We start from the raw sequence: 55,375 nt of genomic DNA, 5'->3' as shown, positions 1-55,375 counted from the left end.
GCGCACGACGGCACCGTCCGCGACGTGGTGGTCTCCCAGTCGCACGCGAGGATGTCGCCGTCCCTGGGCTGGGCGCAGCGGATGAAGTACTCGGCCTGCGCCTGGATGTTGCCCGGCCACAGGAAGTGGTACCAGCCGACCTGCTTGTGCTCCTTGCGGGCGGCCGCGGCCTGCGCCACCCGCAAGGGGTTGGCGTAGGTACGGCCCTCGGACGCCTTGATGATGACGACGTCCACACCCGTCAGGTCGGGGTGTGGCTGCAGCGAACTGATGTCGATGGCCTTGATCATGTTGTTGCCCGGTGCTTCTCCCCCGCGCCGGACGAATGGTGCTGCGGCGGCGCAGCCCCGCTACGGGCCTGCGCCGATCCTGCTGGTGAACCAGAGCTGCACCAGGCCCAGCAGCAACGGGGCGACGAACACCGCCACCAGCCATTTGCGGGTGTTGGCAGCCTGCTGCTGGTCGCTCTCGCGCTGGCGGACCGCGGCGTCCTGCGCATCCTCAACGGCTTCGATCCGCTGGTTCACCAGACGCTGGTCGGCCTGGTAGACGTCCTTGGTGACCATCTGCTCGAACCGCTGGCTCATCGCGGCGAGATCGCCGCGCAGGTCGTCGCGAAGCTGCTTGATGCCGTCGCTCTGGTCTTCGCGTAGCTGCTGGAGCGTGCGGTGCAGCTCCCACAAGGTGGGATCGGCGTTCGGCGGCTGCGTCACCGCGCACTCCCTTGATTGGCGTGCCCCGCGCCGCATCCGATCTTACGGGCACGTGAAGACAGCACAGCGGGTCAAGACATCTCGGGCTGCGGGTCCAGGAGGATCGCCGACAGGATCGCCATGCTCTGCTGGCACAGGCCGCACTCGATGCTGGGCGTCCCGGCGTTGGAGTACAGCTCCGGAATGCTGAACGGGGGCTGGCCATAGTTCTCGCACGTCTCAGTGACGCACTGGGCCGCCGCATCGTAGAACTTGCCCGGTGCGAAGACGAGGTCGCTCATGATCCAACCACCATCCAGAAGACCGTCGTGGGTGCTGTGTTCGCGCGGGTGAGCCACACCGTCACCCCAGTGGCGCTGACGTTGGTGGCCCCCACCCCGGCCACCGTTGTCCCTGGCACGGTGGTGTTCGCAGTGAGGTACGCGCGGAAGGTCGTCCCGGCCACGTGCAGGCCGCTCACGGTGAAGCTCGTCGGGGTGTCGATCGCGCTCGGTGTGATCGTCACGGACCCGAAGGCCATGTTCCCCGCAGTCAGGCGCCCCGGCGCGGTGATCTTGTCTGCTCTCAGGACGATTTCGGAGTCGGCGGCGATCGGCCCCGTCTCGGAGTAGAGGTTGATTTCCGCCGCCGAGTTGCCCAGGTCGCTGCCGCTTCGCAGCAGGAGCTCGTACAGGCCTCCGCCCAGGTAGGAGTACAGCGCCCCCGCTTCTTCTTGCGGGTCGGTCTGGCCCGAGATGCCGAAGCGGACATCGCCGGCCGTCAACCCGGCGTAGTAGTTGAGGCCGAGCCGGGTGTCGTATGTGAAGTAGGCGCTGCGGCCGCTGCCGTCGTCGGGCACGATCTCGGCGAGGACCTTGCCCGTGCTGTCCGTGGCGAAGAAGCGGTTACCAGACAGGGCGAGGCGCGCGCCCGTCTTCGCCGTCTGGACTGTGGCGCCTGTGATGACGAGCCCGTCGATCGCGCCCGCGACGACGTTGCTCGCCGTGAGAGCGCCCATCTCGACGACCTCGATCGCGACCATGTCGATCTCGGCGGTCCCGCTGCCCCCGGTGTGGTTCACGAACACGATGGGGGTGATGTACCGGACGTTGGCGTGCAGCTGGCCCGGCGCGTTGGCATTCGGCCTGATGCCGCTGCCGGGGGTGGCAGAAGTGCCCTTGATGTACCCGGTGTACGTCACCCACCCGGTGCCGGCCGTCAGATCCTGGGCGTTGGCAGCCACGAAGAACTGGCTGGACGTCGAGTTCGCGCCCGTGACGTTCACCCAGGTCACACCGTCGGCGGCAAGTCCCGCGACACCCGCGTAGAACTTCTGGTTGGTGCCCGGTGTGCTGTTGGCGACGGTCTGCCGGACCCGGGCGCTCACCCGGTAGGTGACACCCGGATCGAACGGGATCTTGACGTCGGGCCGGTATCCGGCCGCGATGTGGCCGACGCAGCGCATCACGTTGCCACCGGACTGCGCATCGGTGACCGCGGCGGTCGTCATGGAACCGGGCCCGGATTCGCTCCACTTCGAGGCCTGGTCTCCGAAGTCGTAGAACTTCTGCCCGACCTGCCCCTGCAGCCCGACCGACAGCCGGTCGACGTTGATGGTCCCGGCGTTGATCGCGGAGGCATCGAGGTTCTTGATGGCTGCCTTGGACGCGTCGAACGTCCCGGTGATGATCTTGCTGGCGTCGAGGGAGGAGATCACGCCGGATGCGGCCGTGATGGTGCCGGTCGCGAACTTGTCGGCGGTAAGGGTGTTCACCGCCATCAGGTCGCCTGTCAGGCTCAGGGCCTTGATCTGGGTAGCGGTAAGGCTGGCGGTTACCAGGACGTTGGCGGCCATGCTCCCTACCGCGAGGCGATCGCCGTTGAGCTCTCCGACGACGAGCTTCGGTGTGGTGATCGAGCCGTCGGCTATCTCGACCTTGCCGACCGCTCCCGCTGCGATCTTCGCGCGGGTTACGGCGTCGTCGGCGAGTGCGAGTTCGCTGATGATGCCGTCCAGTACGGCCTGCGCGACGACGGGCGTCGGGCCGGCCGGTCCGGCAGCCGGGGAGGGGTCGGAGGCAACGCCGGAGGTGGAGACGCACACCAGACGCACCCACACCGGGGTTCCCGCCGGCACGGTCATCGTGCCGCCCTGCGCCGAGTAGAGCGCGGAGAACAGGGAGCCCTGGTCGGGGAAGTCCGGTTCGGTGGAGGAGTGCACCTCCACGTATGCGAAGTCGGCCGGGGCCTGGGCGCCGCCGGCGAACGAGCCGTCCCAGACCACGGCGACACCCCCGAGGACCGAGGTGATGGTGGGGGCTCCCGGCGCGGGCGGCGGCGGGCCGTTAACGGCTGCGACCGCAAGGGTGCCGTCCGGCTGCAGGCCGATACTGCCGCGCAGGTCTCCGCCGTCGTCGTAGACGGTGATGGCACCGTTCTCGATCGAGGAGTTCGCCAGACGGCTGGCACGGGAGAGGTCGCGCACCAGCCGTTCGAGGGTGGCGATCCTGCCCGCGAGAACAGCGAGGGTGTCAGGCAAAGGTCAGCCTCCGTACGTGAAGGAGTCGGCGCGCGCCAGGCGCACCGTCATCCGTTCCTGCTGGTCTCCCTGCGCCGGCGTGAGCGTCCATCCGGTCACTCGCGCCCACCCGTCGTAGTCGGTCCACTGGTCGTGGACCTGCACCCACACGTCGTCGCCGACGGCAAAGGAGCCGAAGCGGGCGGAGGGGTGGTCGATGAGGTCGACCTGCTGAATGTCGCCGCGTACCTGGCGCGCGATCCGCTCAGTGCGGGCCCTCGCCGCCAGCTGGTCCTTGCCCTTCACCGCGGGCAGGTCCATGACTTCTTCGAGCCGCAGGCGCCCGTCACGGACCGCGTCGATCGCGCGCAGCCGCGCCCGCCCCTCCCCCGAGCCGAGAGCGACGACGACCTGCGCGTAGGTGTCGCCGTCGTAGATGACCGGCTCTGGAATGGCGACGTTCACACCGGTGGTGAACGACACGTCCGTACGGCGCGTCCCAAGGCGCGGCCAGCCGATTCGGAACCTGCGCACCGGCACGTCGCCCGACCACTGGACCTGCTCGGTCCACTCCGGACCGCCGTCGGCCCCCACCGCGTCGACGATCAGATCCGCGAGACTGCGTGTCTCCCACCAGCCGGAGGCGTAGGGCTCCTCAGGGGTGCCGATCTTCGCCTTGGAGGTGGTGGCGTCGACGAGGACCTTCAGGTCGCCATCGGCCTGCTCCTGGCAGTACGCCCACACGTCCCGCATCAGTTTGCACGGGTCGCCGTACGTGTACGGACCCCGCCCGTTGAGGTTGCCGTGGAGGTCGTGGCGGCGCGCCAGGTACGAGGTGAACCCGGCGGCTTCGATCGGGTACCGGCCATCCTCCGGCTCGGCTCGCCAGATCATGCCTCCCCACATAAGTGTGGAGTCCCGCTGGGCGAAGAGCAGCGTGTTGCCGGGGTCGACCATGCTGCCCAGCACATGCGCCAGATGGGGCTCCAGCGTGGCCGTGAGGCTGCCCGGCCCGTTCAGCTCCGGGCCGTAAGCGACATCCGACAGCGGCAGGTCCCATGCCAGGACCTGCCCCGTCAGGGCGCTGCACGTCAAGTAGCGGTAGGAATGCACCGTTAGAAGACACCCTCTTCGAACTCCACATCCGCAATCGCGGTCGTGGCGGTATCGGCTTGCAGCGTCCCGGCAGCCGAGATGTTCATCGCGATCATGGCCTGCAGCAGCTGGGTGGTCCCGCGCGCCGACGCCGGCACGTTGATGGTGTCGGCGGAGATCAGCTGCACGCGCTGGGAGCGGTCACTGCTGCTGAACACGCCCGTGTCGAAGTTGATGCCCTGGCCCTGGACCGTGCCGAGCTTGAACGCAGCTTGCCCCCACACGCTGCCGGTGAGGACCTGCGTTGCGGCGACGGTGAAGACGATGCGGGCCTGCACGGCCCACGCGGGCACGGAGATGGCCCAGCGGGCGGCCGGCGGCCACGGCACGTACGTGCCTCGGGGGTTGCCGCCGAAGTTCTGCTCGGCGGTTGGGGAGGCCGTGTAAATCTGCCGGTCCCTGCGCGGGTTCGCGATGCCTCGCAGATCGGTGATCATCGCGGCGGTGATCGTGGCGCAGTTCGCCGGTATTCCTATTCGGGCCAGCGGAATGGCGGTCATCCCTGCCGGCGGCTGCGTTGCCATGGGGGCGACGTTGGAGACGACGTGGAAGTAGCCGATGTCGTCGCTGGCCGGGTTGAGCGTGCCCTCGTACTCCGGATCCGACACGCGCAGGACGATCATGTCGTTGCGGGCTGTCGCCCCGGTCGGGGCAACGCTCACAGTTCCCGAGCCCACGTTGTACTGGGTGTAAGAGCCCTGGCCCCAGGCCGCGCCCCGCACAATGCCGGAGCCGTCCGCTACCTGCACGCCCGCACCGGGCGTCGTCAGCGGGGCGACCTTCAGGTCGTTGTACTCGGTAACGCCCTGCGACCCGCGGGACAGGTCCCGGATCATCATGCGCATGGTGCGTGCGGGGTGGGTGCCGCCGTTGACCATCATCGGGGGCTGGATCAGCGTCATCGAAGTGTCCTCACAGGGCGGTGTAGGCGTCGCGCCACGACAGCGTCAGACGGCAGGTGTTGGTGTAGTCGGTGGCGGTCCACCGGATCTCGCTCTTGCCGGGCGGGATCTGGAACAGGTCCATGCGGCTGCCCGCCGTGAGGGCGGGGGCCGCGTTACCGGTCCCGTTGCGCAGCACCCAGCGCGTGCCGGGGCGGGTATCGATGTCGATGTGCTCGCCGGCGGCGAGGCCGATCTGCAGTTGCAGGTAGCGGCCGGTCTCCACCACCCACAACTTCGGGTTGGTGACCGGTCCGTCGATGCGAACCGTCGGCCAAGCCGCCAGGTCGCCGTCGTTGCGGACCCACCCGGGCCGCTCGTCCGGGTTCGACACCCCGGTGGTGATCGGGGCGACCACGGGCGCGGTGAAGCCCTGCGAGTCGTTGGAGATGTCCAACGACAGCACCAGCGACTGAGCGTCGTCGGCATGCCAGCGCGGGTCGGTCGCGGCGAAGTCCACTGTGAAAGGGATCCAGCCGTGGACGGCCTGGGCCATCGTCGCGGTCTCCACCCGCCGCCACCGGCCGTACAGGCGCCTGGCGTCCCGGCCGGGCAGCTTGGCCCGCAGCACCGCCAGTGCCCCAGCCGTACGGCGGGTCGTGTCCGACCCGGTGGCCTGCTGCACGCGGGCCAGCAGGTCCAGGGCGGCCGCCGGATCGTCAGGGGTACGGATACCGGCCTCGATGGACACGGTGCGCGTCCCGAACAGGTCGACGCCGGGAAAGCCGCCATCACCGGTGGGGTTGTCCACGTCGGCTGTACGCAGTTCCGGGGCTCCCAGACCGCTCACCTCGCCGACCGGCATCAGCGTGCCGGAGCCGAGCACCAGGCCCCCGCCAACGTCGAACTGGTAGTCCCCGAGGGTCGTCATCAGAGCTTGCCTCCTCGCTGCGCGGCACGAAGGCGCCGCATCACCTGCGCACCGATCTCCTGCGCAACCCCGCGGCCGCCCTGTCCGGACGTGACGGTCACGGGCATCTGGCCGATGAGCGGCCCCGTCTGCTCCTTCACGACGACGACCTGCACGCCACCGGCCGGCCGGGCATCCATCCGCATCGGGCCCGTCACCCCCTGGGCGGTGAGGGTGTAGCCGAACCGCTGGGCGACGTCCTCGAGTACCGCCGTGGCGTTCGGCCGCTTGGACTGCCCGAGCGGGATGTACGCCTCCCCGCCGGTGGAGGGCTCCGCGAACCGGACCAGGCCGTTGCTGGTGGCGTACAGGCCGGGTGTCAGGACACCGCCCTGGGCGTACGACAGTCCCTTGTTGGCCCGCCCCAGGTCGGCGACGAACTTCGTGGCCCGAGACCCCAGCGCCTTCTTCAGGCGGGACAGGCCCGCGTTGGCGACCTCGATGATGCGGTCCTCGCCGAGTTCGGTGACATCGGCGACCTGGTGGATGCCCGTCTTGCTCGACTTGATCGCCGAGATGATCGACAGCAGGTCCGCCAGGTCCTGGTCGGACAGCGTCGCGGAGGCCGCTTTGGAGGCCGAGTTGGCTTTCGAGGCGGCCGACTTGCTCTTGACGGCCTGCGCGGCCAGGTCGATGGCGGCCTGGTCGCCCTGCTCCGCCAGCCGCGCAGCCAGGTCCCCGTACCCCTGGGCCGCCAGCTTCGCCAGGTTCGTCTGGAACGCCGATGTCTGCTTGGCCGCACCGCCGAGCTGGCTGGTGTACTCCGACAGCGAAGCCTTCGCCGTCGCGGCCAGCTTCTCCAGATCCTTGGCCATGGCCTTCGTGTACTTCGAGCTGCCCGTGGCCATCTTGTGTGTAAGGGCGATGCCGTCGGCGCCCATCGCCTCCAACGCGTCGGCGACGTCCTGACCGGCACGGCGGGCCACCGTCGCCAGGTCCTTGCGCCACCGCTGCGCCTCCCGCAGCGCCTTGTCGAGGTTCTTGCCGAACTTCGACCAGTCGACGGCCGTGCCCTTCTTGTTCATGGAGTCCGACGCGATCGAAGACAGGGAGAAAAGGCCGTCCGTGCCACCGGCCGGCTGGTACGTCCAACCCGACAGTCCGCCCTCGGCATGGAAGTCGACGCTCGCGCCGAACCGGTGCGCGACCTCGGACAGGATCGTCTTGGAGCGTGCCCTCTTGGAGGAGGCGAGCGGGATGTACGCCTCCCCTGCGGTTTCAGGCTCGGCCCACACCCGCCAGGCACCGGCCGGGGCGATCTGCGCGACATGTGACTCGCGCATGCCACCTCCGGCGTAGAACGACAGCAGTGATCCGTCGGCCTGCGGCTGGGGCTTGTTCGCCCAGGGGAAGTCCGCCCCGGGCGCTATGCGCGGGATCACCGACACCGAGACCGGCGATGGCGGGTTCACGTTGACGGAGATCGTCTTCGTGCCGGGGATCTGTCGCACGCTCGCACCGATCGCGTCCAGCTGAGCCTGCACGGCCCCCATGTCGCCGGACAGCAGCGCCCCGGTCAGGGCCATGGCAGCCTCGCTGCCCTTCGTCTTGGCGACCTGCTGGATCAGCGTGAGCATGCCGGTCCACTCGGTGAGGGACTGCTGGCCCGCGGTCTTGAACGCGCCGGCGACGCCCTTCAGGTCCTCTGCGCTGATCGGCAGGTCCGCACCCCAGATCGCCTGCAGTTGGCTCATGGCGTCCTTCACGTCTCCGGACAGCAGGGCGCGTTGCAGGGCGTTCGCCGCGTCGGCGCCCTTGGCCTCCGCGACTTGTGCCAGCAGGCCCATTCCACGCTGCATCTGGACCTTGGCGGACGCGCTGCCCTTCTTCACCGCCCTGGCCATGTCGGTGACGGCCATCTCCTGCAGGACCTTCCCGAACTTGCGGGCGTCGTTGGTCTCTGCGGCCTCGGCGAACTTCTGTGCCGTCTTCTTGCCGTAGCGGGCGGCGATCGCCGGCAGTTGGTCCAGGCCCGCCCGGAACGCTTCCGTGGACCGGGACGAGGACTCGGAGAGGATGCCCTGCAGCTCGTCGGCGACCTTCGTCTTGCCCTTGGAGAGCTGCTTGACCAGCTCGTCCAGGATCGGAGCGGATCCCACCCCGAGCGTGGAGAAGTGGTCGGTCAGGCCCGTGTACCCGGACATGGCCAGCGCCGACAGGTTCTTCTGGAAGTCCCGCTGCGACTTCAGCTGCTTCTGCAGCTGGTCCATGTAGTCCTTGAGCGTCGCCCTGGCGTTCTTGTTGGACTTGGCGACCTTGTCCTGCGCCGCGGCCCACGCCTTGGCCGGGTCGACGATGCCGCCCAGGGCCTTCGCCATGGCCTGCATCTCCTCGGTGTACTCCGGCACACCGTCCTTGCCGGGCGGCACCAGGAGTTCCAGGGACCAGACCTTCGAGGCATTGACCCGTGCCTGCCGGACCTTGGCGTTGACGATGTCCATGTTGGCGGCGAGCTCGGACTGCTTCTTCACTGCGTTGGACCAGATGTCGTGCTGCGTGTCGATGACGTCCATCGCCGCGTTGCCCTCAGCGGTCAGCACGGTGCTGGCCTGCTTGGTCTGGGGGTTCACCAGGGTGAGCAAGGTGTCGCTGCGCAGCTTGGCCTTGAGGGCCGCGAGCTTCTCGCCACCGGACGTGATGGCGGTCAGCGCGTCGGCCATGTCTATGCCGGCCGCCTTCAGCTTGGCCGCGTCGTCGTCCTTGGTCAGCGACTCGGTCAAAGCTCGCAGTCCCGCACCTTCGTCGCCCTGCTCGTGCTCCGCGCGCAGGGCTGTCACGAGGTCATCGGTGGCGATCTTGGCCTTCTGCTTCGAGGCCGAGTACGCCGAGTACGCGATGACGCCTACGGCGAGGAGCGCCGTGAGGCCCGACACGGCCAGGCCCGCGCCCGCCAGCACTGCGGGCATCGCCGACTGGCCGGCCCGCGCAGCAGCCTGGGCGACCCGGAACTCGCGCCACTGCGCAGTCAGCTTGCTGACTACGACAAGGGCGAGCATGCCCCCCGCAGACACGGCGAGCATCCCTGCACCGATCTCCTTGAGCGGGCCGGGCGCGTCCGCGAGCGCCCCCGCGAACACCGACACGGCTTCGCCGACGGCCTGCAGGGCAGGCAGGAGCGCCCTTCCCAGGTCCATGCCCAGGGCCTTGCTGCGGTTGACGAACATGGCCCACTGGCCGGCTGTGGTGTCCATCTGCACCTGGAAGGCCCGCTGGGTGGCCCCCGCCCGCTCGACCTCGTTGGCGATACCCGAGTAGGCGTCGGCGTAGTTCTGGCCGTCGGCGGCCGCGAGCGCCAGGACCGCCCGGGATGCGCGCACGTCGTGGAACAGACCCGTGATCGCCTCGGCCTGGCCGTGCGTGGATTTCACCAGCTTGTTGACGACCACGTACAGGCCGTCCTGCTGCACCGCGGAGGCCGCCGAGTCGTAGCCGAGCGTCTTGATCGCCGTGCTCAGCTCGTCGGTGGGCTGCATCATCCGCGTGAGCATCATGTTCAGCGCGGTCACGGACTCCGCCGCGGGTATCCCGGCGAGGGTGATCGTGGCGATCGCTGCCGACATGTCGTCGAACTCCACGCCGGCGGCAGCCGCCATCGGCACCACACCGCCGAGGTGCTGGGCCAGTTCCTCGAACGAGATGACACCCTTGTTGACCGTCTGGAACATGATGTCCATGACGTCGCTGGCGTCTCCGGCCGTGAGGCCGTATGCCTTCAGGACACCCAGCAGGGCCCGCGAGGACGTCTCCGTGGTCGTCAGGCCCGCACTGGCGCCCTGCGCTGCCACCCCGAGGATCGTCATGGCGTCGGCACCGTCGAAGCCCGTGGAGACGATCTGGTAGAGGCCGTCGGCGAGTTGGTTCGACGACTGCGTCAGGTCCTTCGACAGGTCCACGATCTGATCGGTGAACGTCCCGACCGTCGACGAGTTGATGTCCTTGGAGATCGTCATGACGTTGGCCATGCGCTTCTCCAGGGCCACGGCCTGCGCGACGCCGGCGCCGAGGACCGCCGCCAGCACCACACCCGTCTTCAGATATCCGCTGTTGCGGGCCTGTGTGGCAGCCCGGGACTCAGCATCCGCAGCGGCCTGCGCCTGCCGTACGGCGGCCGCGTTCACCGCGGCGCGCTGCGCCGCTGCTGCCTCGGCCTCCGACCGGGCGGCGACCGCGGTCAGCGCCGTTCCGTCGGCGACCTGCCTCGCCTGAAGTGTCCGGTTGGACAGGGCCGCGCCACGAGCGGCGGCTGCCTGGGCCGCCGCGGCACGCCCCTCCTGCAGCGTCTGCGCCTGCGCGGCCTGCGCGGCAGCTCGGGCGGCCGCGGCCGCGGTGTTCTGTGCGGCGAGCGCCCCCCGGCCGGTGGCGACCTGGGCCCGGGCGGCCATGGTCTGGGCGAGCGCCTGCGCGCGCAGAGCGCGCTCCCCCGCCATCACGGCCGCCGCGCGTTCGGTCTCGGCCTTCGCTGCCAGGTTCGCTGCGAGGACCTGGGCCCGGCCGTTACGTTCGGCTGCGGCAGCAGCCGCCGTCTGCGCGGCCTGGGAGCGTTCCGCCGCGGCGGTGACGCGGGTCTGGCCAAGGACAGCATCCACGGAAGCGGACGCCTGCAGCCGGGCCAGCCGCTGCGTGGCCGACGACGTTTCCATCAAGGTCCGGTTGACCTGCTGCAGCTGCCCGTCGAACTGGCGCAGTTGCCCGGCACCGGATCGCAGCCCGCTGGTCAGGCCGGCCGTCTGCGCCTGCAGGTTGACGTAGAGGTTGTAGGCACTCGCGCCCACCTACTGCTCCTGTCTGGGCCTGAGCCCGATCTTGACCCCGCGCCCATCCGGTCCGTCCGGTACCTGCTCCCGCTCCATCTCCAGCAGCTCGCACCCCGGACAGGTGCTCGCATCGGCCACGTACGCGAACCGGTCCCCGCCCAGGTCCGGCCGCCACTCATCCGACCTGGTGCCGCAGCCCGTACACACCGCGCGGCTGAACGCCAGCCACGCCAGGGCCTTCGCCCGGTCCAGTGCCGACCAGCGGCCGTCACCCGCCCCCGTGAATTGACTGTGCGGCATTCCATAGGTGTGGCACAGATCCATTTCGGCACGGAAAGTCGGGTCAGCGATCAGCCTTTTCCCAGGTCGGCCCGCAGCGTCTGGTTGATCACGAGAGCGGACGTGAACAGGGCCTTCGCCTCGGCGTCCGCCCATGAGTCCAGGAGCTCCTGCGCGTCGGCCACGCTCATGCCCTCGGTCTCCGCCTCACCGGCGTCACGCTCGACGTGGCAGGCGGAGATCAACGCCGCGGGGAACGTGTCGACGTTGTACTCCATCCCCTGGTCGGCCTGCACCTCGCTGGGGGCGTGTTCGCGCAGCAGCTGCTCCCACACCGGCCGGGGCAGCGCCCGGAAGGTCAGAGTCAGCGTGGCGTCCACGAGCGCGTCCTGCGCCTGAACCAGTGCGGCGTCGGCGGCGAGGACTTGCGGGTTCGACTGCACCCAGGCGTCGCGCTGCTCCTCACGTATGCCCTGCTCAGCGCATTCAGCCAGTGCCCCGGCACGCGCCTTGGCCAGGGCCAGCGCCGCTTCGGTGACGGCGGTCTTGGCGTCCTGGTCGTCGCAGATCGACAGGGTGCGCTCGGGTAGCTTCCGTGCCCGCAGGCGGGCCATCTTCGCCGACCAGTGGGCATCCTTGGCGACAGCGACCGCCGGCGGCTCGGTGGTGGTGTTCGTAGTCATGCGGATCCCCCCGGATCAGGTGGTCGCCGGCACGGCGGCGTCGAGCGTCGGATCGTCGGCCACAGCGAAGGTCACGGTGAACTTGGCCGGGTCCGACCCGGCGGAGTAGGCCGGGGCACGCGAGGCGACACGGACGGGAAAGATGTCCATGGACTTCGACGCCGGGACGTCGCCCTTGCGCAGGATGACGACCCACCCTTCCTCGCCCTTGCTGAGCAGGGCCTCGATGGTGTCGCCAGCCTTGTCCTCGTAGAAGGTCAAGGTCGAGGCGTCGGCCTTGTCCTCACCGGGGATCGACGTGGTGAGCGTCGAGCCCATGTCGGGGGTGTCGATCGGGCTGTTACCGAGCGACCAGCCCGCAATGTCAGAGATCGCGCCGGACAGGTCGGTGCCACCGGTCAGCTCCGCGCGGGTCGGGATGTTCGTCGCCGCGGCGATCTCCGACAGGAAGTAGATCTTCGTGACGCCGCGGCGCATGAACCGCTGCTGGGTGGTGCCCAAGGGGGGTGCTCACTCTCCGGGGACCCGGCTCCCAACGACACGGAGGCCCGTCCCCAACAGGTCGCAGAACTGCGAGCCAGGGGGTGCGGCCCGTGCCGGTATGGCCGGGCGTCCGCGCATGGGCCTCCGCGGTGAGGTGCGATCAGGTGTCAGCTGTTCGGCGTGGAGACCGTCAGGACGAATCGCTGGACGTAAGTGTAGGTCGAGCTCACGACACCGGTCCCTTCCTCCCGGTCCAGCTCCCGCCCGATCACGGTCGCCCCGGTCACGGAGATCGGGTTCAGGTACTGACCGCTGCCCGGCACCCGGGCCAGGAATGCCTGCCGTGCCTTGTCGGCCTGCAAGGAAGCCTGCTCGGCGGTCTGGCCCACCGACGACACCTGCAGCAGCACCCGTGCGTCGGCGTCGCTGTCCCCGAACGACGGCCCCAGACCGGAGACTTGCCCCAGCTCGTACAGCACGCTGTACGGAATCGTGTTTCCCGTCGGCACTGCCGCCGATGTGGGAGCAGTCCCGTATCCACAGGACCGGCCGGTCGCCGTCTGCAGCATGGCCTGTACTGCGAGCGCCACTTGGCGCCCCGACACCGTCATCTATGCCTCCTCGTTGTTGTCGGTCACTGGCACTGCGGTGACCGTCCCTGAAGCGGTGGCGAACTGGTGCGGGCCGGTCGCCGGACCTCCGCCGCGGCGTTCACACCGAGTGCCCGTCGACGACACGGCCGAGGGCGGCTCTGAACAGGGGGCCGACCGATTCAACTGCCGGTCCGACGTGCGCATACGGCGGCTGGGCGTAGACACGACCGAGGCTGTCGGGGCCCACGTACCCGTACTCCAACCGGCGCCCCTGCGGCTTCGCCGTACCGACGATCCCTGTCACCGCTTCACCAGTGACGTGAACCTCGTGCGTCCACGAGCGCCGATAGTCGCCGGTCGGCGCGTTCGGGCCGGGTCTGCCCGACGCGTTGGCCTTGATCTGCGTCTCCAGCAGCATCGCGTAGTGCCGCACCACAGAGATTGCCGCCGGCAGCGCCCGGGCGGCCCGTGCCTGTAGTTGGGCAGCGATCTCGTCCGCGTTGCTGAAGGCGCCCGCTCCCGGGCCTGGCAGGCCTGGGCTCGCCACTATCCGGTCACCTCCGGCTGCCACAGCCCGGACGCCCAGTCCTGCAGCAGCCGCAGCATCGCCCGAGTCATCTCATGAGGCCCCCCGTCCAAAAGGTCGTACCGGGACAGGGCGTTGCGCTCCAACTCGGCCGCGTCGATCGCCGACAGGAACGCCGCGGCGGCCGGTCCAGGGTCCAGAGGCACACCTACGACAACGCGCGCCAACCCGTCGAACTCGTCCTTCACCCGGGGCGACAGGAACAGGACCAGCTCGGCCGGCTGCCCCGCGCGCTGGCGAAGGTCGTACCCAGAGACCTGGGAAGAGATGTCGCGGCCGTCGAGCTCCACGGTCCCATCGGCGTGGTCGGCCGTAATCCGCGCCCAGTGCGCCTGATCATCCATGCCGTTCAGCCTACGAAGGGGTCCGGACAGCGTTGCGGCCCCGCGCGACGTCCGCGAGGCCGTCCGTACGCGGGGGTCAGATGGCGCTGGACGCGGTGGTGATGCGCTCCATCAGCCTGGTGGAGCGGCAGATCTCCACCGTGGACGCCTCGGTGACATCGTCGGCGAGCCAGATGCGGCCGGCCAAGCCGCCCGTCTCGCTGACGACCTCGACCAGGTCGCCGAGCAGCGCCACCGGCGCCGCCACGGGAGTCACGAGCCGGTACCAAGCAGAGCCCTCGGACAGCCAGTCCTGGCCGAGGACCTGACCAAAGACGATCTGCCCGTGCGTGGACAGCACTGCCCCCGCACCCTCGTACACCACCGTGGTCGGAGTCTGGCCGGGCTCCCCCGTCACCGGGTCGAGGACAGGCTGGCCGGCTGTACGAGAGATCCGCACCGTGTCGGTCAGCTGCGCCTCCAGCGCGGTCCTGGCCTGAGAAAGATCCAGCGCCATCGCCTCACAGCCCCGTCGTCTGGGTGGACTCGTCCAGCCACGTCGTACGGACGACGGCGAGCGAGTTGGCGTCCGAGATATCCAGAACCCTCCACACCCTGTTCATCAGACCCGGATCCTGCGTGGCCACGGTGACGCGCACGTGATCCTCACGCGACGCGAGCGGCGCATCCAGAGGGGTCAGAAGCCGGTAGCGGTTGCGGGTGTCGTCGGCGTACGCCTGCCCTTCCAGAGACAGGACCAGTCCGGGACCGCCGGACGAGAAGATCGCACCGGAACCGGTGTAGACGATCGAGTCCGGGCCGGGGTGGTACTCGCCGGAGTCCGGGTCGAGGACCGGCTCCCCAGGGCGGAAGATCTCGACAGTGTCCACAAGAATGCGCGTCTCGACAATGGGGGCAACGGCGGCAAGCGAAAGCCCCTCGGAGGGCGGAGGAGTGCTCATACGTTCGAGCGTAGGACGGCGCACGGACAGCCCCCGGATCCAGAGGCCCCGATGGCACAGCGTCCGCCGTGCCATCGAGACAAACCTTGATCGATGTATAAGAGGATTTCGTAGGGCTGAGCCCGAATCCACCCGGCTTGATGCCTGCCCGAGACCGCCGGACACGTGGAGGAGCTGGACAGACCAGCCGGAACTCCCTGCCCGAACGGTCAGATCATCTCGCCGACCGCAAGGACACCTCAGAAACGATCACTCCGGAATCAAGCCGGAGGATCCAGGATCAGCCGAGGGCAGGCCTTGAAACCCTAGAACTAACTTTCCTTCAGGAGAGGGTCAATCATTTTCTGAAGGTCTTCCCCGCTTATGGCACCCACATGGCGCGCCGCAATCTTTCCGTTCCTGTCAAGCACCAGAGTGGTGGGGATTCCCTTGGGGGTCAAATTCCCCTTCGGGAAGCGCAACATTAGCCTACCCGTAGGATCAAAGAAGCTAGGGTATTCGATACCGAAATTTGCTTCGAAGTTAACGGCCGGCGGCTTCTTCGGATCCCTGGTATTAATCCCGACAAATTTCACATCCTTGGAATTCATGCGCTTCGACAGCTTTGCAAAATAGGGGGCCTCGGCACGACACGGGGAACACCATGAACCCCATACATTCAGTACAATCACCTTGCCTTTATATGCGGGGCCCGCCAGGTCGAGTTTCGAACCATCGAGAGTTTCGCCATTCAACTTTGGGGCATCCTGCCGATCCTTCTTTTGAACAGTGGCGATGCCGCCTTCACCAGTAACGAAACCACCCCCTCCCGTTCCGTTCGATCCAGAGCCACCGCAGGCCGATAGAGTTAGCGCGAATAGACATGAGGCGCCAACGGTCAGGGCGAGATGACGTGCCGCAAGGGATGAAGAATCCATGCAAGGAGTCTCCCATGTCTCGTGCCGGAGAACACGCCCCACCCCGGTAGACGAATCCCGAGCCCAGAGGCATGGCTGCGGGCACGAACACCCGGTCAAGGTGATCACGAACCTGGGGGGCGCGGTCGGGGTGAAGGTGACAGGGAGGGCAAAAACCGTGCCGGCGGCGAGGAGTGACCCCAGTATGGCCAATCCGACAGCCGCACGGGCGGGCGCCGCGCCCCTTGGGACGACCCCTTGCCTGCTGACCTCAATCCCCCGACTCGAGTGCCCAGATTGGCTGATTTACACCCCCTTGCCACTCACCAGGCCCCATCCTTCACCGCCTCACCGGCGGGACTCATTCCGCACAGAATAGAGCGAAAACTGCCCAGCTCGCATCGCGCCGCAGCCACACCCTCAGGTGGCACGTCGCGTTAACGACGCAGTCACGCATGCGGACACGCCACCAGGGCCCGCACCACGCCAGGACGCTCTTTACCACAGTTGCATCACTCAAGGTTTAGAATGGGCCACGCCTCAACAAAGACCACCAGGGCCAGCCAGGGCGCGAAGTGTGGAATTTAGCGAACCGGCCCATAAGATTAAGTTGCCCTAAAGGGGTCATATCTAACCTTGGACACATACCCCGTATTCCGGATTTCAGGTCTAGCCGCATCAGCCAGTCACCGCTAGTGTCCATTCGACCTGAGTTTCGGAACAAAGGTGGGGGGAACATGAAGAACATTGTCCGCAACAGGATCGTCACGGTGCTGTCTGCCGCCGCAATAGCGTTCACGGGCATGACCGCGTCTGCCGGCAACGCATTCGCAGGGCCGCCGTCTGCATCCTTCGACGTTGGGGTAATGCAAGCCGACGGGTCGCGCTACATATGGATTTACAGGAACGGAGTACTAGCTGGAGCGGGTGGCTGGCAGGCCAATGGCGACCTCCTTCTGGTCTCCGACCGGGCTTCGGACGGCTACTACATCACGGCCCATATAGCTAATTCGAGCTATAGCAGGAACCTGAGTTCGGCAGGCTATCCTTCTCCATCCGATCGTCAACTCGGTGGAAATATCGCCGAGGACAAGACCTATGATTTCTGGACGTGCATCGGAAGCAATACGGCTGGCCTGACGTGCTCCGACGTATATAAGGTTACTTCCTAGGTTCTGTTTTTCGAATGGTCCGCCGGCTTCGTCGGCGGACCATTCACCTGAGAAGCTGCTCCCGGACGGGTCAGCTCTGGAAGGCTCCTCGGCCAGCCGCCGGCCCGCGCCCGCCCGCGGGTGATGGCCCGCCGTCACGTCCCAGCGGCGGCCGTCTGCCGACGTGATCCTCCGCGGGTCGGGCCGACCCTGCGCTCCGTGATCCAGGTCGGGTGGGCGTCCGGCGAACCTCACCCTGCTTCGGCCTCAGCCGGCTGATGCGGTCGGAATCCGATCAGGAGCGTCGGACGTAGGGGCCCCCGGACGGGGGTGCCGGGAAGCGGGGCGGCGCGGGGGTGGTCAGACCTCGATGTGGGCGACGATGACGACGGTGCCAAGCACGGTGACGTGGTAGACGATGCGGGTGACGCCTTCGGCGTACTCCCGCAACGGCACCTGCCCTTCGCGCGTAGGCCTCTCCTGTCCGATCCACGGGTCGAGGGAGATGGCGACGAGCGCGCGGTCGAGTCGGACGACTTCGGCCACGCTCAGCTTGGACAGGGCAGGCTCGCATTCAGGTGTGAAAGCGATCTGTGCGCGCCGAGGGGAGTTCCTAGGCGACACGGGCGTCCGCGCCGTCTCCGGTGACGTCGATGCCGTGCGCGGCGTACAGGTCGACGCGCAGGGTCTCCCAGTCGCGTCCCAGGCCCACGCCGTGCTCGGTCATGCCGCGAAGGGACTCGGCCAGCATCTGTTCGCCGGCCTGTGCGGCTTCGTCGGCCTGCTCCAGGATCGCGGGCTTCTCGTGCTCCTCGAACTCCAGCCGCATCGGTGTCCCCTTCCGCGCTATGGGCGTCCTACCGGTACGGTACGCCGCTGGACTGGGCGTGTCCGCCCTTCCCCGCTCATACCGGAAGGCGCCACGACGGGCCGGTTTCGTCTCCGAGCCACACCGTCTGGGACTCCGGTGTGATCGTGATGCCGAATCCGGACTGGTGGGGTGCGCCGGCCTCCTGCCACTGGAGCAGGGCTTCGGAGACCCGGTCCCACAGCGGGCTCGGGCCGCGCTGCGTGACCAACGGCTTCCCGTCGTCGTCCACGCGGTCGTTGGAGTAGGCCAGCGAGCCCGTCCCGACGTCGGAGAGCACCTGGTGCACGCCCCCGCCGAGCCGTTCCGCGTTCGGCACGGCGAGCTGCGCCACCCAGCGCGCCGTCCAGTCGTCCAGCAGTGCCGGGGAGAAGGGCGAGCCCTTGCTGGGCCCGGACAGCAGGACCAGCGGCGGCCGCGGGGGCCGGCCGTGAGGCCGGGCGATCATGAACTGGGTGGTGCCGGGCAGGAACCTTCCCGTGGCGCACCCGCGCCCGGTCACGGTCAGCTTCGCCAGCCCGTAGGCGCCCATCCAGCCGCCGAGGGTGACCAGTACGGTCCCGCCGACGGTGATCTGGTCGAGCCAGCCGTACGGGATGTACCGCACGGCGCAGGTCGCGATCAGGGCGTCGTAGGAGCCGTCGATGAGCCGGGCGTCCAGTCCGTCGCCGACGAGGAGCTTGGGTGCGTAGCCCAGGCTCTTGAGGGCACCGGCCGCCCGCTCGGCGTTGTCCGGGTCGACCTCGACCGAGGTGATGTTGGCGTCGCCGAGGCGGTGGCAGCCCAGCGCCGTGGAGTAGCCGGTGCCGGTGCCGATCTCCAGCACCCTCTGCCCGCTGGTCACCCCGAGCTGCTGCCACATCCGCAGCACGAGCGACGGCAGGGTGGACGACGAGGTGGGGTCGCCGGCCGTGGGCGCTTCCACGTCGAGCGCGCTGATGTGCCCGTCGAGCTGGGTGATCAGGGTGACGTCCTCGTACACGCCTTCCAGCCAGTCCGCGTCGGCCGGCTTGACGGCCTCGTACAGGGTGGGGTGGGTGCCGGGCAGGGGGCGCATGAAGCCGTCGGCGACGAAGACCTCGCGCGGCACCCCCTGGGCCGCGCACATCCACGCCGGGTCTTCGAGGTCACCGGATGCCCTGAGCCGGTCGGCCAGGGCGTCCCGCAGTCCTTGCGATGTTGTCACGAGAGTCCTTCCTGCAGTTTGTCGGCGAGGGCCTGCGCGATCGGGTCGCGTATCTCCTCGTGGAACCAGGCCCATTGGCCGTTGGCGTTGCATTCAAGAAACGTCCAGTCACCCTGCGCCGTGACAGCGAAGTCGTACGCGCCGTAGACCAGGCCGAACACGGACTGGTAGGCGCGGACTCCTTCGGCCACGGCGGCCGGCACCGGCACGCTCGCGTAGCTGAGTTGGGAGTAGTCCTTGCGCCAGTCCAGATGGTCGCCGTTGATGTCGATGCGCACCGCGAACAGCTTGTCACCGACGGCGGTGAGACGGACGTCGAACTTCTTGTCGACCTTCGCCTGGAACAGGTGTGGGCACACCGACACCTCGTCGGTGATGTCGTCCGGGTCGACGGCCGAGACCCACACGGTCCGGGCCCGGCCATCCTCGTCGGGGAACGGGCTGGTCCACAGCGGCTTGTAGATCGCGCCTCCCGGCTGGGCGGCGCAGAAGTCCTTAGCTGCCTGCGGGTCGGTAGTGATCAGGGTCTGAGGTGTCAACAGGCCCACTTGGCCGGCCGTGATGAGCTGCGCCGGCTTGTGCTCGGCGCTGCGGTTGTGCCAGGGGTGGTTGACGTACAGGCAGCGGGGCAGGGAGGCGAGAACGCCTCCCATGCCCCACCGGAACTGGTGAACGGCCCAGTCGGCGGCATGACCTTCCAGGCCGGGCGGGGGGCCGTAGGCCGTGGGCCGGCGCCAGTACACCGACCGCACGTCACTCAGTTCGATGCTGCGGGTCGCGGTGGTTATGCGGCCCTGCATCCCGTCGGACCCGAGCGTGGCCACGAGGGCGCCGCCCTCGTGGATGTCCACGCCCGGGTCGAGCCGCGCCACCGGCACCCCGCGGGCATTGAGCACGCGGATCATCACATCGGCGGTCGCGTCGTGCAGGCTGGTCACGACCAGCACGGGCCGGTGGCGCTCGCTCATGTCAGTTCACCTCAGTCCTGGTCGTTGCAGGGGACGGAGTCGCTGTCCGAGGAGCCCGGCGCTCCCCCGTCGGCGGACGTCGCCGTGGAGGTGGTGGAGTTGGTGCTCGTGCCGTGCTCGCCCATCTCCACGTTGCGGCCGTGCTCGTCGATCAGGACGGCGGTCTGCGTCTCGGGGTCGAGGACGGTGGTGAAAGCGGGCACGGCCGGCGTGTCGGTGTAGTAGGCCATGCGCCTGGCACCCCAAGGCTGCTTGGTGATGCCGTCCTGTGTCAGCTCTGCTGCCACGATGGTCTCCCTTACGGGTTGATTGGCTGGCCAGCCGGGCGGCTGACCAGAGACTGGGGGGCTTTTCCCCCTCCCGATCTACCCTTATTTTAGTCGCATTCGGGTGGGGGTCAAGATTTTTGGGGTGCAAAATCCCAGGTCAGAGGCCCAGAAGGCCGGGCCAGGGCTCGGCGCACTCGACACGCAGGATCGCGCCCACCGGCACTGCCGACGCCGAGTCCGACAGCTCCGCCCCCAGCCGCCGAGGGGCCGCGCCCAGGAACCGTGTGGCCGCCCCGGCGACTTCGGAAAGCAGAGCGACATCGCTCAATGCCGGGTCCTGGCCTACTCACTACGCACCAACTCCACGGTGTCCGGAGCACCCAGATCGATCATGGTGTTGGTGTTGGTAACGACGCCCACACGGTGATGGCGGGCGTAGGCGGCGAGAGCAAGGGACAGCTTCGGCTCCGAGGCCGTGTGACGTGCGACTGCGGTCAGGTAGTGCAGCAGCTCAGGTGTCAGCCGAGCACGCCCCTGAAACAGGCGGAGGCTGTCCGCTCCGTGCTCAGCCGCCAACTCAACGGCGTGTACGGGATCAGGCTTCTCGACCAGGCCCGCCATCGTGCGTTCCGTCCCTGCGCCGGCGCAGATGATCACTCCGTGGCTGCTCGCAGCCTGAAGATCGAACGGCCCAGCGAGAACTGCCGGGGTGTGCGGAGAGGCGACGGCCATGAGTTCGGAAAGGGCCGTGTGGCTCGGGTCGACGTTGTCAGCAAAGGCCAGGCAGACATCCCCGGTGTGCAGATGTTCGGCCCCGTTGAGCGCGGACGTGACGTCGGCGTAGCGACCGTGCTGGGCAATGAAGTCCACCTGCATGCGCTCGATCAGCGGTGGCTGCTCGGCCGGCTGGTGAGCCAGTTGCCGGTATCGGGCCAGGGCGCCAGGCGCGAGAACCTGACGGGTCCAGTCGATGATGGGGGCGTAGTACGGGTGATGGACCACCACCGCGCGGTCCACCCCGAGATTGGCGGCCTCCTCCAGCACGTGAACTAAGCCGGGCCGCCCCTGAACCGGGCGTAGTTCCTTGGGTAGGAACGGTGACCACCCAGCAACCCGTGTGCCGAGTCCTCCTGCAGCGATAACAACCGCGGTGGGTCGCTCATTCATTGGTGTTTGCCCCTTACTCGGGAAGGTGAGCGATACCGTCTGGGGATGCATACACGTGTGACCGGCATCGTCATCGAGGACAACGAACTCCTGGTTCTGGACCAGGACACGGACAGCAAACGGTCATGGAGCTTGCCCGGAGGGAAGGTCGAGAACGGCGAGACTCTGGCCGAGGCCCTGGTCCGGGAGATGCGAGAAGAAACCGGCGTCGAGGTCGAGGTCGGGCGGTTGCTGTACGTGTGCGACAACGTCAACGCTCACGTCGTTCACATCACTTTCGAGGCCAGGCGAATCGGCGGGCAGGTCGGGGCCGTAACCGAGGGCGCGGATACACGCCCGATCCGGCAGGTCGCTTTCGTCAAGCTCGACGCCCTGACCGACTTGGGCTTCAGCGACACGTTCGTGAAGCTGTGCCAGAACGGTTTCCCTGGGGCGGGGTCGTACATGGGCCCCAAGTCCGCCATCGGTCTATGACCTCGCCCCGGCGGCGGTCAGTGCGGTGACCAGTCGGCGACCCTGCTCGCCCAACGAGCGGTCTGGAACGCCGAGGTCGTCGATCCACTCATTGACCCGTTGCGCCAGCTCCCATGCGCCGAGTCCGGTCGCCTGCGTCGTGTCGGAGTCCCGTACGAGGCGGACACCAACACCGCGCGAGGAGCCCAGCAGGTACCTCGAACGCACTGCCTCGATCGCCTCCCGGGTTCCCGGGGTGTTCCACGCCGCACCGAACAGAAAGCGTTGCTCGGCGCGCGCCGGATTCTGAGCGGGGCCGTCATGGCACCAGATCTGAAGGTTCCCCACCAGGTGGTGCACCTGACCGGAGCCACGCCCGGGTTCGACGACAGAGGACGCATCACCCACCGCGTAGCCGCAGTTGTGCGGTGGCGGCGCTCCAACCGTGGCGTCCAGCGCCTCGGCCCGTGTGGGCAGCCGCGCCCCGGACCAGGCGGCCATAGCGGCTGCCCCTACCCAGGTGACCCAGTACGCCGGGTGCGCCTCGTAGCCGGCGCTGACCAGCCACCGCCGCTGCTTCGGATCGAAGTGCAGTCGGCCGCCGCGTTCGTGCGGCATCGGGCACAGCAGTAAGTTCGTGCCGGACTGGGTGTTCGGCATTCCGGCCGCGTGCAGCATCGTGAGCAGGTCGGCCATCTCGCCGTTGGTGACGAGCGTGTTCCGCCAGGACACCCGGTTCACCGTGTAGTAGGCGGGGAGCGGCACCTTCTGCACGGCTGCTGCCGGCCGCGCGGCTCTGCGAGAGCGTGCGACCGGCTCGCACAGCTCGTATTGGCCGTCACCGGCCAACCATTCGGCAGCGGTCGCAATGATCGTCGGGTCAAGCGTCTGCGCAGCGCGGCTCAACGTGGCGTTGGCGTGTTCGCTTACCCGCTCCGCAGTGCGGCGGTCGAGGTCGGCGATGAGTTCGTTCTTGTTCCCGTTGGTCGCGAACGTGGCATCTGCGGCGGCGGGGCTGGTCGTCGGCGGTTGCGCAGTGGCAGGGATGTCGATGTCCAGTACGTCAGCGATCCGGCCCAGAGTTCCAGCCGGGTCCTTGACGTGCTGCTCATACGAAACGACGGTGTGGGCGCGTCCGTCCAGAGCACGGGCCAGCAGCAATGCGTTGACGGCGAGCAGGCGCCCCAGCGCAATCGGTTCCTCGGGGTCGTCCTGCGGCAGCAGCGATTCGAACTCGTTGCGCCACCGAACCGAGTGGGCGGTTACGGCGACCTGGGCGTACCGCTCGCCGTAGCCCCAACGGCTCCACAGGCGGCCGCGGGCAAAGCTGGACGCTATCCCGACCGGAGCGCGGGTGAGGACCAGCACCGGAGAGTAGGGCAAGAGCGTCAGCGTGGTGTCCGTGGAGAAGTACAGGTTGGTCTCCTTGACCAGGTGCCGCGGATCCCCATAGAGGTCACTCAGCGCGCAGGCCAGGTGGTGCCGCTCCAGATCCCCGAGCCAGGCCCCACCCGTCAGTTCGAGCGGCACTCGACTGCGCGGGGACGTCGGGTGCTTCCTGCTGAGCTGCTGGCGGAACGGTTCGTTGTGCTGGGGCATCCCGGTGCGCAACGAGTCGGACAGCCAGTTCGATCCGACGCGCTCGAAGGTTCCCAGGGCCAGCACCGGCGCTGTCGTGCGCTCCAGGCCCTGGCCTTCGGGATGTCCGTGAAGCGCGGCCACCCGTGCGGCAATGTCCTTGAGATCTGTGAGCATTCATCCTCCAAGGGACTCGAAGTTGACATGGGCGTGATGGGCGGCAGGCGTCATTACGCGAGGGTCGTGACGATGGCGACCACGGTGACGTTCCACAGCACGGTGCTCTCGCCCGCCCACGGGATTCCGTACGGCGCTAACGGTCTTTCCACGGGGCTCCCTCAACAGTCGGCTGCGAGTAGGCGACGAAGGCGAAGCGGTCGTGAAGCCAGCGAAGGTAGTGCTCGTATGCGTCATCGCTGGGAGGCATGGCCTCGCGGCTGGTCGCAAGGATGCCGTCGACGAACCCGGCGCCGGCATGGCGGCATGCGAGGTTGAACCCGGGCCGTACGTCCGTCGGTGTCGGCCCACCAGGCGGTTGGTCGGTGAACTGCGTTCGGTGTACGCGCCATCCCCGGTCAGCGGCGTACTCGCTGAGGAGGGTGTGCTCGGAAACGACGTCAGTTCCAGGAGGGGCCAGCACGTAGGTGGACACCCTGACGGGCCGGTCTCTCGCGATGGCAGAGAGCGTGCTGTCCAGGAAGCTCCGGCGCAGTGCTGTCAGCCTGCTGCCGCTGCTTGCGCGGCGGCGGGGGGTCTCAAGATCGCTCCACGGCCAGTCCTCATCCATCCCGTCGGGGACGAAATCATGCACAGCATCCTCCGGTACGGCTCTACGGGTCCTGTTGCCGGGGCCGACTCGGGGGCCAGGGCCCCGGCAACAGGGTTTTGGTGCGTGCTCACCAATGTCCGAGGGGACTCCGTCCGGGCCAGGACGGCATTGACGAACACGAGGTCAAGGGGCTGTCGCTTCAGATAAAGGCCTTGTCGCAGACGGCTGCTCGGCGGCAAGAAAGACCGCGACCTGGGACACGCGCCGAATCATGAACCTTCCAAGACCACGCCGGGCGGGCTCATGCAACCGTGCACGGCTGGGGGGTGGGGCGGTGCGGTTGGACGATCTGGCCGTCGGGCAGGAGGTCACCGGTGTCGTCGAAATGCACGACACCGTTGCACAGCACCACGCATCCCGCCTTGTAGTCGCGCCGGACTGTTCTCGCGGCGTCACGATCGGATGCATCGGCATCGGGGCAACGGGGTGTGTGCCGGCACATGGTTTTCGTCCTTTCGGAGGGTGGTGGAGGCCCCCGTCGGCGGCATCCGGGGGGAACCGGGTGACGGGGCCGCCGACGAGGGCTGTCTGGGGGGCGCCGCGCGCGGCGGCAGGCATCAGCCAGGTTGGTCCTTGATGTACCGAGCCTCGATCAGCTCCTCGACCAGATCAGAGAGAACGAAGGCGGTGCGCCGGGCAAGTCCGAGGGCCTGCCGGGGTCAGCGGGAAGCCGTTCCTTATGCGCGAGGCGGCCTCTGCCGATGAGTCGCACCATCGTCTCGGTCGGGGGGAACTTCGGGTCCGCTACGGCGATGGCACTGAGCCGGGAGAGGTGGTCACGCATGGCGTTCAAGACCAGCGGTGTCTCCGCTTCAAGGGGTGACTGGTCCCCGATCACGGTGTCCAGGTCGTCGAAGATGTCCTCGACGCTCAGTGGCTGCCACGCGCGCAGACGGGCTAGAACGGTGGCGAGGGCCGCACCGTCGAGCGGAGGTGACCATCTCGTGTCGGACGCATCCAGCGGGGTGGGGAAGGTGACAGTCACTGGCCCTCCCCCGTGGTCGCCTGAACCGCCCAGGTCGTGGGGAGAATCGTCTGCACGATCTTGCCCACCGCCACGTCCTCTTGGTTCTTCTTGATGTCCCAAGACATTCGGCCGCGGTAGTGGGCAACCCACCACAGCCCCGTGGGCGGTCTGCTGTCCTCGCCGGCCCGGTTCGCGACCTCTTCGAAGTTCGGGAACTCGGGGTTCGCGTCTTCCACCTCGATGAGCAGTTCGTCCGTGTCGGCCAGGATCGTCATGCGCAGGTTGATCCGTCCGTCAGCGAACGCCTTCCCGTGTCTGACCGCGTTGTCCACCAGCTTGTCGGCAACACGAGCTGCCTGGTCCACGTGGCCGTGCCAGTGCCCGATCGTGAGCTGCGGACGCACACGTAATCGCGCGTTCGGACCGGCCCCCTCGTTGGCTACGAGGGAGGTGGCCCACTGGAATTGAGGGGCCTCGGTCGTCAGCGGCAAGAGAGTGGTCGTGCTCGCAGCCACGCCGCCTGTAGGGGCTGAAGCGCGCTGGTTCGGCGAGTTCACGGGGGCTCCCAGGATGGCAATGTGCTCGGTCGGGCACTCTCAGCGATGGCTGACACGAGCGTTGCAATCAGGCGGAGACGGATCTACCCCCATACCTTCCTCGGCTCCCGGAGCGAGGTTGACGCCTTTCCTCGGCTGTTCCTCGGAATGACCTCGGATCTGCTAAGTACCCTCGAATGGGGGCAACTTGATGGGGACGGCGTTCTACCGTCAGAGCAGTGACGCGCCAGTCGGATGGCCGTGGAGGCAGCATGTTGTTCTTCCGAAGCACCCTTGAATCGCGCGGCATCCGCAGCCCGGATGACTTCCTTCCGGAGTACCGGAAGGCAGCCGAACGACTCGGACTCAGGGACGTAGATCCCGCCCCGAAAACCATCGAGGGATGGATTTACGAAGGTCGGAAGCCACAGCGAGTCTTCCGGCCCGCCATCGTCGAAATGCTGGGATACAGCCTTGAGCAGCTGTGGTCCGAGGTGCCGGAGGGCACCGCGGCCCGCTCAATACCTCTGACCGGTGCGTCACCAACTGGACGCCATGCCGATGTCGGTGTGGACCTGGACGAGATGAAAAGGACGGGCGCGATGGCAGTGCGACGCGCAAGAGATTTCCTTCTGGGGGCAGACCGCGAGCGGGTGGGTGACGACACGCTCGGCATGCTCGACGACGAGGTGCGGCGCCTGGTCGCCGACTACCCCCGTGTCCCTCTGTCGGAGGTTTGGCCGGACCTGCTGGAGACCCAGGATCAGGTCTTCCGCCTCTTGGAAGGCGGCAGAGTCCGGCCGTCGCAACTACGTGACCTGAACGTCGCGGGCGCCGTCCTCAGCTTCCTGGTCGCCAAGGGCTTCAACGACATGGAAGTCACCCACGAGGCCACGATGATGACGCGGGTAGCCGCCGCCTGCGCTAGGGACGCTGAACACCCTGGGCTCATCGCTCTGACGCACGGCCTCAAGTCGCTGATTGCGTACTGGGGGGAGAAGCCTGCTGACGCCTACCACTACGCCAGCACGGGCGCTGAGTCCGCCGCCGGCCTCCAGGGGACCGTGGGCCTGTGGCTGCTCGGCCTTCAGGCGCGTGCCGCCGCGGTGCTGGGCGACGAGGAGACCGTACGTTCCGCGAATCAGCAGGCAGCCGACCGGCGTGAGAGCGTCACTCCGGATGATCTGGATGAGCTCGGCGGGCTCTTCACCTACGCCCCGGAGAAGCAGCTCTACTACGCCGTGGAATCCGAAGCCCTCCTCGGCCACGGAGGCAGTGAGCTTGCCGCGCAGGCAGAGAAGGCGGTGAGGGACTTCAGCAACCCTGAAGCCCCGAACTGGGCGTTCGGAGACCTCGCCGGCGCACAGTGCGACCTCGCGCTTGTCCGGCTCTTCAGCGGAGACGTGGATGGCGCGGCAGAAGCCATCCGCCCGGTCCTCGACCTTCCCGCATCCCACCGCAACAACGGCATCATCGTCTCTGCCATGCGCGTCAGGAACTCCCTGACCGCCGGCCCCGTTCGCACGGCCGTAGTGGCCCGCGATCTCCGCGCGGAGATCGAAGCCTTCCCGACCAGCCGCCCCGCACTGCCGCGCGCGTAACATCCGGGCCATGCACCCGATCATTCGCTCCAACGCACGTCTCGGCCTGCGCGAGCTCGCCTCCACCGATGTGGAGGCGCTGCTTGCCATCTACGGCAACCCGGAAGCCACCGCCCACCTGTCGTTCGAGCCGCGGAACCATGAGCAGGTCGAACAGATCGTGACGCGATCCGCCGCAGCTGCCGCGGCGCTTCCACGCACGGAATACGCGCTCGCCGTGATCGAACTGGAGACCACCGAACTGATCGGGTTCGGCCGCCTGGCCCTCGACCCCCACCAGCAGCGCGGAGCCACCGTGGGCTTCGCGCTGCGCCCGGAATCATGGGGAAGGGGGTACGGCATACAGACGGTGCAACTGCTCCTCGCCTTCGGCTTCACCGACCTGAACCTGCACCGAATTTGGGGTGCCCGATCTCCTCTCAATGAGGCCTCAGCAAAGACCATGCTGGCCGCTGGGATGGTGGAGGAAGGCACGATCCGCGAACACGTGCTGAAGGCCGGAAAGTGGCGAGACTCCGTTGTACACGCGGTCCTCGATCGCGAGTTCAGGAGCCAGCTCGCATAGCTAAAGGCTGCGCATCAGTGTGCGTCCGGCGCATGATCCGGGCGAGGCCCGAATGCCCGCCCGCACCGCGGGTGGGAGATCGGCCATGCAGCCGCTTCCTCCACCGTCCTGAGCGTCCCTATGGCCTTGTCGGGGTCCTTGTGGCTGGTCCAGCCACACCCGGGGCCGTCGAAGACCTGCATGTACTGCACGCCGGCCTCCCTCGCCCTGTTCAACGTGCCCGAGTTGTAGGCCACGGCCGACTTGGCCAGGGTCGCCGACTCCGCCCACGCCTGCACCGGCATCCGCGCCCCGTTGCGGTAGACCACGTACTGCAGCTGGTGCTCGGCGGCCAGCCGATCGGCGAGGGCCTTCGCGGCCTGCAGCGCCGTAGTGTTCCCTGCGGCCAGGAGCGGTACCTCGCGGCGGGCGGCCTCGCGTACGGCTCGGTAGAACGCAGCTGCCATGCGCTGTTCCTCCTGCGAACGGCGCAGGAAGTCCGCGTACGAGTCGGCGGCGAGCGACTGCAGCGCCTCGGTGTGAATCAGGGTCCATGTGAACCGGCCGCCCAGAGCTTCGGCTACCTCCTGCGCCCCCTGCTCGTACAGCAGCGGCAGTTGGCGGGTGACGAACGCGCGGGCCTCGGCGTCTACCCGCTGCTGGAAGTCGGCGATGGCGGCTTGGAACTCTGCGAGGCGGCCGACGACGTGCGGGGCACGGCCCGACTCCGACAGGGCTGCCAGGACGGCGGCCTGCTGGTCGGAGAGGCGCTGCCAGGCGTCCTGCAGGACCGCTGCGACACGGCGGGCGACCACGCCGGCGTTGCCGGGGACCAGCGGCGGAAACTCGTAGGCCACGGCTTACCGGTGCCAGCTGTGAGCACGGCGCAGGGGCGCGACGACCAGTTCGGTGCCGTCGGTGTTGTCGTCCGGGGCGGTGGCAGCCTCGACCGATGCGATCTGCCGTTCCAGGCCGGTGAGATTGTTGCTCTGGTCGAGGGTGACGACCCCGTTGACGGTCAGCTGAAGGGGGTCGGCTAGCAGCCGGGCGCGGCGTTCGGACAGCACCTCCAGGGCGACGGTCTTCGCCGCACCAAGGCGGGTGTACCGGTCCTGCAGGTCGGCCGCGTCGGTGGATTTGCCGAGCTGTGCTTGGAGCCAAGCGAGGACTGCAGGATCCACGTGGTGGTGTCCTTCCGGGTAACAGGTTCGGCCCGGCACCCCGCAGCGGGTGCCGGGCCGAACCTGGCTCTGGGGTACTACTCTTCGGTCGCCTTGCGGGCCCTGGCCTTGGCGGCCGGCTTGGCCGAAGCGTCGGGCACCGACTCGGTGACCGGCACGGGCTCGGGCTCCGGCTCCGGGCCGGGATCGGCAGACGCCGGCGTCTCCTGTTGGACGTCGGTCGCCTCCTCCTCCGCTGTCTCCCACGCGTCCGGGTTGGTGATGGCCTCGGCCACGTCCTCGTCCGGCACCTCACCGGGCTGCAGGATCAGCAGCTCATGCGTCTTGGGGTGCTCCAGGTGCACCGCTGTGGCCAGTCGCCTCCCCATGTCACAGCACCTTCGCAACGATGTGGCAGTCCGGCGTGAAGAGCACCGGCATCGCTGCCGCCGCGCCCTTGGTCCACACCTGCGGCGGGTCGTCCTGCGACCCCCTCGTGATGATCAGGCCCGGTGCGTCCTCGCGAACGATCTCCGGGTTGCTACCGCGGGACAGCACCAGCGATTCCGCCGTGGTGCCGTACATGGTCTGGCCCCACTTCGTGCGGTCCGGCGGGACCATCACCCACCGGTCATCCGGCAGCGGGCGCACCGTGGCGCCGTCGACGCGGACCTGGCCCTTGTACAGCTCGATCGGCGGCAGGCTGTAATTGCCGCGCACCACGTTGACCTGCTGCGGCGTGAGAGACGCCGTCGGTGTGGTCGACGGGTTCACCGACCCGTAGTACGCGGCCCGGTACGCGTTGTTTCTGCCCAGGTAGGAGAAGGCGCGGCGACTGGTGACGACGAGCTCGGGGTACGGGGCACCGATGGAGTCGAGGTAGTCCAGCCACCCCAGCTCGTCCTTGATCGGGTCCGCGGTCGGGTCGGACCACAGAACGGGTGCGGTCGGCATGTTCGCTGCGGGCACCGAGAAGTCGACGTCCATGGTGAGGCCGTTCTCCGCCGCCAGAGAGAACTTGCCGTCGGTGAGGACGTCACCGGCTGCAAGCTCCAGGCGGGAGTCGACGGCCTCGACGTGCCGCTCGACGTCGTCGTACAGCAGCTCGATCAGGCGGTCCTGGTCGGCGCCGCGGGAGGCCTCCTGCAGCAGGATCTCGATTTCGCCGACGAGGAGCTTCTGGCCGAGCGCGGGCAGCATGCCCTGCGTGCTGGTCGTCCAGGCCTGGCGGTCGGCGAGCACGACGCTGGCGTCGTAGCTGCGGTACTTCGCAGCGTTGACGTAGCGGCCCTGGTCCTTGATCCGCCACATCACGTCGGAGACCTTCACCTTCGGGAAGATCCTCTGCGTGAGCAGGAAGTCCGCCGGGGTGGGGATCTCGCGGGCGAAAGTTGTCAGGTCCTGAACGGTGACGCCCTTGATGAGGTCTGCGATGGTCATGTCTGGGCCTCCTTCCTTAGACGAAGCGGATCTGGCAGGTGGCGGACGGCTCGACTGGGGCGACGACGACGGGGAGCTTCGCGGTCTTCACCGAGCCGTGCCACAGCAGCGCGGCGGGAACCTTCGTCTGGCCGGGGCCGAACAGGACCTCGGCAAAGACGAACCCGGCGAAGTTCTGGCGGCCGTCGGTGGCGCCGGTGGCGTACAGGCCGTACAGGCCACTCGCGGTGATCTTGCCGACGGGCACACCGGACAGGAACCGGCTGTACGGCACGGTGCTGTCGGTCGAAGCGAAGTAGTGGGTGTTCGCGGTGAACGTCGTCAGGTCGAGGGTGACGGAGTCGGTCTGGTCGGTGCCGTGCAGCGATGCCAGCCAGGACCGGCCGGCGGCCAGGTTCTGGGTCGTGGTGACCGGCTGAAGCATGGGTCCTCCATGGACGCGATCAAGCGGATGATCGTCCGCTCACCAGGTGGTGGCGTCGTCCACGGAGAAGGGGCGTGGTCCCCATAGATCCGGCCTTGTCCCGCCGGTGGGAGATCAGGTGGCGGTGTAGCCGCGGCGTCGGGCCATCTCGGCGCCGGCCGCGCCCCGCTTCGGAACGTTGCCGCCGCGCGGCGGGGGCCCACCGGCAGGTGAACCACCGGGCGCTGCCGCCGGGGCGGGCGTCTTCCCGAACAGTTCCGGCCGGCGTGCCTTGAGCGCGGTGGCCGCACCAGTGACGGCCTGCTCGTCGGCGTCGTCATCGATGGCCAGGAGACGTTCAGCGTCGGCGAGGTCCACACCGGTGGCGCCGAGCGCAACGAGGGCGGAGCGGCGGACCGCGGTCCTCTCGCGGGCGATCGCAGCGGCCTCACGGGCAGCAGCGGCGGCGGCAGCGTCGTCGGCGGCCTTCTCCCGGCGCTGCACCTCCGTCAGCTGCGCATCCTGCGCGTCTTGCTGCGCCTTGACGAACGCGGCCAGGTCGTCGGTCTTGGCGAACCCCAGCTGCTCCACGAGCTTGCGTACCGCGGCGCGTTCGCCCTGCTGCTTCTCGCGGGCCAGCAGCCGCGTCAGCGTCTCCTGGTCCAGCGTCGGCCCTGTCTGGGCAGGAGGCTGCGGCGAGTCGGGGAGCTGGTCGTTGGACGGGTCAGTGGGGTCCGCGCCCACGATCGGAAAGATCGGGCGGCCGCCGCGTCGGAAACCGATGGGCGTCTTCGGGCAAGGCAGCGGGCGGGCCATGGCGGTGTCGTCCTCCAACAGCAGCGCCCCCGCGCCGTCAATCAGTGTAGTCACAGGCCGTCCAACAGGGACCGGACCTATGCTGCGCCCATGGCCAGTAATCCTCCGGCGTCCTGGTGGGCGTCCCAACTGACCCCTGAGCGCAGGGCGCTGCACTTCATCGAATACACGGCCGCCCAGATCGACCAGCTGGCCCCGCTGCTGCCCGACGGGCTCGGGATGGACGAGGTGGTCCGCGCCGCGTGCATCGAATCGTTCTGGGTGAACGTTCGGCTCCTCACCGAGTTCCTGACCCACGACAAGGAGAAGCGGGACTGGCGGGCGGTCGACTTCGTACCCGGCTGGGCAACCACCGACGCGGAAGCCAAGTCACGACTCAAGGACGCGTGGGTCCTGGCCAGCCGCCATGTGATGCACCTGAGTAAGGACCGCACGCCCGACCATGATGCGGTCACCCCGGTGACAGCCGAGCAGTACCAGCAGGTCGCGCGAGACTGCAGGGCTGTCTACAACGAGCTCCTCACACAGTGGGTCTGACGCTCAACTCGCCCCGAGACCGCCCGGGTCCACGTTGCCGGTCTCAGTCCCCGGCAAGGGCACGGCGGGCTGACCGGGGATGAGCGGGACCGTCGGCAGCGGGTCAGCCTCAGGGAGCCCCAGGAACTGACGTACGGCCGCGTTGTCGCCGGTGGCGTCCGCGAGGCGTGCGGCCTGGTCGAACGCCCGCTTCTGGATACGCTCCACCTCCTCGGCGACGTCCTCGACGGGGTATCCGGCTTCCTGCAGCATCCGCACAGCCGTCTCCAGTGAGAACACCCCCGCGCCGTATCCGGCCACGACGTCGGCAAGGACGGTGGCGCGGTCGGTGGGGGTGTGAGTCCCCCACACCAGGCGTGCGGGCAGCGACTCGCCGGCCGGCCACACCTGCCCGGCCTGGTGCAGGCGCTGCACCATGCGCAGCAGCAGCACATATTTGTGGGCGCGGGCCAGACGCATCGCGGCGATCAGGGAGTCCAGCGGCCCCAAGGCCAGCTGCAGCGCATACCCGGAAGGCACCGATGCCGGGTCGAGGCTGCCCAGCCCGGCCGTGGTCAGCCGGGTGTTCGAGGCAAGCCGGGTGAGCATGTGGTCGATACGCTGCCGCAGTTCCGCAAGCTGCGCCGAGGTGTCCAAAGCATCCATGCGCCCGCTGTCGGACAGCTGCCACACCGTGCCGGCCTCGACCCGGACCGGCAGAGGCTGCCCAGTGGTGCGGTCAATGGGTAGGCGGGCCCCGGACAGGGCCACGATCGGGGTCCCAGTCGTCGCCGACGCGGACGCACTGTCGGTGTCGGTGGCGGCCAGCTCGTCCAGCAGCTGCAGTACCGTGCCCAGCGACGATTTGCCCCAGTGCTCTCCACCGTCAGGGATGGTGTTGGGGACGTGCACCACGGGGATGAAGTCGACCATCAGGTCCAGCCGATCCAACACCTGCCCGTCGGACCGGACCCGATGGGCTGCCTTGCCGGCGGGCAGCGAGTACAGGTCGTGGGCACCGCCGAGGTCTTCCAGCAGCCATTCGGCGTCCGTCAGGTAGCAGGTGGTCCCCGAGGGACGGCCCGGCGCCCACGGGTACGTCCGCTGCACACTGCCCGTCACCGGGTGCTTGGTGTCGCCCACGGTCAGCACGGGATCTCCGTCGGCGCCCGCTACCTGCTCACGGATTGCGCGGCCGTCCTTGGTGATGCCCGGTGCGGTCGCGGCGCCGATCGGCCCGAGCTCGTAGGTGATGCGCCGCACCCGGTCCTTCAGTCCGCGCGCCGGGTCGGCAGGGAGATCCCACGCGAAGTGGATCCGAGAGGGGTACTCGGAGCTGTCCTGCTCGCCTTCGTCCCACTCGGGGAAGTAGAACCCCGGGTCGTAGGTACGCAGCAGCACCCGTTGCTTGGCTGGTTCCCAGGCCAGGGTGTACACGGCGTCTCCGCAGCGCACCGCGCAGCGTTCGGCCTGCTGGATCCGCAGCGGCCACAGTTCCTTCTCTGCCCAGGTGCGTAGCCGCTCCTGCAGGTCGGCTGCCTGAACAGCACCGGGCGGCGGCGCGTCACCCTCGTCTCCGTCGACGCCGGCGGGCCCGCGGCCCTCGGCGTGCTCGGCTCCGGGCACCACGATGGTCTGCTCTGCGCCCAGCAGGTAGCCCAGTGTGGTGTCGATGAGCTTGGCTGGGTCGCCCAACTCGCGCCGCTCCAGGCCGTGGAGGTCGCCGGTGGCGGTGGCGAGCTGGCCGGCCTGGTTGTTGTCGTACGCGGCCAACACCTTGTAGACGGCCAACCGGCGTCGGTCCGGCTCGGGCACCCAGGAATGGTTCAGCTCGGGGAACGCACGGTGGCCGGGACGCTCCGGGTCGGCCATGGCGGGCTTGTAGTTGATCCACGACCATGCGTCGATGATCAGTTCGCGCAGGCTCAACGGATGCCTCCAGGGCATGCAAGGCCCCGCGCCCGCGCCGCCAGGATACGGCCCGACCTGCGCTCGGGCCTTTCCTCGCGCTGGGCGTCTACTACGGCGTGGCGGCGGCGTCCCGCTTGTCGTCCTCGATGTCGAGCCGCCGCATGAGGAAGCTGGCGAACACCAACATCTCCTCGGCCTCGTCGCGTGCGTCCTCCTCGGCCGGCCCGTGCATCCGAGGGTTCCGCAGCGCGCCCGTTGCGCCCTTGAAGAGGAACTGCATGCCGTTCTGCTCGCTATCCAGCGAGGCACCCGTGGACCGTGTCACCGTGAGCAGCGGCGGGCCTGGCTTGGCGCCGAAGGCGATGCCCATGAGTCTCTCGCCGATCTCTTTGCTGCCAGCCAGGGTCTGCACGCGGTGCTCTACCGCCTGAAATGCGCGGCTCACCGCGTCGAGGTAGAAGCCGCTGTTGAACCGCTCAGCAGCGGCCAGCGCAATCTCCGGGTGCAGGACGCAGGTCACAGACATGGACTCCAAGGATCCCTCGACGGGAACGTCGGCGGCCGGTCGCGGTGGTTCCGGTAGCGAGAACCACGTGGGCCGCTTGGCGAACAGCCGGTTGTCGTCTTCGATCCGCTTGGGCCCCAACACCTGCTCGCGGATGCGCCAGTACTCCTCCAGCTCTTGCACTCCAGCGAACGGTCGGATGCCCCGGTCGAAGCTGAGGGACCAGTCCAGCGTCTCCCGCTTGATACTTCCGCCTCGGAAGCAGGCCTCTTGCTGCGCGAACGCGGCGGCGGCGAACCTCGCCTCCGCCAAGATCCCTGCGGCTCGCGTGCGCGCCGAAATGTGGCCAAGGTCGCTGGGCTGCATCCAGGGCAGTTGACCACGGTCCGCTGGCAGCCAGGCAAGTTCCAAGTCCGCCGCTGTTCGCACCATGTCGAGAAAGATGCGGATCGGCACCCCAGTGCCAGTGCAGTTCGCTGCGCCTGCGATGGTCAAGCCCAGATCCTGTGAGCCCTGCGGCAGCTGCGAGATGTCGGGGCCGACTCCGCGCAGCAGCGCGGGACACAGTTGTTGTACGACATCCTCGAACTGCAGGTCCTGCGCGTACAGCTTCCGATCGATGTCGTCGAAGGTCGGCCAGCAGTGGTGCTCACGGAAGTACGCCCAGATCGCGTCGAGTAGAACGTGGCCTTCTTCTCCCGTAGGGCGCGGCATTCCCTTCGGCGCGATGGTCTGAATTCTCACGTGCTGCCCCCCAGCGTCCGCCCCTAAACGATGGCCGCAGATTACTACTGCGTGGCGAGCTACGGGCTCGGCACGTCGTTGCAGCCGGTCATCCACATACCGTGGGAAAGAGGTCCCTGTTCGGTGGGCGTCTTCCCATCCCACACCCCCTGGCACAGCTCGTTGCTAGGAGTCTTCCCCGCCTGCAACAGCGCCAGCTGCTCCTTGCGACCGTCCAGCAACGAGGCATCCATACGCGCTTGGGCGGAGGCCTTGACCTGCTCCGATGTCGGCGCTGGAGGCGCGCTCTCGTGAGTCGGCCACAGCACCACAATGCCGCCCACGACACCCGCCACCGCCACTACTCCGGCGCCCAGTTTCCCCCTGGTTGTCATGGCCGGAGACAGTAGCAGTGGCCGCGCCCTTGGGACGTTCTCCTTTATGGGGCCGTATCGGGGGTCCTACCGGCGTCCACCGAGGCGGTCATCGTGGATGTGCCCGGCTACCGCGGCGAGCTGGTCGGGGTCGGCGAGTTCGGTCAGTCCGTGGACGGCGGCGTCCATGCGGTCGGGCGAGTCCATGCCGACGACCCATGTCGCCATCTGCTCTTCGAGGCGGACGTGGGCGCCGACGTGGTGGATGAGGCCCTGCTCGTAGAGCTGGGCGATGGGTTCGGCCCGCAGGCGTTTGCCGACCTTCGCGGTGACTTCGAGGACCCTGGGCATGAGCTGACCGGCGGTCGTGCCGTCGCGGCGCAGCTGCTCCCATGCCTGGGAGAGGACTTGGCGGGCCATGTCGCCGCCGTAGTTGGACTCCACGACGATCGCGTCAGCTTTGAGGGCGAGGGCGAGGCGGCACGCGGCGAGGCCCCAGTCGTTGGCGCCCATGGAGGCGGAGCGGTCCTCAAGGATGTACAGGTGGCCGTCGTAGCCGCGGGCGGCGCCGATGATGCCGGTCTCGTCGCCGACTGAGGACTCTCCGCCGGCGGGGTCGACGGCGACGATGACGCGGGCCAGGTCGAGGCCGCCGAACTCGACGGTGGTGATGCGATTGTCGGTGATCCAGGCTCGCTGCCACACACCGCCCTCAGGGGGACGGGGCTTTTGCTGGTAGAGGGCGGCCCATACGCGTTCGCCGACGCGGCGGCGGGTCGTGGCGTGGTGGTCGGCGTCGAAGCGTTCGGGCCATAGGGGTTCGCCTTGGGCCCGGCCGAGCGGGTCAGTGTCGCTGTCGGCGAGGGCGGGAAGGTCGATGATCTTCCACTCGTTGGCCTGTGCGTCGGCGAGGATGCGGCCGGCGAGGTCGTCTTCGTTCCATCGGGTCTGGATGACGCAGATCGCCCCGTCGGGCTCCAGCCGGGTCTGCAGGACGGACTGCCACCACTCCCACGTCTTGCGGCGCATGCTCGGGGAGTCGGCGGAGGCCATGTCCTGCACGGGGTCGTCGACCAGGGCGATGGTGGCGCCCTTGCCGGTGAGGCTGCCGCCGATGCCGGCTGCGACGAGGCCGCCTTGGTGGCCGGCGATGTCGAACCGCATGGCGGCCCGGCTGGAGGGGTTGAGGTTGATGCCGAGGTCGTCGCCCCACGTTTCGATGGCGTCCCGGATCCAGCGGGAGTGCTCTTCGGCGAGGTCACCGGAGTAGGAGGCGATCATGATGCGGCGGTCGGGGTGCTGGCGGAGGTACCACAGGGGGGCCCAGCGCGATGCCCGTCTCGACTTGCCGTGTCGCGGCGGCATGGTGATCATGACGCGGTCGGCGCGGCCCTCGGCCATGTCGATCCACGCCTGGTCGATGAGGTGGAGGTGACGGGCCTGCATCTCGCGGCGTTCGGTGAGGACGGCAGCCATTGCGCCTGGGGAGGCGTCCATGGCGATGTGGCGTTCGATGCGGGCGAGTTGAGTGCGTAGCTCTGGGGAGGCCTTGGCGGCCATGGCTCGGCGCTGCGCGGGTGGTCTGGTGCGGTAGGCGTCCAGAAGCTGGGCTTCGCGTTTGCTGCTACTCGTCGGAGCCATGTGCGGCCTCCTCGCTGATGCCGATGAGGGCTTCGAGTTCGTCGAGTGCGATGGCGGTCAGCTCGCTGCCCGAAGTGGCCGGGGTGACGATCTCGGTCTTGTTCGGCTTGTCGAGGCCGTTCATGCGGGCACGGCGTTCCATGATCCGCAGCGCCCGGTCGATGGCGGGCAGGTCGCCGTCCTTGACGGCTTGCCGGTAGGCGACGAAGAACAGCCGGTCCAGGCGCAGGTTTTCCACGGCGCGCAGCTCGTCGGCCTTCTCGTCCTGCTCGGTGGTGCGTTCCTTGAGCGCCTGGCGGACGTCCTTGCAGGCGGCGTTGATGAGCTGGTCGTCGGCCGGCGGCTCCAGGCCCCTTTTGTACCGGTCGACGCCGTAGCCCTGCGGGTAGGCGATGCGGTCAGAGTTGATGGCCGGGTCGGCGGCGAGTTTCCGGCCGACGGTGAGCCAGTCGACACCGGCGAGGCGTAGATCGATGGCGTCCGCTCGCCGCTGAGCGATGGCGGCGCGCGCGGCCTTGTCGGGGCGTCCCACCAGCCGTGGTCCTCTCGCTGCTGCGCGCCCCCGCGCCAGGAAACATGATCGCATTGCGGCCCGGCGACCTGGTGTGGCCGCCGGGCCGTAGTGCAGGTGGTGCTACGGGAAGGTCAGCTGCTGGGGTGCGTCAGGGTCGGGCGGCAGCTGGCCGGGTGGTGGTGCGTCGGGTGCGTTTCGGTTGGTGCGCAGCCACCACGCGAATTGCCAGTTGCGGCAGGTGCGGTAGAGGTACTGGTGGCGGCGTGGCGCGTTGGCGGGGATGGAGCGTTCGCCCCATCCGGTGATGGGGCGGGCATTGTCGAGCGTCACGCGCAGGCCCGGCACCAGGGCCGGGCCTGCCCACTGGTGACCTTCGGCGTAGTCGAAGGCGAGGTGTGCGTTGTGCGCCCAGTCCCACGGGTGGGGCAGGGCGCACAGGTACCAGGCCAGCGGACGGTTGTCGGCCGGCAGCGTGACTTTTTGGTGAGGTGCCCGCGGGTTGAGCGGCGCCCGGTCGGCCTCGCCGAAGGTTTCCAGGCAGTGCTTGTCCAGGTTGATGTGACGAACCCCGGCCAGCCACATGATCAGGTACGGTGCGGCGGCGGTGATCCCAACCCGTACGGGCGGTTGCGGCATTACGGCATTTCCCCCTCTGAATAGGGGCCGTGAATTACTCGGCCCGATTATTCCTTTCTTTAACCAATTTTATCAAAATTTCGACAAGTCGCTTATGGCGACCGTGCCTGAATTCGTTTGGATAGGGCATGTTGAATTCCTCGTCGAGGGCCTTCTCGTAATCGAGGTCGGAGAGCGGCAGAGGCTCCTTGCAGATGGCCCGCAGCGTCGCGTTCGAGCGGCCGGCGACCGTCACGTCACCGAAGTACGCCTCCAGCAGTTCCTTCAGCGACTCGGGCGTGTGGTACCGGATCCGCATCCACTTGCCCTGCATGAACCGCATGTCGACGTTCTCGGAGTCGAGGAACGAAAGCCGGGTGGCGTCATTGGCGCTGGTGGCATGCTGCTTGTTCTCAAAAGCCTGCTCGGCCAGCAGGTTGCGGGTGCCGATGCACACCGTGCCGTCGGCGGCGACGAGCGCGTTGACGGTGGTCAGCACCCAGTGCTGGTAATCCAGCGACGTCGTCGCGTTGATGACGGAGTCGAGGACAACCATTTCGTACAGGCCGTGCTGGGCGAGCCGCTTCTCGACGGTGCGGATCATGGACACGACGCCCCTGATGTCCACCGCGTACTTGCCGGGGGTCGTGCGGAACGGCTCGTAGTCGTCGATCTGGTAACCCTCGGGGCGCAGCTTCTTCGCGTAGTCGCCGTGGCCCGCACCGAAGTCCACCACCCGCGTCTCGGGGGCCTTGCGCAGCCGGGGCAGCGCCAGCTTCTCCCACACCTCCGACTTGTAGGCGAGCTTCCCGGCCTTCTTCAGCGAGGTGTACTGGCGCAGCCGCTTGGGCTGGATGATGTGCTGGTTGTAGACCGGCGCCTGGTCCTCCAGGCCGGTCCAGTCGTACACGCCGTACTCGCCGGTGAGGTCGGCGACCAGCACCGCGGCGTCCGAGGACGCGCAGGTCCATGCGAGGACGTCGAAGTGGTTGGCGGCCGCGACCACCGCGTACTCGGCGTTGAGCGCGATCTGCCCCTGGTCGTCGATGACGACGGAACCCCACGGGCCGTGGCCGCCGGTCATGTAGTTGATGGCCTGCTGGAACGGCTTGTTTCGGGAGACAGCCACTTCGATGGTCTTCCACGGGATGTACGACCAGGCGCCGATGGGGCCGGGCTGCGCGTACACCACCGACGCCTCGGTCTCGACGCGGTTGTGCAGGAGGTTGAACTGGATTTCGTCGGTGAGGCGGACCTTCGTGCCGAGCATGACCGCCGGGGTGTGTGTCATCCCCAGCGCGGTCATGGCTTTGGTTCTCTGGTGGCCTGCGACCAACGTGCCGTCGGCGTTGAGGATGACCGGCTTGACGACGCCGTGGCGGCCGATGGACTCCTGGAGCCGGGCGAAGGCTTCATCGGAGAGGTGTCGCGGGTTGTAGTCGGCCGGGCGCAAGTCCTTGAGCGGGTAGGCCTCGTGGAACGTCGTGGTGGGGGCGCTGCTCATGCGTCGTCCCCGTCCTCGGCCTCGGTGTCGCCGGCGTCGGCGTCGGCGTCGGCGTCGGCGTCGGCGTCGGTCTGGTCTTCGGTTTCGTCGTCGGCGGTAGGCGCCTCGGCGGTGTCGGAGTGGGCCTCCTGCAGAAGGTGCCAGCCGAAGCCGAGATCGGAGCGGGCCTCGGTGAGGAACTGCTCGTAGATGCGGTTCAGGGTTTCCACCTCGGCGGACGTGATCTGCACGCGAGTGGTGGACCACTGCAGGTAGCCCCACTGCAGGTAATCCAGCTTGGCCATCGCCCCGGTGCCTGCACCGTCGGAGGGCAGGTCGATCGTGTCGGGCAGGGACCGGTGGTCCAGCAGCTTGTCCAGTGCGCCCTGGTCGTAGCCGGTGCCGTCCAGGTCGGGCAGCTCTTCGAGGATGTCGGCCAGCAGCTCGCTGTCGTAGCCGGCCAGGTCCGAGGTGCGGTTGTCGACGACGACGATGCGGGCCGCATCCTCGTCCTGGACGTCGACGAACGTGGCGGCGATCTGGTCCCAGCCCAGCTGCTGGGCGGCGGCCCAGGTGTGGTTGCCCGCCAGGATCTCGTTGGGGCGGCCGGTGTGGGTGCCGCGGTTGACGACGATGGCCTTGTACTGGCCGTTGATGCGCAGCGACTCGGCGATGGCGTCGACGTCGCCGGTGCGCGGGTTGCGGTAGTACGCCACCAGGTCGTCGACCGGTACCGCCAGGGGCAGCAGCGACTCGGGAATGCGGGCGGGCGCAGCACTCACGGGAGGAGTCCTTTGTGTAGGAGGCGTTCCCCCGCGCCCTACGCCCGCCCACGATAGAGGATCACGCCCGCGCAGGCTCCGGCTGTGCCTCGGCGGCGGCGTCGTTGGGATGCGGCTTGCGGGCCGCGCGCAGCAGAACCCGCGCCCGGGTCTCGCCCTTTCCGATGTCCACCGACCACTGGGGTGCTGTCAGCTTGCGCCGGTCGGCGAGCGCGCCGCGCGTCAGGGCGATCCGCTCGTCCTCGCTGCTGCACTCCTCGTACAGCACTGCCCACGCTCTGCTGGTGTCCGGCTGCAGCGGCGTCCGCTGCTGCTGGTGCTGCTCTTCTCCGCCGCTCTTGTGCTGCTCCGGCTCCAGCAACTGCTGCTCCTGCTGCTGCGGTTCCTCCGACTGCTCCTGCTCCTGCTGTTCCTGCTGCTGATCGGTGCTGGCTGACGGTGGAGCAGCGATGGCAGCGGGCTCGGTCGGGGCGGGCAGCACTTCTGTTGGTGCTGGTGTTGCAGACGACAGCACCGGCAGCAGGACTGCTGCTGATGTTGGGGGCTCCTCGTCGGCTTCGGCCTGCGGCAGCAGCAGTGCGCGCAGTTCCTGCATGCCCATCTCCAGGGCGACCATCTGTGCGAGCGGCGCGACGGTGGCTACCGCCCACCCGCCGGCCGTCTGCGGGGCGTTGGACACGTTGAAGGCCCAGGACACCAGGGTGAAGCCGAACGTCACGGTCCAGTACGGCCTGGTTGAACGCCGGCCTGCCAGGGCACGGACGACGCCGATGGAGCCCATGACGATGCCGCCGTCGACGAGTACGGGGAACATCCACGCGGATTCTGCGGAGACGCCGTTCTCGACGGCGACGCGGTGCAGGGCCTCGTACGACAGGCGGAATCCGACGGATTCGAACACAGCGACCGCCGCAAGGAACACTGCGGTTACCAACAGTCTGGTCGCCCTCGTGCGGCCGCCGGCCACGGGCGCGATAACGTTCGGAACAGGCACGGGAGGTCACTCTCCTGCTGCTTAGGCCCGCGGCCGGTGCTTTCATCACCAGCCGTGGGCCGTCTCTTTGTTGGGCTTGTGCTGCCCACCGTAGCCGCAGTCGCTGATGTGCTGCTGCGGCGACAACAGCAGTACAGATTCCCGGGGTTGAAGCATGTCGGGGCACTGCTGGTGGGTGCTGGTGCCGGGATGGATGCTCCTGCTGGCGTGTGCTGGTCATGGCGGGTTCAGCTCGTCGGCGGCCGCGGTGAGGCGCTGGCCGTGGAACCCTTGCATGGGCTGGCCGTAGCGGCGGGTGCAGGGGGACCCGGCAGCGGCATGGCAGGCGTCGCAGCCGAAGTCGAGGGCCGGCCGGGTTTCGCCGGCGGCTCGGCGGCTGAGGTCGTCGACCCTGGCCTGCTGTCTGGCCTGGCTGGCCACCAGGTGCTCGAAGCCTGCACGGAGCCGTGCCGCCTCGGCGAAGCTGAGGGCACGTTGGTCGGTGTGGCCGATGAGATGCCGCATCTGTTCCACTGTCGGTCGCTCGGAGCGGGGGACGGTCATCTCCCTGCCGCCCGGTCAGCCTGGGCCCAGCGGCGTACGAGGCGGTTGCGCTGACTGGAGTTGAGCTGAACTGCCCGGTCGTAGACGGAGATCACGCGGGCCGCAGGGGTGCACCAGGAGGGGAACGGATCCTCGGTGGAGGGCTCGGGCTCTCCGACCGGTTCGACTGTGTAGAGGTCGCCGTACCAGCAGAGGGAAGCGTAGAAGCGGGCGTACTCGCGGTCGGTGGTGATGTACACGCGGTCGGGGCGTCGGGTGGGCGGGTCTACGGGGTGGCCGTCCAGCGTGGCGGTCAGGCCTTGCGCTCGGGCGGAGCAGACCGAGCATCCGTCGAGGAGCCTCGGGGGGTGCGGGATGACGGTGTCCCCGGGCCGCAGCCCGGGGACACCGCCGTGGAAGTAGCGCAACTGTCGGTCGCCTATCGGTTGTTGCAGCGGCACATGCCCTGCGGTGTGCACCAGCTGTCGCAGGACTTGCACCAGCTCGCGCCGGGGAATGGCGGGGTGCGCTCCGGCTCGTCGCTTCGCGCGGGGCGGGGGCGGCCGATCCCGGCCTCCTTGATCCCGGCTGCCAGGTCGGCGTAGTGCTCATCGGCCTTCGGGTCGGGGTTGGGCTCGTGGATGGTCGGTGACAGCGCGGGCATCTTCGTTCTTCTCCGGGCAGGTGGTTCGGGCGGGCTGTCGAGTTCGGCCAGCAGCTTGGGCAGTGGTCCGTAGCGTTCGCGCATGAGTCGCTCGTACAGGTCAGGGTCGGCGGCGCCGTCGGTGCGATAGGTCGCAGTCGTCACGTTGCCCCTCCCCGGTACGCGGCGACCCGCCCGGCCTGGAGGGCCGGGCGGGTCCATTCGCGGATGCGTGGAGCGGCGTCCCCGGGTGGCTCCGCATGGGCGGCGCCGGCGTCTGGCGGGTAGGGCGCGGGGGGGTTGCCACCCGCCAGACACCGAGGGGGATGCCGCATGCCACGGCATTGTCGATGGGCCGGTCCCGCGGCTGCAGCCGTTCCTGATCAACGCGCAGAACGTACCACGGTCCAGTGTTGTGGCACATCTATGCGTCCAGGTTGCTTGCTGACCGGTCGCCCGGGTCCGCCCACAGGGCGACGCCGAAGCCGAGTCCGTCCAGGGCCTCCGTGCCGCAGGCGTCGGGCTGGTCGACGAGGAACAGGGCATCCTGTCTGACCTTGGTGCGGGCACCAAAGTCGGCGGGCTTCATCCGGCGCCAGTCGGGGCGGTCGGTGCTGTCGCTCATGGGTTCTCCTTCGATGGGCGAGGGCGCGCCCCCGGACGGGGCAGGCCAGGCAGGTCAGGCTGCGGGTACGGCCTCCGGCCGAGCCGGGGTCGAAAGGCGCTTGGCCTCGGCGTCGGGATTGAGGACGATGTCGCGGGCATCGGCGTGGGCCTTGGCCTGCCGCAGGTTGAAGCGGGCCTTCGCAACCGCGTCGGCCACGCGGTCCATCTGCTCCAGTCGGGCGCCCACTTCGCCCTCCAGGGCCAGGGCGAGCTTCTGCGGGTCGGTCTTGGCCAGGTCCTCCAGCAGGCCCTGCACCCGCTCGATGTTGTCGATGTTCTTGCGGGTGGTGGTGCGCTCGCGCTGCCGCTCCTCGCGCTCCTCTTCGGTCATGTCCTCCAGGATCAGCGCGAAGGTCTGCCCCTGCTGCTGCTTCAGTGCGTAGGCGAAGTGAACCAACTCGTTGTCGCCGCTGAAGGCGCCCTTGGCCCACTTGTGCATGACCGCCCGCTGGTTGCCGGGGGTCAGGGACGCGATCTGTACGGCGGCCTGGGTGCCGATGGCGCCGGAGTTGACGTGCTGCTGGACTTCTTCGGTGAGGTCGAGCAGGGCGAGGCGCAGGTTCACGTACTGGGTGGACTTGCCGAATTCCTTGGCGACGTCGCCCGGCCCGGCACCTTCCTGGTCGTCCAGGATGCGGCGGAATGCCTTGGCCTCCTCCATTGGCGTCATGTCGGCGCGGTTGATGTTCTCGGCGACCGACCGCTTGAACCGCTCCAGCGTGCTCAGGTCGTCGTCGGTGATGATGCACTTGATCTGGGGGATCCCGGCTACCTGGTGGGCGCGCCAGCGGCGCTCGCCCGCGACGATCTCGTACCCGCCGGCGTCTCGGTCGCGCCGTACCTCGATGGGCTGCATGAGCCCGAACCGCACGATGGAGTCGGCGAGTTCCTGGAGGGCAGCTTCATCGAAGAACTCGCGAGGCTGGCGCTCGTTGCGGTGGATCTTGTCGATTGCGATGGCCCGGATCGTCACGACTTACTCCAAGGGGCTGGCCGGAGGGGCCATTCCCCTCCACATGCCCTTATTCTAGTCGCATTTATGGGTGGGGGCCACAAAATTCTTCGCCATCTGCCCAGGTCAGGGCGCGCGTCGGGGCGGACATCCTGAGATGTCCGCCCCGGCGAATACGCGATCCTCAGCTCGCCCGCGTCAGCGCCGCTATCTCGCTGCGCCGCTCATCCTTCGACGTCCCGTCCCTCACCACAGCCAGCTCACGCAGTATCGCTCGGGCTTCCTCTGCCCTCAGTCCACGTCGGCCGGATTCCTCGGCCTCCAGCATGCGTTGGCGGATGCGTTCCGGATCGATCGCCACTTAGGCCCTCCCCCTGGGCGGGTGCCCCGCCCCTGTCACCGTCCCCTGAGACCGCATCGCGCGTAGATGCCCGATGCGTCCAGGCCGCGCAAGCCCTCTCAAGGGCCGCCGACTTGGTCTTGGCCGGGCACCCGCAGGCCCCCCTACAGCGCCCGGCCGACCGCAACTGGTGGGCTACCAGCCCCAGGTGGTGTCGTTGGGGGTGACCGGAACCGGGTCGCCCTCAGTCCCGCCGTCGACGGGAGCCGACCATGTGGTGTCGGCAGGGTGAGCCGGGTCGGCGTCGGCCGGCGGGCTCGGAATGGTGTCGATGGGGGCAGACCACGTGGTGTCAGCAAGGGCCGCGCCCGCCTGCGTGTGTACCTGACCGGCCACGAAGAATCCGGCCAATACGGCCAGCACGGCGGCAGTGAAGATACGGACAGTTCGGGAAATAGTCACAAGAGCCCCTAACTCGCAATGATGTGAGAGCAAAGCGGGCGTGACGGCAGCCTCAGAATGCAGCTGCACCACAAGACGCCCGGCCACTGCGTGCGACGTACGAGCGTCGCCCAGACCGCAACTTTGTAGTGGTCTTGTGAAAAGATCAAGAACAGCCATTGCGGTACTTTCACTAGTCACACAAATCAGGGGTCGTTAGGTGCCACTAATTCCCGACCTGCCGGATCTGTCCGAACAAGCGGTCATCACATACCAGCGCATACTCGACAGAGAATCCCTGACCCCTGATACTCCGGGACTTGATTCCCTTTTGAGATCAGGACTAGCGGTCGCTTATCCGTACACGCCGGACACCTACACGCCCGTCCAACCGCGCCACGCCGCACTGCAGATGATGCAGATACTTCACACTCACATGTCGGCGCTGACCGCGTACGCGGACGCGATGCCGGACCTTCTGGTGGACCTCCGCGACCGCTACCAGGTAGCTCGGTCTCCCGACGATGCCGTGCAGCACCTGGTCGGGCGGCGACTCATCAACGAGCGCATCGCCGCCGAACACAGCGCCGCTCGCACGGAGATCACAGCCGCTCAGCCCGGCTCCCGCAAACCCGAGGACCTGGCGCACTCTCTCGAACGGGACCGCGCCGGCCTACGCCGTGGCCTGGTGATGCGCACGATCTACCACGCTTCCGTACGCCGCGTGAGCGCCGTCGGCAGCTGGGCCAGTGACATGGCAGCCCTCGGCGGCGAAATCCGCACCATCCAGGGCAGGTTCCCGCGCAGCATCATCTTCGACCGCCGCGTGGCCTTCGTCCCCGTGTACACAGCCGAGGGTGAGGGATCCCCCGAGGAAGCGGTCATGGTGACCGATCCGCTGGTCGTCGCACGGCTCGCGCACGTCTTCGACCTGTTCTGGGAGCGCGCCGACCTGTGGCTGGGTGCCCGCACCAACCTTCCGGAGCAGGGACTGACGACCAACCCGACGCAGCGGGCGGTGCTGCGCGAGCTGTGCTTGGGCCGCAATCAGAAACGGGCAGCGAAGAACGTCGGCATCAGCGCGGCCTGGCTCAACAACCAACTGCGCGAGCTGCGCGTGAAGCTAGGCGTCGAAACGCTGAACGAGGTCATTTACTGGTGGGCGGGATCCCCTGACCACGACGTGCACGACTGACGGCCAGGCGCGCCGCCTATGCGGCGAGGGCGGTGCGCCAGACCAGGTTCACCCGGTCGTCGACGTCCCGCACGCCGCGGGCGCGCGCTGGACGGACCTGGATCTTCTTCACGAGCAACAGCACCAGGCCCCGCTTGGAGGCGAACGGCGCATGTTCCCACCAGCGGGCCAGGTCCTCGACCCCACCCAGCGGCACGTCGACGCCCTGCTCCAGGTAGCGCAGCCGTGCCCGCTCAGCCCTCAAGTCCCGGCCAATGCGCCGGTCTGCGGCTACGAGCGTGCCCCGTGACAGCTGACCTTCTGCGTAGGGCCCGACCAGCTCGGCGCGCGCCCCTTCCAGAGCAGCGATCCGGACAACCGCCTGCTGCGCCTCAGCAGCCATCGCCTCGCGAGCAGCCTCCAGGGCGGCCTGAGCGCCGGGCCGGGACAGTTCGCCGAGCACGCACTCGCCGACGTGGTCTTCAAGACGTGGTGCGTTGATGCGGACCTTCCCGCACCCGCCGCGTCCCTCGAAGTTGGACTGGCATCGGTACGACGGCGACCCCGCGTCCGTGCGGCTGCCCGCCATGTGCTGCCCGCAGTCCCCGCACTCGGTCAGTCCCTCGCTGAGCAGGTACTCGTAGTCGTCTTCACGTGGCTCGATGCTGCGGATACTGCCGCGCCGGCCGGGGCGCTGCTGCAGCCACCGGAACTCCTCCGGTGTGATCAGCGCCTCGCGGCCGGTCTCTCGCAGCTCGTTCGTGTCGGGGTCACGCTCAAGTCCGGCGATCGCCGGGTTGTCCAGCAGTCGGCCGAGCGTCATGCTCGTCCACTCGCCGCCCATGGTCCCGCGGTGGCCCTCAGCGGTCATCCAGGCTGCGGCCTCCGCCTGCGACTGGCCCGCTCGGATTCGACCCACAGCTTCGCGCACGACCTGCCGCTCCGGGGCGCGCACGCGCGTCCGGGTCTGGTTGTCGAAGCCGTACAAGCGCGGCATGCCACCGTCCCAAACTCAACTCAGCGGCCCGCAGACGTCAGTCCCTGTCGCAGCGAGCCGACCCCCAGCGCCTCCCACAACGCTGCTGTGGGGATGCGCACAGTGTTTCCCATGGACAGAGTTCGCACAGGGAACAATCCGGCCTTGATCAGGTCATACGCCTTGTTATGGCCGATACCCAGCGCACGGGCGGCGGTCACGACATTGACGGTCGCGGGCAGCGCCAGGACCTCGTCCAGGCTCATTCCGCGCTGATCGACAGTCGCAGTGGTGCTTGTCGTCGTCATGTTTGTTGTCGCGTTCTCCCCCGCGCCAACCTGGCCACACGATACACGTCACCCCAGGTAACGGGCAGCCTCGCGCAGGGCAGGTAGGGAAGAATGTGGGCCCTGAGTGAAAGCTAAACGAAGAGGCTGGGGGGCCCATGTTCGAAGAGAAGACGTACAAACGGTGCACCTGTATGGGGCCGCTGTTCGAGAAGGATGGCGAGCCGGCTCTTGACGACGACGGCGCCCAGAAGGTCGGTCGGCTGGACCGCAACTGCCCGCGCCTCAAGGAGCGCACCCACGGCTCGTGGTACTTCCAGATCGAGCTGGAGCGCGGCGGCGACGGCAAGCGCCGCCGGCCACGGGAGGGCGGGTTCCGCACGCAGGAGGAGGCCGCGGCCCGAGCCGAGGAAGTATGGAAGGCCGCCAAGGCGGGCGTGAACGTCATGTCCGAGGAAACTGTGGCCCAGTTCCTCGACCGCTGGCTCAAGAAGAAGAAGACCGAGCTGAAGCGGACCACTGCCCACGAATACGGGCGGGACATCGAGCTGTACATGGTGCCCCACCTCGGCGCACTGAAGCTGCGCGATCTGCGCGCCCGCCACTGCCAGGGCATCTTCGACTGGATCATCGCCGACAACGAGCGCCGCACCGAGCACCGCGGCCGTGTGGCCGAACTGCAGGAGGCGGCCGACACCGCATGCCTGGCGTGGCGCAACGCCCCCGCCGGCACCCCCGCAGAGAGGGCCGAGCGAGCCCAGCTGCGCGGCGTCTGGGCGGATGCCCGCGACCGGCATGCCGTCGAGCGTAAGCAGCTGCAGCGGACCACGGGGCCGTCCACGATGCTCAGCATCAAGGCCACGCTGTCGTCCGCGCTCAACGATGCGCTGAAGGAGGAGCTGATCGCCAAGAACTACGCGCAGTTCCTGACGCTCCCCAAGGTGACCAAAGCCCGCGCGCTGGCATGGACCGCCCCACGTGTCGCCCGCTGGAAGCGCACGGGCCAGAAGCCGTCGCCCGTCATGGTGTGGACCCTGGAGCAGACCGCAGAGTTCCTGGACTTCATCGTCGAGGACCGGCAGTTCCCCGGCTGGCACCTGGTGCTCTTCCACGGCCTGCGCCGCGGCGAGCTCGCAGCACTCACCTGGGACGAGGTGAACCTCGACGAGGAGATCATCCACGTCACCGAGCAGCTGGTGTCGATCTCTTACGAGATCCACGAGGACACCCCGAAGGCCGACAGCGTCCGCGACATCAAGCTGAACCGCGACTCGGTCCTGCTCCTCAAGGCGTGGCGCAAGAAGCAGCGTGCCGAGCGCAAGCAGTGGGAAGCGCACCGGGCTTGGAAGGACTCGGGTAACCGCGTCTTCACGCGGGAGGACGGCTCTGCGTACCACCCGCAGTTCTTCTCGGACCGCTGGGACCGCCTTGTGTCGCTGTCCGGTCTGCCGCCGATCCGGCTCCACGACGGCCGCCACGAGGCCGCGAGTCTGGCGCTCGCCGCCGGCGTCGCGCCGAAGGCAGTCCAGGCGATGCTGGGGCACTCCTCGATGCGGATGACGACCGACACCTACCAGACGGTGCTGCCCGAGATGCATGCGGCGACGGCCTCGGCTTCCCTCGACCTGATGGCGGCCTACCGGGCGAAGGAGCAGAAGAAGGTAGCCAAGAAGCCGAAGAAGAAGTCCAAGAAGCGGGGCAAGGGGGAGGGCAAAGAAGCTGCGTGACGCGGACGCGGAGGACACCTCTCCTGCGCTCGGGCCCCCATCTGGCCCCCATGGGACGTTCTGGCGCCGAATCAAGCGGGTGGCGTAGACCACTCATTGATCAAGGAAAAGCAAAAGCCCCAGGTCACGGCGAGTGAGTCCTGAGGCTTAAGCGGAGCCGCCTTCGGGATTCGAACCCGAGACCTACGCATTACGAGTGCGTTGCTCTGGCCAACTGAGCTAAGGCGGCACGCCCTGTCGCACCATGGTGCGATCAGCAGCGTCGCCAAGTCTACACAGTTTCCGGGAGTGCTCCGTACCGCCCCGTCCTGGAGCCTTCGGTGCAGGTCAGGAGCACTTCTTGCCGTCGTCCGGCACGGTGCCCTCCAGGAGGTACCTGTTGATCGCCGTGTCGATGCAGTCGCTGCCGCGGCCGTACGCCGTGTGCCCGTCGCCCTCGTACGTGAGGAGCGTGCCCGAGGAGAGCTGGCCGGCCAGGGACTTCGCCCACTTGTACGGGGTCGCCGGGTCCCGGGTGGTGCCAACGACCACGATCGGGGCGGCGCCCTCGGCCTTGATGGCGTGCGGGGTGCCGGTGGCGGGGACCGGCCAGTAGGCGCAGTTCAGGGAGGCCCAGGCGAAGCCCTTCCCGAAGACCGGCGACGCCTTCTCGAAGGCGGGAAGGGCCTGGGTGACCGCCTCGGAGGTGGCGAAGGCGGGCGGGAGGTCCAGGCAGTTCACGGCCGCGTTGGCGTACATGAGGTTCGCGTACGTGCCGTTCGGCTCGCGCTCGTAATAGCTGTCCGCCAGGGAGAGCAGACCCGAGCCGTCGCCCGCCTTGGCGCCGGTGAGCGCCTCACGGAGCTGGGGCCAGGCCGTCTCGTCGTACATGGCGGCGATGACGCCCGTGGTGGCGAGGGACTCGCCGAGCTTGCGGGACTCGCCCGTGGGGATCGGCTTCGCGTCGAGATCACTGAACAGCTTCTTCAGGTTGGTCGCCGCGTCTGCGGCGGACACCGTGCCGAGCGGGCAGTCAGCCTTCTTCACGCAGTCCGCGGCGAAGGACTGGAACGCGGTCTCGAAGCCCGCCGTCTGGTCGCGGTTCATCTCGACCGACGCCAGCGAGGGATCCATCGCGCCGTCGAGGACGAGCCGGCCGGCCCGCCCGGGGAAGAGCTCGGCATACGTCGCGCCCAGGAAGGTGCCGTACGAGGCACCGACGTAGTGCAGTTGCCCGTCCCCGAGCAGCGCGCGCAGGACGTCCATGTCGCGGGCCGTCTCCACGGTGGAGACGTGCGGCAGGATCTCGCCCGAGCGCTGCTCGCAGCCCGTGGCGAACTTCTGGAAGGCGCCGCTCAGCTTCGTGACCTCGACCGCGTCGTCAGGGGTCTGGTCGACCTGCGTGTAGGCGTCCATCTGCGAACCGGTGAGGCATTCGACGGGTTCGCTGCGCGCCACTCCGCGCGGGTCGATGGCGACCATGTCGTAGCGGGCGCGCACCTGGGCGGGGTAGCCGATCGCGGCGTAGCCCTGGAGATAGCCGATGGCCGATCCGCCGGGACCTCCCGGGTTGACCAGGAGGGAGCCGATCCGCTTTCCGGGTCCCGTGGCCTTCTTGCGGGAGACGGCCAGCTTGATCTCGCCGCCGTCCGGCTTCGCGTAGTCGAGAGGCGCCTTCATCGTGGCGCACTGGAATCCGGTCACACCGCAGTCCCGCCAGCTCAGGTGCTGGGCGTAGAACGGCTTCAGCGCGGCCGGTACGGCGGAGGGCGAGGCCGAGGCCGCCTGCGCGGGCGACGAGGCGCCTGTCGTCGAACCTCCGTCGGTGCAGCCGGAGATGAGGAGGCCGGCAGTGCCGAGCGCAAGGGCGAGGGTGCGGAGCGGGCGCCTGGTGTGCATGTCCGGAGCGTAGCCGCCGGGCGGCGACTCGTCCGTTTCCCTGCTCTTTCAGGTGATTCGGCGACCGATCGGCGGGTTGACCGTCCGGCCCGTGTGCCGCCCCCGTCGTGCAGGGGCGGGTTGGCTGTCCCGTCCGTGCTCGGCCCGCAGCCGTTGGCCGTCCCGTCGGCGCCAGGCCCCCACCGCGCCCGGCAGGTTCAGGCCGCCCGGCAGCTTCAGCCCGCCCGCAGCGCCATCGTCATCGCCTCCACCGCGAGCAGCGGGGCCACGTTGCGGTCCAGGGCCCGGCGGCAGGCGGACACCGCCTCGATCCGGCGCAGGGTGCGCTCGGGTGTGGACGAGCGGGCGATGCGGTCGAGGGAGTCCTGGGCGTCCGCATTGGCGATGGCGATCCGGGAACCCAGCTGCAGAGCGAGCACATCACGGTAGAACCCGGTCAGCTCGGTGAGTGCCAGATCGAGGCTGTCGCGCTGCGTACGGGTCTTACGGCGCTTCTGCCGGTCCTCCAGCTCCTTCATCACCCCTGCCGTACCCCGCGGCATCCGGCCCCCTGCGGAGGCGCCGAGCGCCGCCTTCATGTCTTCCGTCTCCTTGACGTCGACATCCTCGGACGCCTGCTTCGCGTCGTCCGTAGCCGTGTCGATCAGCTCCTGCGCGGCCTTGAGACAGCCGCCGATGTCGTCGACGCGCAGCGGAAGCTTGAGGACGGCCGCCCTGCGGGCACGGGCCCGCTCGTCGGTGGCAAGGCGGCGGGCCCTGCCGATGTGCCCCTGGGTCGCGCGGGAGGCGGCCGCGGCCCGCTCCGGATCGATGCCGTCCCGCCGGATCAGGACGTCGGCGACGGCTTCGACCGACGGGGTGCGCAGGGTGAGGTGGCGGCAGCGGGACCGGATCGTGGGCAGCACGTCCTCCAGCGAGGGCGCGCAGAGCAGCCACACCGTGCGGGGCGCCGGCTCCTCGACCGCTTTCAGCAGCACATTGCCCGCGCCCTCGGTGAGGCGGTCGGCATCCTCCATGACGATGACCTGCCAGCGCCCCACGGCCGGCGAGAGCTGGGCGCGGCGGACCAGCTCCCGGGTCTCCTTCACACCGATGGAGAGCAGATCGGTGCGGATCACGTCGACGTCGGCGTGCGTACCGATGAGGCTCGTGTGACAGCCGTCGCAGAAGCCGCAGCCCGGCGCCCCGCCCAGGGCACGGTCCGGACTGGTGCACTGCAGGGCGGCGGCGAAGGCCCGGGCCGCGGTGGACCGGCCGGAACCCGGGGGCCCGGTGAACAGCCAGGCGTGGGTCATCCTCGAACCGGGCGGCACCGGCTCTCCCGAGGAGTTGGCGGTGACCAGCGCGTCGGCGTCCCGGGCGGCGGCACCGAGCTGCTCCTGCACGCGGTCCTGGCCGACCAGGTCGTCCCATACGGACATGGGTCACCGCCCTTCCGGTGGTGTGCGGCCGCGCCGCCGTTCCGTGGAACGGCGGCGCGGCCCTGTGTGGCTCTCGTCACGGCTGCCGCCGTGACGTTCGTCGATCCGGCTTCCCATTGTGGGGGACGGGTCTGACAATCCCGGCAGAGCGACGACGGACGGCGGAGCGACGGCGGATGGATGGACGGCGTACCGACGGCGGCAGCCCGAGGGGGCGGTGGCGGACGGAAGGCTGGACGCCGATGGTCCCGCGCCTGTTCGCGCAGGACCATCGGTCTCCCCGGTCAGCGACGCGGGCGGCGTCCCCGGCCCTTGTTCTCGGGGCCCTCGTCGTCGTGGTCGCCGAGCAGCTCGTCCGCCAGCGTGGGCAGATCGTCCAGCGGGGTCTCCTCCGCCCAGTCCGGGCGCGGGCGCCGTGACCGTCCGGACGACTCCTGCTGGTTCCGGTCCGCGTGCGGGTCGGCGTGCGGGTCGGTGATCTGCGGCAGCTCGCGGGTGCGCTCGTTCTCACCCTCCGGTACGGAGCCTGCCGGGCGCTCGTCCCGGAAGATGCCGCGCGGCACCCGGTCCGCGGGGTCGGCCTCGCGTCCGGAGTCGTGTCCGGCGCCGCGTCCGGAGTTCCGCCCCGCGTCCCGTCCCGTGTCCCGGACCGGCGGAAGCACCGCCGTCTCGTCCGCCGCACCGGGGTGTCCGGACGCGTCGGAGATCTTCGGGATCATCGTCGTCTCGGCCTCGTCGGAAGGCCAGGGCGCGGACGGCGAGGCGCTGCGGGGCCGCCCGGAGCCGGACTCCGGATCCACCGGGGAAGGCACCGGCTGCGTGATCTCGTTCGGGTTGACGATCGGGGTGGGCACCGTCAGCTCGCTGTCCGACTCGGACGACGCGGACCGGTCGCGCGAGGCCTTCGCGGCAGCAGCCGCCTCGGCATCGGCTTCCGCCTGGGCAGCCGCTGCCCGCTCGCGGGCGCTCTCGGCGGCCGCGGAGGCCTCGGCCTCGGCCTGCCGGCGTGCCGCCTCGGCCCGGAGCAGAGCCTCCTCGGCCTTGCGCTGCTTCTCCAGACGCCGGGCCTCGGCCTCCTGGCGCAGCCGGGCCTCCTCCTCGGCCTGGCGGCGCAGCCGGGCCTGCTCGGCCTCGCGGGCCGCGTCCTCGGCCTCGATCCGGGCGCGCTCCTCCTCGGCGACGCGGCGGGCCTCCTCGGCACGCTGCCGGGCCTCCTCCGCCTGCCGTTCGGCTTCACGGCGGCGCGCTTCCTCCTCCTCGCGGCGCTTGCGCTCCTCCTCCTCGGCGCGGAGCTTCGCGAGCTGTTCCTGCCGCTCGCGCTCCAGACGCTCCTCCTCGGCCTTGCGGGCCGCCTCCTCCTCGGCGCGGCGCCTGGCCTCTTCCTCGGCGGCCTTGCGCGCCTCTTCCCGGGCCTTGATCTCGGCCTCGGAGAGCGGAAGGAGCTGGTCGAGCCGGTGGCGTACGACCGTGGTGATCGCCTCCGGTTCCTGACCGGCGTCCACCACCAGGTACCGCGTCGGATCGGCGGCGGCCAGCGTCAGGAAGCCGGACCGCACCCGGGCGTGGAACTCGGGCGGCTCGGACTCCAGCCGGTCGGGCGCCTCGGTGAACCGTTCCCTCGCAGTCTGCGGGTCGACGTCCAGAAGCACCGTCAGATGCGGTACGAGACCGCTCGTCGCCCAGCGCGAGATCCGGGCGATCTCCGTCGGCGCCAGATCGCGGCCCGCACCCTGATAGGCGACGGACGAGTCGATGTAGCGGTCGGAGATGACGATCGCGCCCCGGTCCAGCGCCGGACGCACGACCGAGTCGACGTGCTCGGCGCGGTCGGCGGCGTACAGCAGGGCCTCGGCCCGGTTGGAGAGACCGGCCGACGACACGTCGAGCAGGATCGAGCGCAGCCGCTTGCCGACGGGGGTCGCACCGGGTTCACGGGTGACGACGACCTCGTGGCCCTTGGCCCGGATCCATTCGGCGAGCGCCTCGACCTGGGTGGACTTGCCGGCTCCGTCGCCGCCCTCCAGGGCGAGGAAGAAGCCGGTCGCGGCGGGGGCGACCGCCGGGTCGCCGCCCCGCAGCGCCTCACGCAGATCGCGGCGAAGCGGGACACCGGAGCGGTCGTCCGCCTTCGCGAGGACGATCGCGGCGACCGGCAGCAGCAGGGCGCCGATCAGCATCAGGGTGAAGGCGGCACCGCCGTGCGCGAAGACGAAGTCGCCCGCGGTGAGCCGCTGGGGGCCGATGGCGGCGGCCACCAGCGGGCCGCCGACCGCACCGAGCGCGATCAGGACCCGGACGACGGCCTGGAGGTGCTCGGTGGTGCGGGTCCGGCGGAACTCCTCGGTCTCCTGGTCGACGAGGACGTGGCCCGTGTTCGCGGCGACACCCGCCGTGTATCCGGCGAGTACGGCGATCAGGATGACGGTCGCCGTGTCCGGGACCAGGCCCATCGCCAGGAGGGCGACTCCGGTGACGGCGGTGGCCAGGGAGAGCAGCCGCCGGCGCGACAGGGTCGGCAGCACCTTCTGCGCGGTGCGGATGCCGACGCCCGTAGCGCCGGTCAGGGCGAGGATCAGCAG

Annotated in this window: 61 protein-coding genes and 1 tRNA gene (2 of these 62 only partly in view); 7 read left to right on the top strand and 55 right to left on the bottom strand. The window is 68.7% G+C overall.

The window, feature by feature from the left end; all coding sequences use genetic code 11:
* From ACGFZA_RS32770 to ACGFZA_RS32690, 17 genes are all read right to left on the bottom strand, one after another.
* Positions 1–290, bottom strand: partial view of a glycoside hydrolase family 25 protein gene (locus ACGFZA_RS32770; RefSeq protein ID WP_393683947.1) — the 5' portion only. Its footprint begins 592 nt before the window's first position; only the first 290 of its 882 coding nucleotides appear in the window; it begins with the start codon at positions 288–290; its stop codon lies beyond the left edge, outside the window.
* A 60-nt stretch (positions 291–350) separates the two neighbouring features.
* The gene (locus ACGFZA_RS32765) at positions 351–713 is read right to left on the bottom strand and encodes a hypothetical protein (protein WP_393683945.1); all 363 of its coding nucleotides are present in this window, start codon (positions 711–713) and stop codon (positions 351–353) included.
* Between the two features lie 71 nt (positions 714–784).
* Complete coding sequence (locus tag ACGFZA_RS32760; RefSeq protein ID WP_326737037.1) at positions 785–994, bottom strand: hypothetical protein; 210 nt, start codon at positions 992–994, stop codon at positions 785–787.
* Positions 991–3,231 carry a hypothetical protein gene (locus tag ACGFZA_RS32755; RefSeq protein ID WP_393683942.1) on the bottom strand — a complete coding sequence of 747 codons (2,241 nt, stop codon included), beginning with the start codon at positions 3,229–3,231 and terminating at the stop codon, positions 991–993. Before ACGFZA_RS32755 ends, ACGFZA_RS32760 begins: the two co-directional genes overlap by 4 nt.
* Before the next feature lie 3 nt (positions 3,232–3,234).
* A complete protein-coding gene (locus tag ACGFZA_RS32750) occupies positions 3,235–4,323 on the bottom strand; it encodes a hypothetical protein (protein WP_393683940.1) in 1,089 nt (362 codons plus the stop codon).
* Between the two features lie 2 nt (positions 4,324–4,325).
* Positions 4,326–5,267, bottom strand: coding sequence for a hypothetical protein (locus tag ACGFZA_RS32745; RefSeq protein WP_393683938.1), 942 nt, complete (start codon positions 5,265–5,267; stop codon positions 4,326–4,328).
* A gap of 10 nt (positions 5,268–5,277) precedes the next feature.
* A complete protein-coding gene (locus tag ACGFZA_RS32740) occupies positions 5,278–6,177 on the bottom strand; it encodes a phage distal tail protein (RefSeq protein WP_393683936.1) in 900 nt (299 codons plus the stop codon).
* The gene (locus ACGFZA_RS32735) at positions 6,177–10,988 is read right to left on the bottom strand and encodes a phage tail tape measure protein (RefSeq protein WP_393683934.1); all 4,812 of its coding nucleotides are present in this window, start codon (positions 10,986–10,988) and stop codon (positions 6,177–6,179) included. Before ACGFZA_RS32735 ends, ACGFZA_RS32740 begins: the two co-directional genes overlap by 1 nt.
* Entirely contained in the window at positions 10,989–11,270 is a 282-nt protein-coding gene (locus ACGFZA_RS32730) for a hypothetical protein (protein ID WP_393683932.1), read from the bottom strand.
* 50 nt (positions 11,271–11,320) lie between these two features.
* Positions 11,321–11,932 (bottom strand): hypothetical protein, encoded by a 612-nt coding sequence (locus tag ACGFZA_RS32725; RefSeq protein ID WP_393683930.1) that lies wholly within the window; start codon positions 11,930–11,932, stop codon positions 11,321–11,323.
* A 15-nt stretch (positions 11,933–11,947) separates the two neighbouring features.
* The gene (locus ACGFZA_RS32720; RefSeq protein ID WP_393683928.1) at positions 11,948–12,433 is read right to left on the bottom strand and encodes a hypothetical protein; all 486 of its coding nucleotides are present in this window, start codon (positions 12,431–12,433) and stop codon (positions 11,948–11,950) included.
* Positions 12,434–12,582: 149 nt separating this feature from the next.
* Positions 12,583–13,026 (bottom strand): hypothetical protein, encoded by a 444-nt coding sequence (locus ACGFZA_RS32715; RefSeq protein WP_393683926.1) that lies wholly within the window; start codon positions 13,024–13,026, stop codon positions 12,583–12,585.
* 100 nt (positions 13,027–13,126) lie between these two features.
* Positions 13,127–13,555, bottom strand: coding sequence for an HK97 gp10 family phage protein (locus ACGFZA_RS32710; RefSeq protein ID WP_393683924.1), 429 nt, complete (start codon positions 13,553–13,555; stop codon positions 13,127–13,129).
* Complete coding sequence (locus tag ACGFZA_RS32705; RefSeq protein WP_393683922.1) at positions 13,555–13,938, bottom strand: hypothetical protein; 384 nt, start codon at positions 13,936–13,938, stop codon at positions 13,555–13,557. Before ACGFZA_RS32705 ends, ACGFZA_RS32710 begins: the two co-directional genes overlap by 1 nt.
* A 76-nt stretch (positions 13,939–14,014) precedes the next feature.
* Positions 14,015–14,434, bottom strand: a complete 420-nt coding sequence (locus ACGFZA_RS32700; RefSeq protein ID WP_393683920.1) for a DUF6093 family protein — start codon at positions 14,432–14,434, stop codon at positions 14,015–14,017.
* 4 nt (positions 14,435–14,438) lie between these two features.
* Complete coding sequence (locus tag ACGFZA_RS32695; protein WP_393683918.1) at positions 14,439–14,879, bottom strand: DUF6093 family protein; 441 nt, start codon at positions 14,877–14,879, stop codon at positions 14,439–14,441.
* 311 nt (positions 14,880–15,190) lie between these two features.
* Positions 15,191–15,796 (bottom strand): TlpA family protein disulfide reductase, encoded by a 606-nt coding sequence (locus ACGFZA_RS32690; protein ID WP_393683916.1) that lies wholly within the window; start codon positions 15,794–15,796, stop codon positions 15,191–15,193.
* A 716-nt stretch (positions 15,797–16,512) separates the two neighbouring features.
* Between ACGFZA_RS32690 and ACGFZA_RS32685 the strand changes: the two genes are divergently transcribed.
* Positions 16,513–16,947 (top strand): hypothetical protein, encoded by a 435-nt coding sequence (locus ACGFZA_RS32685; RefSeq protein WP_393683915.1) that lies wholly within the window; start codon positions 16,513–16,515, stop codon positions 16,945–16,947.
* A gap of 339 nt (positions 16,948–17,286) precedes the next feature.
* Here ACGFZA_RS32685 and ACGFZA_RS32680 read toward each other — a convergent pair whose 3' ends face one another.
* From ACGFZA_RS32680 to ACGFZA_RS32650, 7 genes are all read right to left on the bottom strand, one after another.
* Positions 17,287–17,472: a hypothetical protein gene (locus ACGFZA_RS32680; RefSeq protein WP_393683914.1), complete on the bottom strand. Its 186-nt coding sequence runs from the start codon at positions 17,470–17,472 to the stop codon at positions 17,287–17,289.
* 67 nt (positions 17,473–17,539) lie between these two features.
* Entirely contained in the window at positions 17,540–17,755 is a 216-nt protein-coding gene (locus ACGFZA_RS32675) for a hypothetical protein (protein WP_393683913.1), read from the bottom strand.
* Positions 17,756–17,831: 76 nt separating this feature from the next.
* On the bottom strand, positions 17,832–18,980 hold the full coding sequence (gene tgmC / locus ACGFZA_RS32670; RefSeq protein WP_393683911.1) for an ATP-grasp peptide maturase system methyltransferase: 1,149 nt from the start codon (positions 18,978–18,980) through the stop codon (positions 17,832–17,834).
* On the bottom strand, positions 18,977–19,948 hold the full coding sequence (gene tgmB, locus ACGFZA_RS32665) for an ATP-grasp ribosomal peptide maturase (protein WP_393683909.1): 972 nt from the start codon (positions 19,946–19,948) through the stop codon (positions 18,977–18,979). Before tgmB ends, tgmC begins: the two co-directional genes overlap by 4 nt.
* 11 nt (positions 19,949–19,959) lie before the next feature.
* Positions 19,960–20,235, bottom strand: coding sequence for a putative ATP-grasp-modified RiPP (tgmA, locus tag ACGFZA_RS32660; protein WP_393683907.1), 276 nt, complete (start codon positions 20,233–20,235; stop codon positions 19,960–19,962).
* A 139-nt stretch (positions 20,236–20,374) separates the two neighbouring features.
* Entirely contained in the window at positions 20,375–20,545 is a 171-nt protein-coding gene (locus tag ACGFZA_RS32655; protein ID WP_393683905.1) for a hypothetical protein, read from the bottom strand.
* 14 nt (positions 20,546–20,559) lie between these two features.
* Entirely contained in the window at positions 20,560–21,384 is an 825-nt protein-coding gene (locus tag ACGFZA_RS32650; RefSeq protein ID WP_393683903.1) for a sugar phosphate nucleotidyltransferase, read from the bottom strand.
* A gap of 57 nt (positions 21,385–21,441) precedes the next feature.
* Between ACGFZA_RS32650 and ACGFZA_RS32645 the strand changes: the two genes are divergently transcribed.
* On the top strand, positions 21,442–21,858 hold the full coding sequence (locus tag ACGFZA_RS32645) for an NUDIX hydrolase (protein WP_393683901.1): 417 nt from the start codon (positions 21,442–21,444) through the stop codon (positions 21,856–21,858).
* Here the strand turns inward: ACGFZA_RS32645 and ACGFZA_RS32640 are convergent.
* From ACGFZA_RS32640 to ACGFZA_RS32625, 4 genes are all read right to left on the bottom strand, one after another.
* The gene (locus tag ACGFZA_RS32640; protein WP_393683899.1) at positions 21,853–23,592 is read right to left on the bottom strand and encodes an SUMF1/EgtB/PvdO family nonheme iron enzyme; all 1,740 of its coding nucleotides are present in this window, start codon (positions 23,590–23,592) and stop codon (positions 21,853–21,855) included. The genes ACGFZA_RS32645 and ACGFZA_RS32640 overlap by 6 nt on opposite strands.
* Before the next feature lie 893 nt (positions 23,593–24,485).
* Positions 24,486–24,686 carry a DUF5999 family protein gene (locus ACGFZA_RS32635; protein ID WP_393683897.1) on the bottom strand — a complete coding sequence of 67 codons (201 nt, stop codon included), beginning with the start codon at positions 24,684–24,686 and terminating at the stop codon, positions 24,486–24,488.
* Positions 24,687–24,836: 150 nt separating this feature from the next.
* Positions 24,837–25,229 carry a hypothetical protein gene (locus tag ACGFZA_RS32630; protein WP_393683895.1) on the bottom strand — a complete coding sequence of 131 codons (393 nt, stop codon included), beginning with the start codon at positions 25,227–25,229 and terminating at the stop codon, positions 24,837–24,839.
* Positions 25,226–25,702, bottom strand: a complete 477-nt coding sequence (locus tag ACGFZA_RS32625) for a hypothetical protein (RefSeq protein ID WP_393683893.1) — start codon at positions 25,700–25,702, stop codon at positions 25,226–25,228. The genes ACGFZA_RS32630 and ACGFZA_RS32625 overlap by 4 nt, the downstream gene beginning before the upstream one ends.
* A 317-nt stretch (positions 25,703–26,019) precedes the next feature.
* Here ACGFZA_RS32625 and ACGFZA_RS32620 point away from each other — a divergent pair, with 317 nt between their 5' ends.
* Together ACGFZA_RS32620 and ACGFZA_RS32615 are read left to right on the top strand one after the other, a co-directional pair.
* Positions 26,020–27,348, top strand: a complete 1,329-nt coding sequence (locus tag ACGFZA_RS32620) for a hypothetical protein (RefSeq protein ID WP_393683891.1) — start codon at positions 26,020–26,022, stop codon at positions 27,346–27,348.
* Between the two features lie 10 nt (positions 27,349–27,358).
* On the top strand, positions 27,359–27,913 hold the full coding sequence (locus ACGFZA_RS32615) for a GNAT family N-acetyltransferase (RefSeq protein WP_393683889.1): 555 nt from the start codon (positions 27,359–27,361) through the stop codon (positions 27,911–27,913).
* Positions 27,914–27,927: 14 nt separating this feature from the next.
* Here the strand turns inward: ACGFZA_RS32615 and ACGFZA_RS32610 are convergent, their stop codons facing one another.
* The 6 genes from ACGFZA_RS32610 to ACGFZA_RS32585 all read right to left on the bottom strand — a co-directional run bounded on the left by ACGFZA_RS32610 (position 27,928) and on the right by ACGFZA_RS32585 (position 31,765).
* On the bottom strand, positions 27,928–28,749 hold the full coding sequence (locus tag ACGFZA_RS32610) for a hypothetical protein (protein WP_393683887.1): 822 nt from the start codon (positions 28,747–28,749) through the stop codon (positions 27,928–27,930).
* Positions 28,750–28,752: 3 nt separating this feature from the next.
* On the bottom strand, positions 28,753–29,073 hold the full coding sequence (locus tag ACGFZA_RS32605; protein ID WP_393683885.1) for a hypothetical protein: 321 nt from the start codon (positions 29,071–29,073) through the stop codon (positions 28,753–28,755).
* A gap of 77 nt (positions 29,074–29,150) precedes the next feature.
* The gene (locus ACGFZA_RS32600) at positions 29,151–29,441 is read right to left on the bottom strand and encodes a hypothetical protein (protein ID WP_393683883.1); all 291 of its coding nucleotides are present in this window, start codon (positions 29,439–29,441) and stop codon (positions 29,151–29,153) included.
* Between the two features lies 1 nt (position 29,442).
* On the bottom strand, positions 29,443–30,492 hold the full coding sequence (locus tag ACGFZA_RS32595; RefSeq protein WP_393683881.1) for a major capsid protein: 1,050 nt from the start codon (positions 30,490–30,492) through the stop codon (positions 29,443–29,445).
* 16 nt (positions 30,493–30,508) lie between these two features.
* The gene (locus ACGFZA_RS32590; protein ID WP_393683879.1) at positions 30,509–30,916 is read right to left on the bottom strand and encodes a head decoration protein; all 408 of its coding nucleotides are present in this window, start codon (positions 30,914–30,916) and stop codon (positions 30,509–30,511) included.
* Positions 30,917–31,030: 114 nt separating this feature from the next.
* Complete coding sequence (locus ACGFZA_RS32585) at positions 31,031–31,765, bottom strand: hypothetical protein (RefSeq protein WP_393683877.1); 735 nt, start codon at positions 31,763–31,765, stop codon at positions 31,031–31,033.
* A 36-nt stretch (positions 31,766–31,801) separates the two neighbouring features.
* Here ACGFZA_RS32585 and ACGFZA_RS32580 point away from each other — a divergent pair, with 36 nt between their 5' ends.
* Complete coding sequence (locus ACGFZA_RS32580) at positions 31,802–32,248, top strand: hypothetical protein (protein WP_393683875.1); 447 nt, start codon at positions 31,802–31,804, stop codon at positions 32,246–32,248.
* A gap of 3 nt (positions 32,249–32,251) precedes the next feature.
* On the opposite strand, the gene ACGFZA_RS32575 is transcribed toward ACGFZA_RS32580, so the two are convergent.
* The 15 genes from ACGFZA_RS32575 to ACGFZA_RS32505 all read right to left on the bottom strand — a co-directional run bounded on the left by ACGFZA_RS32575 (position 32,252) and on the right by ACGFZA_RS32505 (position 45,315).
* Complete coding sequence (locus ACGFZA_RS32575; protein WP_393683873.1) at positions 32,252–34,156, bottom strand: hypothetical protein; 1,905 nt, start codon at positions 34,154–34,156, stop codon at positions 32,252–32,254.
* Between the two features lie 91 nt (positions 34,157–34,247).
* Complete coding sequence (locus ACGFZA_RS32570) at positions 34,248–35,387, bottom strand: TIGR02391 family protein (protein WP_393683871.1); 1,140 nt, start codon at positions 35,385–35,387, stop codon at positions 34,248–34,250.
* Positions 35,388–35,827: 440 nt separating this feature from the next.
* Entirely contained in the window at positions 35,828–37,381 is a 1,554-nt protein-coding gene (locus tag ACGFZA_RS32565; protein WP_393683869.1) for a terminase large subunit domain-containing protein, read from the bottom strand.
* The gene (locus ACGFZA_RS32560) at positions 37,365–37,913 is read right to left on the bottom strand and encodes a hypothetical protein (RefSeq protein WP_393683867.1); all 549 of its coding nucleotides are present in this window, start codon (positions 37,911–37,913) and stop codon (positions 37,365–37,367) included. Before ACGFZA_RS32560 ends, ACGFZA_RS32565 begins: the two co-directional genes overlap by 17 nt.
* A gap of 102 nt (positions 37,914–38,015) precedes the next feature.
* Entirely contained in the window at positions 38,016–38,531 is a 516-nt protein-coding gene (locus tag ACGFZA_RS32555) for a hypothetical protein (protein ID WP_326737080.1), read from the bottom strand.
* A gap of 34 nt (positions 38,532–38,565) precedes the next feature.
* Positions 38,566–40,014: a ParB N-terminal domain-containing protein gene (locus tag ACGFZA_RS32550; RefSeq protein WP_393683864.1), complete on the bottom strand. Its 1,449-nt coding sequence runs from the start codon at positions 40,012–40,014 to the stop codon at positions 38,566–38,568.
* A complete protein-coding gene (locus tag ACGFZA_RS32545) occupies positions 40,011–40,775 on the bottom strand; it encodes a ParB/RepB/Spo0J family partition protein (RefSeq protein WP_393683862.1) in 765 nt (254 codons plus the stop codon). Before ACGFZA_RS32545 ends, ACGFZA_RS32550 begins: the two co-directional genes overlap by 4 nt.
* A gap of 61 nt (positions 40,776–40,836) precedes the next feature.
* Positions 40,837–41,697, bottom strand: a complete 861-nt coding sequence (locus tag ACGFZA_RS32540) for a DUF2637 domain-containing protein (protein ID WP_393683860.1) — start codon at positions 41,695–41,697, stop codon at positions 40,837–40,839.
* A gap of 288 nt (positions 41,698–41,985) precedes the next feature.
* On the bottom strand, positions 41,986–42,273 hold the full coding sequence (locus ACGFZA_RS32535) for a hypothetical protein (protein WP_393683858.1): 288 nt from the start codon (positions 42,271–42,273) through the stop codon (positions 41,986–41,988).
* 35 nt (positions 42,274–42,308) lie between these two features.
* Positions 42,309–42,752, bottom strand: coding sequence for a hypothetical protein (locus tag ACGFZA_RS32530; RefSeq protein ID WP_393683856.1), 444 nt, complete (start codon positions 42,750–42,752; stop codon positions 42,309–42,311).
* The gene (locus ACGFZA_RS32525) at positions 42,731–43,099 is read right to left on the bottom strand and encodes a hypothetical protein (protein WP_393683854.1); all 369 of its coding nucleotides are present in this window, start codon (positions 43,097–43,099) and stop codon (positions 42,731–42,733) included. Before ACGFZA_RS32525 ends, ACGFZA_RS32530 begins: the two co-directional genes overlap by 22 nt.
* A 259-nt stretch (positions 43,100–43,358) precedes the next feature.
* Positions 43,359–43,559, bottom strand: a complete 201-nt coding sequence (locus ACGFZA_RS32520; protein ID WP_393683852.1) for a hypothetical protein — start codon at positions 43,557–43,559, stop codon at positions 43,359–43,361.
* A 54-nt stretch (positions 43,560–43,613) separates the two neighbouring features.
* Positions 43,614–44,573 (bottom strand): ParB/RepB/Spo0J family partition protein, encoded by a 960-nt coding sequence (locus tag ACGFZA_RS32515; RefSeq protein WP_393683850.1) that lies wholly within the window; start codon positions 44,571–44,573, stop codon positions 43,614–43,616.
* 163 nt (positions 44,574–44,736) lie between these two features.
* Positions 44,737–44,913 (bottom strand): hypothetical protein, encoded by a 177-nt coding sequence (locus ACGFZA_RS32510; RefSeq protein ID WP_393683848.1) that lies wholly within the window; start codon positions 44,911–44,913, stop codon positions 44,737–44,739.
* A 174-nt stretch (positions 44,914–45,087) separates the two neighbouring features.
* Entirely contained in the window at positions 45,088–45,315 is a 228-nt protein-coding gene (locus ACGFZA_RS32505) for a hypothetical protein (RefSeq protein WP_326737091.1), read from the bottom strand.
* Between the two features lie 454 nt (positions 45,316–45,769).
* Here ACGFZA_RS32505 and ACGFZA_RS32500 point away from each other — a divergent pair, with 454 nt between their 5' ends.
* Entirely contained in the window at positions 45,770–46,528 is a 759-nt protein-coding gene (locus ACGFZA_RS32500; RefSeq protein ID WP_393683845.1) for a hypothetical protein, read from the top strand.
* Positions 46,529–46,544: 16 nt separating this feature from the next.
* Here the strand turns inward: ACGFZA_RS32500 and ACGFZA_RS32495 are convergent, their stop codons facing one another.
* Both ACGFZA_RS32495 and ACGFZA_RS32490 read right to left on the bottom strand, forming a co-directional pair.
* Positions 46,545–47,504 (bottom strand): recombinase zinc beta ribbon domain-containing protein, encoded by a 960-nt coding sequence (locus ACGFZA_RS32495; protein WP_393683843.1) that lies wholly within the window; start codon positions 47,502–47,504, stop codon positions 46,545–46,547.
* Positions 47,505–47,524: 20 nt separating this feature from the next.
* A complete protein-coding gene (locus ACGFZA_RS32490; RefSeq protein ID WP_326737094.1) occupies positions 47,525–47,791 on the bottom strand; it encodes a DNA-binding protein in 267 nt (88 codons plus the stop codon).
* A 137-nt stretch (positions 47,792–47,928) separates the two neighbouring features.
* On the opposite strand from ACGFZA_RS32490, the gene ACGFZA_RS32485 reads away from it, so the two are divergent.
* Positions 47,929–49,497 (top strand): tyrosine-type recombinase/integrase, encoded by a 1,569-nt coding sequence (locus tag ACGFZA_RS32485; RefSeq protein ID WP_393683841.1) that lies wholly within the window; start codon positions 47,929–47,931, stop codon positions 49,495–49,497.
* Positions 49,498–49,652: 155 nt separating this feature from the next.
* On the opposite strand, the gene ACGFZA_RS32480 is transcribed toward ACGFZA_RS32485, so the two are convergent.
* The 4 genes from ACGFZA_RS32480 to tmk form a co-directional block, all read right to left on the bottom strand.
* A tRNA-Thr gene (locus tag ACGFZA_RS32480) sits at positions 49,653–49,726 on the bottom strand.
* Positions 49,727–49,824: 98 nt separating this feature from the next.
* Positions 49,825–51,375, bottom strand: coding sequence for an alpha/beta hydrolase (locus tag ACGFZA_RS32475; RefSeq protein ID WP_393683839.1), 1,551 nt, complete (start codon positions 51,373–51,375; stop codon positions 49,825–49,827).
* Positions 51,376–51,590: 215 nt separating this feature from the next.
* Entirely contained in the window at positions 51,591–52,796 is a 1,206-nt protein-coding gene (locus ACGFZA_RS32470; RefSeq protein ID WP_385277235.1) for a DNA polymerase III subunit delta', read from the bottom strand.
* A gap of 284 nt (positions 52,797–53,080) precedes the next feature.
* Positions 53,081–55,375: the 3' portion of a dTMP kinase gene (gene tmk, locus ACGFZA_RS32465; RefSeq protein WP_393683837.1), read on the bottom strand. Its footprint extends 978 nt past the window's final position; the window shows 2,295 of its 3,273 coding nt (coding positions 979–3,273); the start codon falls outside the window, past its right edge; the stop codon is at positions 53,081–53,083.

Source organism: Streptomyces sp. NPDC048211, assembly GCF_043202315.1.
In the GTDB taxonomy this organism is placed as follows: domain Bacteria; phylum Actinomycetota; class Actinomycetes; order Streptomycetales; family Streptomycetaceae; genus Streptomyces.
Note: the sequence above shows the minus strand (reverse complement) of the source record. Positions and strands in the feature narration are given on the sequence as shown.

Bases quoted from the DNA above. Each gene is read 5' to 3' on its own strand.
- ACGFZA_RS32685 (WP_393683915.1), top strand. From the start codon at position 16,513: ATGAAGAACATTGTCCGCAACAGGATCGTCACGGTGCTGTCTGCCGCC.
- tgmB (WP_393683909.1), bottom strand. From the start codon at position 19,948: ATGAGCGAGCGCCACCGGCCCGTGCTGGTCGTGACCAGCCTGCACGAC.
- ACGFZA_RS32675 (WP_393683913.1), bottom strand. From the start codon at position 17,755: ATGCGGCTGGAGTTCGAGGAGCACGAGAAGCCCGCGATCCTGGAGCAG.
- ACGFZA_RS32705 (WP_393683922.1), bottom strand. From the start codon at position 13,938: ATGGATGATCAGGCGCACTGGGCGCGGATTACGGCCGACCACGCCGAT.
- ACGFZA_RS32495 (WP_393683843.1), bottom strand. From the start codon at position 47,504: ATGCCGCGCTTGTACGGCTTCGACAACCAGACCCGGACGCGCGTGCGC.
- ACGFZA_RS32690 (WP_393683916.1), bottom strand. From the start codon at position 15,796: ATGGATTCTTCATCCCTTGCGGCACGTCATCTCGCCCTGACCGTTGGC.
- ACGFZA_RS32490 (WP_326737094.1), bottom strand. From the start codon at position 47,791: ATGACGACGACAAGCACCACTGCGACTGTCGATCAGCGCGGAATGAGC.
- ACGFZA_RS32520 (WP_393683852.1), bottom strand. From the start codon at position 43,559: ATGAGCGACAGCACCGACCGCCCCGACTGGCGCCGGATGAAGCCCGCC.
- ACGFZA_RS32730 (WP_393683932.1), bottom strand. From the start codon at position 11,270: ATGCCGCACAGTCAATTCACGGGGGCGGGTGACGGCCGCTGGTCGGCA.
- ACGFZA_RS32470 (WP_385277235.1), bottom strand. From the start codon at position 52,796: ATGTCCGTATGGGACGACCTGGTCGGCCAGGACCGCGTGCAGGAGCAG.
- ACGFZA_RS32485 (WP_393683841.1), top strand. From the start codon at position 47,929: ATGTTCGAAGAGAAGACGTACAAACGGTGCACCTGTATGGGGCCGCTG.
- ACGFZA_RS32760 (WP_326737037.1), bottom strand. From the start codon at position 994: ATGAGCGACCTCGTCTTCGCACCGGGCAAGTTCTACGATGCGGCGGCC.
- ACGFZA_RS32695 (WP_393683918.1), bottom strand. From the start codon at position 14,879: ATGAGCACTCCTCCGCCCTCCGAGGGGCTTTCGCTTGCCGCCGTTGCC.
- ACGFZA_RS32620 (WP_393683891.1), top strand. From the start codon at position 26,020: ATGTTGTTCTTCCGAAGCACCCTTGAATCGCGCGGCATCCGCAGCCCG.
- ACGFZA_RS32635 (WP_393683897.1), bottom strand. From the start codon at position 24,686: ATGTGCCGGCACACACCCCGTTGCCCCGATGCCGATGCATCCGATCGT.
- ACGFZA_RS32500 (WP_393683845.1), top strand. From the start codon at position 45,770: ATGTCGGCGCTGACCGCGTACGCGGACGCGATGCCGGACCTTCTGGTG.
- ACGFZA_RS32580 (WP_393683875.1), top strand. From the start codon at position 31,802: ATGGCCAGTAATCCTCCGGCGTCCTGGTGGGCGTCCCAACTGACCCCT.
- ACGFZA_RS32550 (WP_393683864.1), bottom strand. From the start codon at position 40,014: ATGAGCAGCGCCCCCACCACGACGTTCCACGAGGCCTACCCGCTCAAG.
- ACGFZA_RS32555 (WP_326737080.1), bottom strand. From the start codon at position 38,531: ATGCCGCAACCGCCCGTACGGGTTGGGATCACCGCCGCCGCACCGTAC.
- ACGFZA_RS32715 (WP_393683926.1), bottom strand. From the start codon at position 13,026: ATGACGGTGTCGGGGCGCCAAGTGGCGCTCGCAGTACAGGCCATGCTG.
- ACGFZA_RS32590 (WP_393683879.1), bottom strand. From the start codon at position 30,916: ATGCTTCAGCCGGTCACCACGACCCAGAACCTGGCCGCCGGCCGGTCC.
- ACGFZA_RS32740 (WP_393683936.1), bottom strand. From the start codon at position 6,177: ATGACGACCCTCGGGGACTACCAGTTCGACGTTGGCGGGGGCCTGGTG.
- ACGFZA_RS32565 (WP_393683869.1), bottom strand. From the start codon at position 37,381: ATGGCTCCGACGAGTAGCAGCAAACGCGAAGCCCAGCTTCTGGACGCC.
- ACGFZA_RS32700 (WP_393683920.1), bottom strand. From the start codon at position 14,434: ATGGCGCTGGATCTTTCTCAGGCCAGGACCGCGCTGGAGGCGCAGCTG.
- ACGFZA_RS32600 (WP_393683883.1), bottom strand. From the start codon at position 29,441: ATGGGGAGGCGACTGGCCACAGCGGTGCACCTGGAGCACCCCAAGACG.
- ACGFZA_RS32595 (WP_393683881.1), bottom strand. From the start codon at position 30,492: ATGACCATCGCAGACCTCATCAAGGGCGTCACCGTTCAGGACCTGACA.
- ACGFZA_RS32535 (WP_393683858.1), bottom strand. From the start codon at position 42,273: ATGCGGCATCTCATCGGCCACACCGACCAACGTGCCCTCAGCTTCGCC.
- ACGFZA_RS32745 (WP_393683938.1), bottom strand. From the start codon at position 5,267: ATGACGCTGATCCAGCCCCCGATGATGGTCAACGGCGGCACCCACCCC.
- ACGFZA_RS32725 (WP_393683930.1), bottom strand. From the start codon at position 11,932: ATGACTACGAACACCACCACCGAGCCGCCGGCGGTCGCTGTCGCCAAG.
- ACGFZA_RS32475 (WP_393683839.1), bottom strand. From the start codon at position 51,375: ATGCACACCAGGCGCCCGCTCCGCACCCTCGCCCTTGCGCTCGGCACT.
- ACGFZA_RS32640 (WP_393683899.1), bottom strand. From the start codon at position 23,592: ATGCTCACAGATCTCAAGGACATTGCCGCACGGGTGGCCGCGCTTCAC.
- ACGFZA_RS32615 (WP_393683889.1), top strand. From the start codon at position 27,359: ATGCACCCGATCATTCGCTCCAACGCACGTCTCGGCCTGCGCGAGCTC.
- ACGFZA_RS32650 (WP_393683903.1), bottom strand. From the start codon at position 21,384: ATGAATGAGCGACCCACCGCGGTTGTTATCGCTGCAGGAGGACTCGGC.